General features: G+C 36.9%; 50 protein-coding genes (2 of these 50 cut by a window edge). 2 read left to right on the top strand and 48 right to left on the bottom strand.

Going from position 1 to position 57,671, the window contains the following annotated elements; all coding sequences use genetic code 11:
* From DG046_RS00570 to DG046_RS00405, 36 genes are all read right to left on the bottom strand, one after another.
* Nucleotides 1-45, bottom strand: the 5' portion of a protein-coding gene (locus tag DG046_RS00570) for a single-stranded DNA-binding protein (RefSeq protein WP_108830663.1). 1,098 nt of this gene lie to the left of the window's left edge; only the first 45 of its 1,143 coding nucleotides appear in the window; its start codon is at nt 43-45; its stop codon lies beyond the left edge, outside the window.
* A gap of 33 nt (nt 46-78) precedes the next feature.
* Nucleotides 79-9,003 carry an SNF2-related protein gene (locus DG046_RS00565; RefSeq protein ID WP_417878138.1) on the bottom strand — a complete coding sequence of 2,975 codons (8,925 nt, stop codon included), beginning with the start codon at nt 9,001-9,003 and terminating at the stop codon, nt 79-81.
* A 182-nt stretch (nt 9,004-9,185) separates the two neighbouring features.
* Entirely contained in the window at nt 9,186-9,494 is a 309-nt protein-coding gene (locus DG046_RS09970; RefSeq protein ID WP_417878136.1) for a TnpV protein, read from the bottom strand.
* Between the two features lie 1,179 nt (nt 9,495-10,673).
* Nucleotides 10,674-10,904, bottom strand: a complete 231-nt coding sequence (locus DG046_RS10055) for a type III toxin-antitoxin system ToxN/AbiQ family toxin (RefSeq protein ID WP_008901383.1) — start codon at nt 10,902-10,904, stop codon at nt 10,674-10,676.
* Complete coding sequence (locus tag DG046_RS10050) at nt 10,901-11,233, bottom strand: type III toxin-antitoxin system ToxN/AbiQ family toxin (RefSeq protein WP_008901382.1); 333 nt, start codon at nt 11,231-11,233, stop codon at nt 10,901-10,903. The genes DG046_RS10055 and DG046_RS10050 overlap by 4 nt, the downstream gene beginning before the upstream one ends.
* A 278-nt stretch (nt 11,234-11,511) precedes the next feature.
* Entirely contained in the window at nt 11,512-13,218 is a 1,707-nt protein-coding gene (locus DG046_RS00555; RefSeq protein WP_108830661.1) for a DNA topoisomerase 3, read from the bottom strand.
* A 426-nt stretch (nt 13,219-13,644) separates the two neighbouring features.
* On the bottom strand, nt 13,645-14,523 hold the full coding sequence (locus DG046_RS00550; protein ID WP_019132978.1) for a CD1107 family mobile element protein: 879 nt from the start codon (nt 14,521-14,523) through the stop codon (nt 13,645-13,647).
* Nucleotides 14,524-14,538: 15 nt separating this feature from the next.
* Nucleotides 14,539-16,893 (bottom strand): leucine-rich repeat protein, encoded by a 2,355-nt coding sequence (locus DG046_RS00545; protein WP_108830660.1) that lies wholly within the window; start codon nt 16,891-16,893, stop codon nt 14,539-14,541.
* Nucleotides 16,890-17,147 (bottom strand): hypothetical protein, encoded by a 258-nt coding sequence (locus tag DG046_RS00540; RefSeq protein ID WP_004837916.1) that lies wholly within the window; start codon nt 17,145-17,147, stop codon nt 16,890-16,892. The genes DG046_RS00545 and DG046_RS00540 overlap by 4 nt, the downstream gene beginning before the upstream one ends.
* A gap of 20 nt (nt 17,148-17,167) precedes the next feature.
* Nucleotides 17,168-20,134, bottom strand: coding sequence for a C40 family peptidase (locus tag DG046_RS00535; RefSeq protein WP_019117237.1), 2,967 nt, complete (start codon nt 20,132-20,134; stop codon nt 17,168-17,170).
* Between the two features lie 9 nt (nt 20,135-20,143).
* Nucleotides 20,144-21,109 carry a DNA-methyltransferase gene (locus DG046_RS00530; RefSeq protein WP_019107261.1) on the bottom strand — a complete coding sequence of 322 codons (966 nt, stop codon included), beginning with the start codon at nt 21,107-21,109 and terminating at the stop codon, nt 20,144-20,146.
* Nucleotides 21,081-23,576 (bottom strand): VirB4-like conjugal transfer ATPase, CD1110 family, encoded by a 2,496-nt coding sequence (locus DG046_RS00525; RefSeq protein WP_108830659.1) that lies wholly within the window; start codon nt 23,574-23,576, stop codon nt 21,081-21,083. The genes DG046_RS00530 and DG046_RS00525 overlap by 29 nt, the downstream gene beginning before the upstream one ends.
* On the bottom strand, nt 23,573-23,911 hold the full coding sequence (locus DG046_RS00520) for a PrgI family protein (RefSeq protein WP_002838958.1): 339 nt from the start codon (nt 23,909-23,911) through the stop codon (nt 23,573-23,575). The genes DG046_RS00525 and DG046_RS00520 overlap by 4 nt, the downstream gene beginning before the upstream one ends.
* Nucleotides 23,911-24,168, bottom strand: a complete 258-nt coding sequence (locus tag DG046_RS00515) for a hypothetical protein (RefSeq protein ID WP_019107263.1) — start codon at nt 24,166-24,168, stop codon at nt 23,911-23,913. The genes DG046_RS00520 and DG046_RS00515 overlap by 1 nt, the downstream gene beginning before the upstream one ends.
* A gap of 17 nt (nt 24,169-24,185) precedes the next feature.
* Complete coding sequence (locus DG046_RS00510; RefSeq protein ID WP_019107264.1) at nt 24,186-25,049, bottom strand: VirB6/TrbL-like conjugal transfer protein, CD1112 family; 864 nt, start codon at nt 25,047-25,049, stop codon at nt 24,186-24,188.
* A 1-nt stretch (nt 25,050) separates the two neighbouring features.
* Nucleotides 25,051-25,266: a Maff2 family mobile element protein gene (locus tag DG046_RS00505; RefSeq protein WP_002838961.1), complete on the bottom strand. Its 216-nt coding sequence runs from the start codon at nt 25,264-25,266 to the stop codon at nt 25,051-25,053.
* On the bottom strand, nt 25,267-25,590 hold the full coding sequence (locus DG046_RS00500; protein ID WP_002842079.1) for a single-stranded DNA-binding protein: 324 nt from the start codon (nt 25,588-25,590) through the stop codon (nt 25,267-25,269). It lies immediately after the preceding gene.
* A 190-nt stretch (nt 25,591-25,780) separates the two neighbouring features.
* Nucleotides 25,781-26,644 (bottom strand): Abi family protein, encoded by an 864-nt coding sequence (locus DG046_RS00495; RefSeq protein ID WP_019107265.1) that lies wholly within the window; start codon nt 26,642-26,644, stop codon nt 25,781-25,783.
* A 151-nt stretch (nt 26,645-26,795) separates the two neighbouring features.
* Nucleotides 26,796-28,598, bottom strand: a complete 1,803-nt coding sequence (locus DG046_RS00490) for a VirD4-like conjugal transfer protein, CD1115 family (RefSeq protein ID WP_070736945.1) — start codon at nt 28,596-28,598, stop codon at nt 26,796-26,798.
* Between the two features lie 44 nt (nt 28,599-28,642).
* Nucleotides 28,643-28,849, bottom strand: a complete 207-nt coding sequence (locus DG046_RS00485; protein ID WP_022620867.1) for a hypothetical protein — start codon at nt 28,847-28,849, stop codon at nt 28,643-28,645.
* A gap of 196 nt (nt 28,850-29,045) precedes the next feature.
* Nucleotides 29,046-29,537, bottom strand: coding sequence for a PcfB family protein (locus tag DG046_RS00480; protein WP_002838927.1), 492 nt, complete (start codon nt 29,535-29,537; stop codon nt 29,046-29,048).
* Between the two features lie 14 nt (nt 29,538-29,551).
* On the bottom strand, nt 29,552-30,409 hold the full coding sequence (locus DG046_RS00475) for an ATP-binding protein (protein ID WP_002838954.1): 858 nt from the start codon (nt 30,407-30,409) through the stop codon (nt 29,552-29,554).
* A gap of 14 nt (nt 30,410-30,423) precedes the next feature.
* Complete coding sequence (locus tag DG046_RS00470) at nt 30,424-31,401, bottom strand: replication initiator protein A (protein ID WP_002838936.1); 978 nt, start codon at nt 31,399-31,401, stop codon at nt 30,424-30,426.
* A gap of 86 nt (nt 31,402-31,487) precedes the next feature.
* The gene (locus DG046_RS00465) at nt 31,488-31,778 is read right to left on the bottom strand and encodes a CD1845 family protein (protein WP_108830658.1); all 291 of its coding nucleotides are present in this window, start codon (nt 31,776-31,778) and stop codon (nt 31,488-31,490) included.
* A gap of 43 nt (nt 31,779-31,821) precedes the next feature.
* Nucleotides 31,822-32,844 carry an ABC transporter ATP-binding protein gene (locus DG046_RS00460; protein WP_234411429.1) on the bottom strand — a complete coding sequence of 341 codons (1,023 nt, stop codon included), beginning with the start codon at nt 32,842-32,844 and terminating at the stop codon, nt 31,822-31,824.
* Nucleotides 32,841-33,569 carry an energy-coupling factor transporter transmembrane component T gene (locus DG046_RS00455; protein WP_019132993.1) on the bottom strand — a complete coding sequence of 243 codons (729 nt, stop codon included), beginning with the start codon at nt 33,567-33,569 and terminating at the stop codon, nt 32,841-32,843. The genes DG046_RS00460 and DG046_RS00455 overlap by 4 nt, the downstream gene beginning before the upstream one ends.
* Entirely contained in the window at nt 33,569-34,159 is a 591-nt protein-coding gene (locus DG046_RS00450; RefSeq protein WP_108830657.1) for an MptD family putative ECF transporter S component, read from the bottom strand. Before DG046_RS00450 ends, DG046_RS00455 begins: the two co-directional genes overlap by 1 nt.
* 25 nt (nt 34,160-34,184) lie before the next feature.
* Complete coding sequence (locus DG046_RS00445; protein ID WP_108830656.1) at nt 34,185-35,909, bottom strand: ABC transporter ATP-binding protein; 1,725 nt, start codon at nt 35,907-35,909, stop codon at nt 34,185-34,187.
* The gene (locus DG046_RS00440) at nt 35,906-37,675 is read right to left on the bottom strand and encodes an ABC transporter ATP-binding protein (protein WP_108830655.1); all 1,770 of its coding nucleotides are present in this window, start codon (nt 37,673-37,675) and stop codon (nt 35,906-35,908) included. Before DG046_RS00440 ends, DG046_RS00445 begins: the two co-directional genes overlap by 4 nt.
* A 106-nt stretch (nt 37,676-37,781) precedes the next feature.
* Nucleotides 37,782-38,396: a TetR/AcrR family transcriptional regulator gene (locus DG046_RS00435; protein ID WP_108830654.1), complete on the bottom strand. Its 615-nt coding sequence runs from the start codon at nt 38,394-38,396 to the stop codon at nt 37,782-37,784.
* Nucleotides 38,397-38,894: 498 nt separating this feature from the next.
* Nucleotides 38,895-39,536: a hypothetical protein gene (locus tag DG046_RS00430; RefSeq protein WP_108830653.1), complete on the bottom strand. Its 642-nt coding sequence runs from the start codon at nt 39,534-39,536 to the stop codon at nt 38,895-38,897.
* On the bottom strand, nt 39,505-40,353 hold the full coding sequence (ispE, locus tag DG046_RS00425) for a 4-(cytidine 5'-diphospho)-2-C-methyl-D-erythritol kinase (RefSeq protein WP_108830652.1): 849 nt from the start codon (nt 40,351-40,353) through the stop codon (nt 39,505-39,507). The genes DG046_RS00430 and ispE overlap by 32 nt, the downstream gene beginning before the upstream one ends.
* 42 nt (nt 40,354-40,395) lie before the next feature.
* The gene (locus tag DG046_RS00420) at nt 40,396-40,662 is read right to left on the bottom strand and encodes a Veg family protein (protein ID WP_108830651.1); all 267 of its coding nucleotides are present in this window, start codon (nt 40,660-40,662) and stop codon (nt 40,396-40,398) included.
* A 223-nt stretch (nt 40,663-40,885) separates the two neighbouring features.
* Nucleotides 40,886-43,321 carry a 5'-nucleotidase C-terminal domain-containing protein gene (locus tag DG046_RS00415; protein WP_108830650.1) on the bottom strand — a complete coding sequence of 812 codons (2,436 nt, stop codon included), beginning with the start codon at nt 43,319-43,321 and terminating at the stop codon, nt 40,886-40,888.
* A gap of 69 nt (nt 43,322-43,390) precedes the next feature.
* Nucleotides 43,391-43,825, bottom strand: coding sequence for a peptide-methionine (R)-S-oxide reductase MsrB (gene msrB / locus DG046_RS00410; protein WP_108830649.1), 435 nt, complete (start codon nt 43,823-43,825; stop codon nt 43,391-43,393).
* Nucleotides 43,826-43,834: 9 nt separating this feature from the next.
* Entirely contained in the window at nt 43,835-44,341 is a 507-nt protein-coding gene (locus DG046_RS00405; protein ID WP_108830648.1) for a zinc ribbon domain-containing protein, read from the bottom strand.
* Nucleotides 44,342-44,487: 146 nt separating this feature from the next.
* Between DG046_RS00405 and DG046_RS00400 the strand changes: the two genes are divergently transcribed.
* Entirely contained in the window at nt 44,488-44,724 is a 237-nt protein-coding gene (locus DG046_RS00400; protein WP_108830647.1) for a glutaredoxin family protein, read from the top strand.
* 60 nt (nt 44,725-44,784) lie between these two features.
* Entirely contained in the window at nt 44,785-44,982 is a 198-nt protein-coding gene (locus tag DG046_RS00395) for a DUF1858 domain-containing protein (RefSeq protein ID WP_108830646.1), read from the top strand.
* Nucleotides 44,983-45,043: 61 nt separating this feature from the next.
* On the opposite strand, the gene DG046_RS00390 is transcribed toward DG046_RS00395, so the two are convergent.
* The 12 genes from DG046_RS00390 to secA all read right to left on the bottom strand — a co-directional run.
* Complete coding sequence (locus DG046_RS00390; RefSeq protein WP_159082004.1) at nt 45,044-45,916, bottom strand: DUF1002 domain-containing protein; 873 nt, start codon at nt 45,914-45,916, stop codon at nt 45,044-45,046.
* 329 nt (nt 45,917-46,245) lie between these two features.
* Complete coding sequence (locus tag DG046_RS00385) at nt 46,246-46,476, bottom strand: glutaredoxin family protein (protein WP_108830644.1); 231 nt, start codon at nt 46,474-46,476, stop codon at nt 46,246-46,248.
* Between the two features lie 63 nt (nt 46,477-46,539).
* The gene (locus DG046_RS00380; protein ID WP_108830643.1) at nt 46,540-46,878 is read right to left on the bottom strand and encodes an ArsR/SmtB family transcription factor; all 339 of its coding nucleotides are present in this window, start codon (nt 46,876-46,878) and stop codon (nt 46,540-46,542) included.
* Entirely contained in the window at nt 46,878-47,750 is an 873-nt protein-coding gene (rsmA, locus tag DG046_RS00375; RefSeq protein ID WP_108830642.1) for a 16S rRNA (adenine(1518)-N(6)/adenine(1519)-N(6))-dimethyltransferase RsmA, read from the bottom strand. The genes DG046_RS00380 and rsmA overlap by 1 nt, the downstream gene beginning before the upstream one ends.
* Complete coding sequence (gene rnmV / locus DG046_RS00370) at nt 47,743-48,291, bottom strand: ribonuclease M5 (RefSeq protein ID WP_234411428.1); 549 nt, start codon at nt 48,289-48,291, stop codon at nt 47,743-47,745. The genes rsmA and rnmV overlap by 8 nt, the downstream gene beginning before the upstream one ends.
* On the bottom strand, nt 48,279-49,052 hold the full coding sequence (locus DG046_RS00365) for a TatD family hydrolase (RefSeq protein WP_108830641.1): 774 nt from the start codon (nt 49,050-49,052) through the stop codon (nt 48,279-48,281). Before DG046_RS00365 ends, rnmV begins: the two co-directional genes overlap by 13 nt.
* An 8-nt stretch (nt 49,053-49,060) precedes the next feature.
* Nucleotides 49,061-51,034, bottom strand: coding sequence for a methionine--tRNA ligase (metG, locus tag DG046_RS00360; protein WP_108830640.1), 1,974 nt, complete (start codon nt 51,032-51,034; stop codon nt 49,061-49,063).
* A 343-nt stretch (nt 51,035-51,377) separates the two neighbouring features.
* Nucleotides 51,378-51,812 (bottom strand): hypothetical protein, encoded by a 435-nt coding sequence (locus DG046_RS00355; protein ID WP_108830639.1) that lies wholly within the window; start codon nt 51,810-51,812, stop codon nt 51,378-51,380.
* 105 nt (nt 51,813-51,917) lie between these two features.
* Entirely contained in the window at nt 51,918-52,574 is a 657-nt protein-coding gene (locus tag DG046_RS00350; protein ID WP_108830638.1) for a DUF6198 family protein, read from the bottom strand.
* A gap of 339 nt (nt 52,575-52,913) precedes the next feature.
* The gene (locus DG046_RS00345; protein WP_108830637.1) at nt 52,914-54,977 is read right to left on the bottom strand and encodes a helix-hairpin-helix domain-containing protein; all 2,064 of its coding nucleotides are present in this window, start codon (nt 54,975-54,977) and stop codon (nt 52,914-52,916) included.
* A gap of 56 nt (nt 54,978-55,033) precedes the next feature.
* Nucleotides 55,034-56,143 (bottom strand): peptide chain release factor 2, encoded by a 1,110-nt coding sequence (gene prfB / locus DG046_RS00340; RefSeq protein WP_108830636.1) that lies wholly within the window; start codon nt 56,141-56,143, stop codon nt 55,034-55,036.
* A gap of 17 nt (nt 56,144-56,160) precedes the next feature.
* On the bottom strand, nt 56,161-57,671 hold the 3' portion of the coding sequence (gene secA / locus DG046_RS00335) for a preprotein translocase subunit SecA (RefSeq protein ID WP_108830635.1). Its footprint extends 1,228 nt past the window's final position; 1,511 of the gene's 2,739 nt are visible here — the last part of the coding sequence; its start codon lies beyond the right edge, outside the window; the stop codon is at nt 56,161-56,163.

The following is a 57,671-nucleotide window of genomic DNA, read 5'->3' as shown; positions in this document are numbered from 1 at the left end:
ATTTTCTCGAATAAATTCATTAAATCTATCTCTATCAAATTCCATATTCTTTGTCCTCTAATAATCTCATTAAAAGTTTTATCTGCCACATGGTTCACTATTATTTATTTCTTTTATATTATTATTTACTGATAAATTCCCCTTATATTCCTTTAATTTATCCATAATAGAATTTTGTTTTTTCCTTTCAAAATCTCCTATTTCCTGCACTTTACTATCTCTAAAGTCAGCATCATTTCTATCTATTATTCCATCTAAATCCATATCTTTAGATAATGGATCATAGAAGTTGCCATCATCATCTATTTCAAGTCCCATTACTTCTCTCAGTTTTTCTTCATTTACTGATACAAGCTCACTAAAATCCCAAAAGCCAATAGATGTCTTTATCTGTACTAGCTCTTTTAAATCACTTGCATCTAAGGGATCATAGGTGTATTGAAAGCTGTCAATTAGGCTATTATCTACATAGGTGTTCATCTTGTAATTTATTAAATCTAAACTTACTTGTATTTCATGTTTTTCATCTGGTGTAGTTGTATAAGCTATTCCTATATCTGTTAAGTCAGGAAATATAGTATCAAAGTCCTCTAACCTGTTTTCTTCATCATATTCTCTGTTAAGGAAGTCTATCAATTCTTCCTTTACTTCTTCTAGTAATGGATTATCTTGGCTTATATCTTCACTTTTTCCCATATCTAGTAAATTATTTACTTCTGCAAGTCTTAGTGTCTTATCCTTTAAAAGTTCAGCTTGTGGAAATGTCTTTTGTATTTCAATTTTAGCTGTTTGAAATTGCTCTTCTATATCTTTTAGTTTTGAAATTGTATTTTCTAATCTTTCTGGTAATTTATCCAATACATTATCCATTCTTGTTATATTACCTATTTCATCTGTTCCAAACTCTCCTCTATATTCTCCCTTATCTTTTAATATAAAGTTATATTTATTGAAAAAAGAATCATATTTTATGGATAAATCAAAATTTCTATATTCACCTATTTTTTCTCCATCTTTATCCATTTCCCTATATATTTTAACTCCCTTAATTTTGTTCAACAAAAACTCTCCAGCTATTTTCTTATCTATATACTTCTTTCCGTCAATAATTAGAGAGGTAAATTTATTATCTTCTTTTAAATTTTTATCTACTTCTCTATAAGGCTCAACATTTTTAATATCTTCCTTTAAGTTCTCTATCCTTTCTTTTAATCTTTCTATTTCCTTTGGATAAAATTTAACTACTTTATCTTCCAGCTTGTAAAGATTTGATTTAAAATTGGACTCTAGCATTTTAAGTTTAGAAACTTCAACATCAAGGTCCATCTTCTCCTTTATTAATGGATTTCCTGTTGCAAGAGCTTTGATTTCGGCATAGTTTAATGTGGCTTCGTCTACATCTTCTGCAACTCTTACAGGAGTCTTTGACGTCATAATTTGGGAAATATATTTTTGTTTATTCTCTAAGGTTTGGAATAGGTAGGCATCAAAAGTATTTTCTGTTACATATCTAAATATATGGACTTCCTTATTCTCATTTCCCTGCCTCACAATCCTGCCTGCCCTTTGAGAAAGATCAGCAGGTCTCCATGGTATATCAAGATCGTGAATTGCAATTAGTTTGTCTTGGGCATTAGTACCTGCTCCCATTTTCTGTGTTGAACCAAGTAAGACTCTTATTTCTCCCTTTCTTACCTTATCAAAGATAGCGTCTTTTTCCATATTGTTTTTTGCCTTATGAATAAATTCTATTTCATTTTCAGGTACTCCCATATCTATAAGTTTTGTTTTAATATCATCATAGATATTAAAATCACTACTTGGTGTAGACATATCACAAAATATTAATTGAGCAGATTTTTTATCTTTATATTTGTCCCAAATGCTAAATACATTTTTTATACAGGTATTCACCTTACTATCAGGATCATCAGGAAGTAAAGGATTGATTAATCTTTGATCTAATGCCATCTTCTTCCCATCATTTGTTATTAATAGCATATTATCAACACTTGAATCTACCTGCTTATCACGAACCTTATCTGCTCTCTCGGAAAAAGTTTCAAGAATTTCTTTTTGTTCTTCAGTAGGCTTTGTTTTTATAGTTTCATAATGGGCAATTGGTGTAGGAAGATTTAAAACATCAGCTGTTTTAATATCCATAAATCCTTTTACAGTATTCATAAGTTCAGGAAGATTATAAAATTTTGCAAATCTGGTTTTGCTCCTATAACCATTACCCTCAGGATTTAATTCTATTGCCGTTATCGTTTCTCCAAAAGTAGATGCCCAAGAATCGAAATGTTGCAATTTCATCTTTTTTAATTCATCATACTGTAAATATCTCTGCATGGTATAAAGTTCAGCCATACTGTTGCTTACTGGTGTACCTGTGGCAAATACTAATCCTTTATTATTAGTTATTTCATCCATATAGCGGCATTTCATAAGCATATCTGATGATTTTTGTGAATCTGTAGAAGTAATTCCTGCTACATTCCTCATTTTAGAAAATAGATAGAGGTTTTTGTATGCGTGGGCTTCATCTACAAATAACTTATCTACTCCCAGTTCCTCAAAGGTTACAACGTCATCTTTCTTATAATCAGCATTTAGTTTTTCTAACTTTGTCTCTAATTTTTTCTTTGTTTTTTCTAATTGCTTTACAGTAAATCTTTGATCCCTTTCTCTTTTATATTCATCTATATAGTCAATTATTTCATCAATTTGACCTTGCAATTCATATTCTTGTCTTTCTTTTGATATAGGAATTTTTTCAAATTGACTGTGCCCTATAATAACAGCATCAAAACTTCCTGTAGCAATACGACTACAAAATCTTTTTCGTCTATCTGGTGTGAAGTCTTTTTCTGTAGCACATAATACATTAGCTCCTGGATAAAGTTCATTAAATTCTCTTCCAAATTGCTCTACAATGTGGTTAGGAACAACAAACATTGACTTATTACTCATCCCAAGTCTTTTTGACTCCATGGCTATACCTATCATTTCAAAAGTTTTTCCTGCTCCTACTTCATGGGCAAGTAAAGTATTTCCACCAAACAAACCTCTTGCTATGGCATCTTTTTGATGTGCTCTTAATTCTATTTCAGGATTCATTCCTTCAAAAGTAAGATTAGATCCATCATATTCCCTTTGTCTTATGGAATTGAATCTTTCGTTATAATCTTCTACTAATCTATTTCTTCTTTCCACATCATCAAATATCCAGCTTTTAAATTCTTCTTTTATCATCTCTTGCTTACTTCTTGCGAGCATTGTTTCTTTTTGATTAAGCACAGATTTTTTCTTTCCATCACTGTCTTCTACTTGGTCAAATACCTTAGTATCTCTTAAATTTAAAGTATCTTCTATCAACTTGTAGGCATTTACCCTATTTGTACCATAGGTAAAAGAAGCAAGGTCATTGTCCCTATCAGAGCTTTTTCCTTCAACTCTATATTCTCCTGTAAAGTCAGAATACTTAATATCTATATTCCACCTTGATGAAACTGGTGTTTTCAACAAATCAAACATAAATTTTTTGTAATCTTGTTCAGGTATCCATGTTGCACCCATTCTAACTGTAATCTCACTTGCATCTAGTGCTTTAGGCATTACTTCCACTAGCTTTGCTTTTTGAAAATGTAACTCTTCTAATTCTTTTTTTAAGAGTTTACTATCCTCTAGATTTTCTTCCTTTCCTAACTCTTTTTCGATGTTTTTAATATAAGAGTCTACAACTTCAATTTTATCTCTTATATTTCCTGACAAGTATTCATCAGCACTTACGTAAGGTCTTGAAAAATCTCCTAGCTCATTAGCAGACTTAAATGGATTTATATCATTAGGTTCAAAGGAATCTAAATTTAAAAATATTTCTCCCTTTAATTCTTCTATTAATTTATCTCTTGTTTTTCCTGTCAATTCTTCCATATAATCAAAATTTATTTTACCTTTTTGACTAATGGAGAGTACCAGAGCATCTATTGCCCTATCTGTATGATCTATTATTACAGCTTTTTTTATAGTTCTCTTGTTAAAGATGTCAGATTTTCCTATAAAGTTGCCTTCTTTATCTAATTTTTCCAAAGTTGAAATTAAAGAAAAATTGGCATCTTCTCTAAATAACTTTTTATTGGTTTTTGAATTTAGTCTTCCATGTTTGCTACTGAAATCATCGTAGAATTTATTTAGATTTTCTTGTTCTTTTTTTATCTCTTCATCTGAATAGTCTTCTTTTTGATAGGTTATAACTTTCCTTAGACTTTCATTTAATCTTAAATATTCTTTTACCTTATCTTTATCCTTTTCATTTAAGGATATTTTTTGCATAATTGAATTTTCTCTAAAATATATTTCATCATCCACTAAAGCAAAAGAATAGTTTTTAACTCTATCATCAGCCGGTATTGTTTCTTCTCCTAAATCATCATTTATTTGAGCTTCTTCATACCTACCTTGAATATTTTTAATGGCTTTTTTTAGTCCTTCTTCTAAAGAAATATCTTTATTTTCAATACATGCAAGGCTTGTCCCAAATCTTGACGGTATTTCTTCCATAGTCCCTATTACCATCTGAGGATTATCTACAAAGTATTTATTATATATTAGTCCTTTTTCGTTTTCATCTAGCTTTACCCAGTCTTCATCTATCTTTAATAGCCTATCTCTCTTTTTTAAAAAGATTATATCTGAAGTTACTTCTGTACCTGCTACTCCTTTAAATGTTCTATTAGGTAGTCGTATTGCTCCTAAGAACTCCGCCCTTTCTGATATATATCTTCTAACATCTTCACTTTTTTTATCCATTGTTCCTGAAGATGTTATAAATGCAATGATGCCGCCATCTCTAACCTTATCTAAAGTTTTAGCAAAAAAATAATCGTGAATTAGAAAGTTATTTCTTTCATACTCACGATCTGCTACTTTAAATTCTCCAAAAGGAATATTTCCTATGGCCACATCAAATAGGTTGTTAGAAAAATTGGTTTCTTCAAATCCTTTTATTTGTATATTGGCATTAGGGTAAAGTTCTTTGGCAATTTGTCCACTAATGCTATCTAATTCAACTCCATAAAAGTTTGACTCTTTCATTTCTTCAGGTAGATTTCCTATAAATCTCCCTGTCCCAGCACTTGGTTCTAATATATTTCCTTTTTCAAAGCCAAGATTAGAAAGACTTTCATAGATAGAGTCTATAACTACTTTCGGCGTATAAAAAGCCGTTAAGGTTGATTCTCTTGCCCTATTATATTCTTCCCCAGTTAAATTTTCTTTTAAAAAGTTTCTTGCATCAAGCCATTGACCTTCCTTTTCTTCATCAAATACATCAGAAAGTCCTCCCCAGCCGATATACTTTGCCAAAATTTCCTGTTCATCTTTTCTTGCACTTCTATTTTCTTTTTCTAAAGCCTTTAAGACATTTATAGCTTCAATGTTGTTTTTTAATCTCTGTGAAGGTGGTAGGTTTTCTTCTTCATTAATAATTTTATAGTTTTCTAAGGAAAATTCAGAAACCCCTTCTATATTTTCTCTATCAGTCTTTTTGTCTTTTTTAACTTCTTCTTCGTTATTATTGTCAATATCTTCAAAGCTGATTTGTTCTGCTAGTTCCCCTTTATCAATAGATTGTTTTTCTTTTTCACTAGATTTATATACTTCTAAATCAAGATTTTTGTAGTCATTAAAAAGAATTGTTTCACTTCCGGTAATAAAACCATTCATTAGTCCTGTGCTATCTTCTAGTTCTATAGTTTTAGGACTTGTAGTATCGTTAATAGCGGTTATAGTGTATTCTTTTCCTTTGTATCTAACACTCATACCTTCTTTAAATGGATTTTCTTCTTGCCTTGTTCTATCATTTTCTATTTGCTGATTTAAATATCCATTTAAAATCACTTCTCTATGTTTGTCATCAAGTAAATAAGGTAAGTTACTTAATATGTCCTTATAACTTTTATATTTTATAGCTTGATTAGAATTTAAAATATACCCATTGTATCGTAAATTTTGTTTAAGAGATTTCCCCTTAGCATCTAAGATTAGCTCTACCTTATACCCTTCTTTTCCATCTATAATATTTTCTGGTTTTTTTAATAATCCATCTTCTATTTTCTTTGATAGTAGTAAGTATTCTTCATTTTGAGGATCAAAATTGTATTCTCTTTTTTCTTTGATATCCTTATCTATTAACTTTGAAAGCACTTCTTTTTTATCTCTTATTTCTTCAATTTTTGATTTTTCTTCTTGCGATAAATTTATATTAAAAGTAATTTTATTTTCTTCATTTATATCTGCTAAATTTTGATATGCTCCATTGATTTCAAGATTTTTATTAAAAACATATATATCATTATAATAATCTGGAAATTGCTGATTAAAGCTTTGAACGTCTATATCATAGCCATCCTCAAATTTTGTAACTTTATCATCATTAATTTCAAATAAACCTTCCCTTTCCAATTCTAATACATCATTTAAGTTTGTAAGATTTACTTCTTTCATTTTGACAGTAATTTCATCAAACAAACTGTCTATTTTTCTGCTATTTTCAAAAGATTTCCCTTTATATAAAGTATAGATCTTTCCTTGTGAGTTTTCCTTTCTTGGATAAACTCTAATTCCTGTTTCTTCTAGTTCTATATCCTTTGTTTTCTCTTTATCTACTAAGGCATAATAAAATCCTACTTTTACCGCTATTTTATCTTCTACAATCTCTTTTGTTAATTTTTCTTCTACTTCATTTCTTAATACTTCTAAAGCTTTTAAATTGCTTCCTTTAAAGGAATGTGAGAATAGTTTTAAGTCCTTATCAAAATAGGCATCATAAGAATAATATGTTATTTGATTATGGTTATTATCATATCCACTGGAAATATTTTTTATTTTTAAATATTTATTGTCCTCTGTTTTAACTATATCTCCCACTTTTATAGAGAGGATTTCCTTATCATCTTCTATATTGTTTTCAAGTGAATTATTTAAATGTTCTCTATATCTATTTTCTATTCTAATAGCTAATTCTTTAACCTTATCTATTGACTTCATATCATCCGGAAGATTTCCCTGCTTATTGGCAACTTCTCTCATGATTTTTGCATATTCTCTTTGAAATACAGAGTTAAAACTTGCTAAGGTATTATTTCCTAAGTTTTCTCTTGCCTTTATAATTTCATTTTCTAAAACTTTATCCTTAACTAATACATCAAAAATTCTATCTTCAATTTGATTTATTGAAATTATTTTTTCATCTATCTTATTTTCTTCTATAGTTTGATTAAGTTCTATCTGACTTTTTCCTATTTGTTCATAAAGAAATTCAAAGTCTCTTTGGTTGATCTCATTTCCATCACCTATGTCTATCTTATAGTGATCAACTATTTTTCCATCTACTATATGGTTAAAATAGAATTTGGAATACCCTTCCCACTCATCAGTCATCTGACCATACTCATCTTCTCCTAAGGTCTTATTATGAAGTCTTATCTTTTCATCTATTTCCCTTATTTTATCTAATAGTTCTTTAGTCAGCCTTTGTCCCGCATAATCTTTTTCTATTAGACTTGAACCCTCATTAAACTCAATTATCCAATAATCATCTTTTCTAAGGCTATCTAAATCAAAATCTATATTCTCTTTATTTTTATTAGTATAAAATTCCTTAAATTCTTCAAAACCATTTACTATATCATCATCTATAACTTCTTTGTTAGAATTAACTATAATATTTGGAATATCATCATATTGGCTTTGACTTTCTAAAAGGTAATATTCTCTTCCTTCTATTTTTTCCTTTTCTTTAATATAAAAAGTGTCATGTATTCCCTCAAGAATAATTCCATCGTCTAACTGGTCTAATGGTATATCTAATTGTTTTTCAAAGGCTATGGAATATATTTCTTCTTTTAAAAAGTTTGGTATAAATTCATCATAAATGATAAGTTTTCCATCATCACCTATACTTGCTACAGACTGTCCTTGATAATAATATATAGAACTATTATTTGTTCTTTCTATATATACATCATTATCAGTTGGAGGTAAATCATCTTGATAATTTATATACTCCTGGCTTTCTTTTTCTGTTTTATTTATTTCCTGATCTGTTTTTTTCTCCCTATTTTCTTCAAAACTCTCTTCATCTATATATCTATTCTTTTTAATAAGGTCATTAATTTTTCTTGCAACATTGGACCATGATAGTTGTATTTCTTTTGCATTACCTTTATTATATTTTATTCCCTTCGCATCGTGCCACTCACCACTTTCTCTTGCAGCAGATAGTGCATGAGAACTTCCACCTACGCCATATTCATTTTTCAAGAAATCTGCTTGTTCTTTTAAATCATGCTTTTCAGTAAAAAATTCATATATTCTTTTCTTTCCATCAGAAAACCCGCTTCCTCTTTTTAGGCTTTCATCTATTTCATCTTGTGTTATAAAACTCTGAATAGGTGCAATATCCTTTAAATTTGACCTATATAATTTTCTTTCTATTTCTAGATCATTGATATCATTGTAGATTCTAGATAATTTATAATGATGAAATCTTAAAATATCAGGATTAATCTTATATTCTTCTAAAAATACCTCGTATTCTTTTCTAAGTTTATTTATAAAATTTTTATCTTCAAGTTTTTTCCCGAGGTTTTCTTTTTCATCTTGGAAGCCTCTTACTTTTATATCATTAAGACTCGCTAGATATCTGTCCTTAGTTTCATCACTAAGATCTCTCTTTAAATACAATAATGTTTCTGCTATTTTTTCTCTTTCATATGTCGCACTTTCTACAATCTCAACATTGCTAGCAAATTCTCCTCTATCTAATAAATTATTAATATTATTAGCTAAATCTTTCCAAGAAACTATTTGCCCTTCTCTATATCTTGCCTCATCTCCATCTTTAAAAATTGCTCCTTCCTTTCCAAACCATGCAGATATCTTTCTTCCTTCAATTTCAAGACCATTAGCTCCCTTATATATTTCTTTCAAAAAGTTCACCTGTTCTTCTAAAGATTTACCCTTAGAAAATTCTGCTATTACCCCTAGTCTTCCATCTTCATGATTTCCTCCATGTATTAAAAATGTATCTATTTCTCTTTGACTTATTGGATTTGAGAAGGATATTTGCTCTCCCTGATTTTTAGCAGAAAAAAAGGAAGTAGACTCTAATTCCTCATTTTTTAGATTAAAATTATCTCCTTTTCCCCTATTTCTTGTAAGGTCATATCCATGTTCTTCTTCAATCTCAGATATTTCAGATAATCCTCTTCTTTCAGTTCTTCTGTCAGCCCCCAAGTTTCCATCATTTTGACTTCTTCCCTCGTGATAAAGTCCTCTATCTCTTTTTCCTTGAACAGAAGATGATCCATCAACGTTCCTTGCAAATACATTATCTGATAATCCTCTTCTTTGTTCTCCTTGAGAAAGTTCAATCTCATCCTTCCCCATCTGTTGAGTTTCTTTAAATCTATTTTCTCGGGAATTGCCATATTGGGTATTAGGACTTCCATGCCTTCCTCCAATTCTTCCATCTTGTATGTCCCTCCCTGTCTCTCGAAGGAATTCTCTTTGACGATTGGTGTGTAAATCCCCTCCTCCATGAGGTATTCCTTGCCTGCCAATGTTACTTTCTCTTCCATATTCCAAGCCTCCTTTAAAATTTATTTCATCGTTTATATCAGAACTTAATTTATTATAACGCTCCTTAAGCTCTTTTGTCTGCTCCAAATCTTTTCTTTCTTGAATTTTCTCTAAAATTTCTAATCTTTTTATTTCACTTCCCAAATCAAGTAAGATATTTTTACTTATATTAGCACTTATACTTAATACTTTGTCTATGTCCGAACTTGATATTTTAGACAGTAAAGATAAGTTTTCTTCTTTTAGCTGATATGAGACCTCCATTCTCTCGCTTATGGAAATTTTTACGGATTCTTTTAACAAATTAAAAAGGTCTACCTTTTGAATGCTTTTTAAACTTTCGTCAGATAAACTTTCTAAAATTTTATTGAATTTTCCTCTAACATTACTTTCTATTAAGGCATCAATTTTATCTTCTTGGCTTAATAGAAGCTTACTATCTTTTTCTTTAAACTTATCTATCAGTTCATCTAGTAAGTTTAAATGCTTTTTGCTATCATATTTCCATAGCTTTACCTCAGAAATATTATGATTAATACTTACTGTTTGCCTTATGTCGAAGATATATTTTATCCTTCCACTATCTATATCTAAAAGTGGTATTCCTTTTTCGCCTCTTTTAACGCTTCTACCTATACTTTTCCAATAATCAAATTCTGCACAGGCTGTTGCTTTTGGATCCATATTGTATATAGATATTTGATGTATATATGGATACTTATAGTTATTGCCTGATACCTTTAAATATTCCTCATATTTTTTTATATCTTTCTTAAATTCTTCTTTTGCAAGATAGATTGTTCTGCTTAAATCTACTATATCATATCTTGGCATTTTATCCCTCCTCATTATAGTGATAAAAATGAACTAAATTTTTATATATTTATTTATTAAACTTTATTTCTTTCCATTTTTTAAATTTCTGTAAGCAAAAGATAACTTTAACATGTCATTTACGCTATCTTTTTATTGCAATAAAAAAACGATTGAAATTTTTTACTTTTCTAATCGCTTTAACTGCCTTTATTCTATTGCTTCCAATCCAACATTGCTTTTTCTAACTTTGAAAAATTGCAATTTGCTCTTCTTATAATTCCTGTTTTCTTTTGATTTTTGTATATTTTTTCTACCTTTATCAAGACCTTTGTTTTTATTTTTAAACAAAAAGCGTATTCTTTTTGAAATAAGTCTTTATATCTAATATCCTCAAGTTCGTTAAAATCAATTCTTTCATAACAATCAGTCGGTACAGGAATCATTTTCTTAATATCCAATATAGATAATATGTGCATTTTTTTCTATCAGAATAATATTTGTAGATATCTCCATCTATAGTAATACTATTATCGATCACTTCATAAATCAAAAAATGCTCATCAGAAACATTCTTCCATTTTTTATGTTTTTCCTTTGCAGAAGAAATTGGAATAAAATAATTATAATTTTCTATACCAACAATAATTCCAACAAATGGTTTTATACTGTTTCTATACGATGGGTTGTAATAAACTTCTGAATCTACTTTATTTAGATATTCAAGGTAATCAGAGTTTACAGTATAAAATCCATATTTTATAACTTCTACCATTATTTTCTCCTAAAAAAACAGAGAGGTTTAATCCTCTCTGCTTGCTTTAATGCTTCACCTTTGGGATATAGGTAGTGAGACACCTTCTTTAATGCTCCACCTTTAACGGTAGTGGGACACCATCTTTATCTGATAAGAGTATAACATATATTCATAGTAATATCAAATAAGTAAATTTCCTAATGCCTACTCTTTTATCACTTATATTATACCCTATTTCTTTCATAAATCACTCCTTTCTTCATTCCTATAACCGTATTCAATTTTTTATAATCAATTTACTTATAATATTTACCTATAGTATTTTTTATTTCTTCTTCAATTTCTTTTAAAAAATTCTCTTTATTTTCCTTACCCTTTGCTATATCACTTAATCTCATTTCCCATTTTGCTGTTGTCTTTGGAGATTTAAACTCATCTATAACTATAGTAACTAGGTTTAATCCCTTCCTAGTTGATATTAGGTTTTTCTTTTCTCTTTTTATATAACCTTTGTATATCAAATTTTCTATTATTCCCGCTCTTGTAGCAGGAGTACCAAGTCCTTTTCTTTCAATTTCAACATCCTTAACTAATTCATCATTTCCAGCTATTTCCATTGCTTTTAAGAGTGTGTCTTCAGTGAAGTGTTTAGGTGGATTTGTATACTTCTCTTTTATATCTTTATTTTCAATATATAAAAAATCTCCTATTTTTACATCAGGAAGTTGTATATCTTCTTTCTTCTTTGATGTATATTCTTCTAAATATTTTGTAAACCCTTCTTCTGCAATTATTTTATAAGTGTTTATAAATTCAAACCCGTCAAATTCAGCCACTATCTTTGTTGTATTTTCTACAAGTGGATATCCAAAACTTGCATAGAGTTTATTTGTTATAAGTCTATATACTTTGGCTTCGCTTTCCGGGAGATTTGAAATATCCTTATTTAATGAACTTATCGTTGGAATTATTGCATGATGATCTGTAACTTTTTCAGAATTAAAAACTACCTTAATTCTTTCTGTGTCAAAATCATTTTTTCCTATAATATTATTTACAGTGCTTTCTATCATGTCTACTGTCAAATATCTTGAATCTGTTCGTGGATAGGTAATATACTTCTTTTCATACAGGCTTTGGGCATAATCTAGGGTTTGTTTTGCACTGTATCCAAAATACTTATTACATTCTCTTTGAAGTGTTGTTAGGTCAAAGGGCAGATTAGGCTTTGTAATCTTTTCTTTTTTAATTACATCGGTTATTTCAATTTTTTCTCCGATTAAATTTTTAAGCTGCTCTGCCACTATCTTGTCATCAATTCTATCTGTCGAAAGTGTAAATCCATTCATGGAAATCTCCACTGTATAATATTTTTCTTTTTTAAAACTATTTATCTCATCATCTCTATTCACAATCATTGATAAAGTTGGTGTTTGTACTCTGCCTACACTATAATTTTCATTATATAGACAGGAGTAAAGTCTACTTATGTTCATTCCAACAAGCCAATCAGCTATGGCACGAGCCTTAGCTGATTCAAAAAGATTATCATAATTACTTCCATCTTTTAAGTTGCTAAATCCTTCTTTTATGGAAGAGTCTTCCATTGAGGAAATCCAAAGACGTTTCATTTTCTTCTTACAATTTGCCATCATATATACAAGTCTAAAGATAGCTTCTCCTTCTCTACCAGCATCACAAGCATTAATAATGGTGTCAACTTCATTACTATTCATTAGTCTTTTAAGAATATTAAACTGTTTTTTAGTTGTCTTCGTTACCTCATACTTGTATTCTTTTGGGATAATAGGTAAATCTTCAATTCTCCACTTCTTATATCTTTCATCATACACATCAGGATTTGCCATTTGTACTAAATGCCCAACACACCATGAAACAATGTATCCATTCCCCTCATAATATCCATTATTTCTATTTTTTGCTCCTATAACTTTTGCTATTGATGCTGCAACACTTGGTTTTTCTGCGATTACTAATTTCATTTTTCCTCCTTTAATTTTTTAATAAAAAAATGAGAGATTAAATTTTCAATCCCTCATCTTTTTATAGCTCTACCGATTTTTTATTTTTTCTATAATATTTATTCCATTATCTATTACATCTTCAAACTTTATGTCTCTAGCATAAAGATTTTTCTTCGAATAAGAATTCCATCCGTATAAAAAAGCTTGATCCGTTTTTAGCATTCTCATTAAACTTATGATTTTATCTATATCAAATTCTTAATTATACAATCAATCATTTCAACTTAGCTTTACTTATATATTAAGTTTGTGCTGTCGTTTTGTTCATCGTTTTTTATTAAAGTTCCAGAATTCTAATTGTACTTTTCTATCGTATGTTTATAAATTTACACGATAATTAATTTTATTGTTGTCCTTAATCTACTGCTTAAATCATTGAGAAGATTAAAATTCATCTTCATCTGGAATAATTTCTGTATCTTCCTTATCTTCAAGATCATAATCCTCCCCTTCAGATTCATAATCATCTTCTAATTCATTATAATCTTGCTCATCTTCAAAACTTGCTTCTTCATTTTTTTTATAGATTTTGAAGTAATATCCTGCACCCATTACACCAACAATAATTAAACCCATAAATAAATAAAGTCCTATCCCTGATTTCTTTTCTTCTTTCTCCTCTTTCTTCGGTTTTTCCTCCACCGGTTCTTCTTTTTTCACTACTTCTTCTTTTGGCTTTACTTCACTTTCTCCTTCAATCATATTTAGTAGATCTTGTTCTCCAACTTCTGTTAGTAATTGTACATTTTCTTGATTTTCCGAATGATCTACAATGAGGTGCATAGTTTTTCCACTCTTTGTTTGAAAGGTTAAAAATTGTCTAACATCTATTGGATTTTCCTTTTTTTCATCTCTTGATGTTTGATCTTCTACTTTCGGTGTAATATCCTGTCCATTTTTATCTACATTTTCTATAACTGTTCCTCTTGCCTTATTTTCTTTTGTAGCTAATGGATTAATTGCTTTAGTATTGCCACCTTTAACAAGTTTAGATGGCTTTTCTTTTTTATCTACTTGCTCATTTTTTATGTTATTTTCTTGTATTTTCGGCACTTCCTGATAAGGAATTTTTTGACTCTCATTAGATGGTTCATATACATCTTCATCAAATAAGCTTTCTAATTCTTTACTTTTTTCTGGCAAATAAATATCATTTGACTGATTTTTTATTTCATTTTCATTGCTCTTAGCTATGGATATGCTTGGCATACTGAATAGTAAAAGGAGTAGCACTAAGGCTACCCCTAATCTTTTTTTCTTCATAATTCTCTCCTTTTCTTACTTTATATTCTTGAAGACATAAACTGCCTTTCTGCTATTATCCCATTCTATACTTTGATCTTTTTCATCTCTTATATCCCCACAGCTTGCATTAAAAGCTTTAGCTATATTGGAAATAGATGCGTGAATTCTTCCATTTATAATTACAGGTTTAGTGTCAGAATGATAAATGTTTCCTTGACTATCTTTCATAACACCAGTATCTATATTTAATCTTAGAGTTTTTTTAGGTAAGGCTGTATTTTCTTTATTTGAAAAGATAGCCTCTCTCTTACTATCATCATATTCTACATTAAACCCAAGAGTATAAGCTGCATATCTAACAGGTAGCATAATGCGATTATCCTTAATATATGCTTTTACATCCATATACACAGTAGTTTTCTTTCCATCTTTTATAATGTTATAAAAGTTTTTGTCTACTTGGAAAACTGCGAATTCTTTTTCATCTTTAACTTGTTTTTTACCTTGTTGGTCTTCTTGCTTTTTCATCTTGTTAAGATCAAATTGATTTAGAATATTCTTCTCATCAGCTTTCAAAAGTTCGTCCAACTTTTTATCTTGAGATTTCTTGTCTTCTTTCTTCTCTTTATTTTCTTTTTGGAGTTTTAGAATTTCATCTAATTTCTTGGATAAGTCTTGGTTTAAATTTTTGTCTTTTTCATCTTTAGCTTGTTTCTCAAGTTCTTCTTTTGCTTTTTTATTTGCTTCCTCGATTAACTTCTTTGCTTCTTCAATTTTCTTATCTAACTCTTCTTTTAGCTTTTTAATTTCTTCTTCAGAAGCTTTTTGTTTTTCTTCTAACCCTTTAATCTTCTCTTCTAATTCTTTTTTTGTATTTTCAGAAGATTCTTTTAAACTATCAATAGCCTTTTGAAGCTCTTCAATTTTCTTACAACATTCTGACTTAGAATTTTCTGTTTCTTTCTTTTTAGACTCGAGGTCTTTTATCTTAGTATCTTTTTCATCAAGAGCTTTTTCTAAGTCCTTAATTTTATTATCTTTATCCTCAATTTCTTTAGTCTTCTTTGCTAGTTCTCCTTCTAAAGACTCGAGCTTTTCTTGCATTTCTTTGATTTTATTTTCGTTTTTATCGGTCTTTTCTTTCTCAGCTTCTAACTCCCATTTTGTAGATGAATAATCTTCTTTTAGTTTTGCATTTTCATCTTGTAATCTTTTTAGTTCATCTTTAAGCTGAGTAATTTCTGCTATTAGTTCATCATTGTTAGAATTTTTAAGATCCTCAATTTCTTTATTCAATTGAGCAATCTTATTGTCTTTATCTCTAATTTCTTCTTCTAGCCTAGCTTTTTCTTGTTTTAGTTTCTCTCCATTATCTTTGCAAGATTCTAACTTTTCCTTTAACTCATCTATCTTTGATTGATCTTCTTGTTTCTTATCATTTAAGTCTTTGATCTGATTTTCTAAGTCCTTAATGTTTTTAGTTAAATCATCAATCTTATTGTCCTTTTCATCAATATCTTGTCCTGTCAAATCAGTTTGAGTATCAATGGAATATTTATTTGGATTGTATATAGTCATCTTTCCTTGATACATATCATTGTTATAATCAAATTCAAGTTCTACACTATCTACGTTCTTATCAAAGACAAACTCTCCATTTTCAAACCTTAATCCATTAGGAATAGATTTGAATCCTTGATTTCCGTTGAAACCAAAATGATTTTCGTAAAATGGATTTTGTTTTGGTCTATATTCAACATCTTGATTATGGAATACTCCTTTACTGTTAATGTTTGGATTGCCTAAAACTTTTATAGTGTGCAATTTATTTCTTGAAAAAGCGTATTGTTCAATTGTCTTTACAGACTTCGGTATAGTTATTTCTTGAAGGTTATTTCTTTCAAAAGCATTATGTTCAATATTTACCAAAGTATCAGGTAAAGTCACTTCTCTAAGTCCACAATTAAAAAATGCTAAACCACCAAGATAAGTTAGCCTATTTGATAGTTTTACCTCGTCTATACTTGCATCGTAAAAGGCAGCATAGCCTAAATGCTTAACAGAATCAGGAATAATTACTTTATCCCAATGTTTGCCACGTCCAAATTCTCTTTTATATCTAAGTTCATCGTTTAAATGACTTAAAGAATAATTTCCATTTATAGATTTTGTTCCTTCAGGAAATACTAGAACATTTGTCTTTTCTTTCTTTTCTAAGCCCTTATCACTAAAGGCAATTATATTTCCCTCAGAGGAATACATAAAATCATCTTCCGTCCACTCTACCTTATAATCTGTACTTGCATATACAGGACTTACAGCCACTATATTCACTAGACTTACAAGTAGCATTATCACAGCTAAAATTCCACTTGTTATTTTTTTCATAAATTTTCCTCACTTTCATTTGTATCTTTTCTTTTAAGTTCTTGTCTTTCTCTATTTTCTTCTTCCTTATTTTTTCTAACAATAAATAAAAATTCATCAAGAGATATTTTTTGACTTCGAAATTCCTTGATGACCTCTAAATTTTCTATTTCTTCTTGTTCCTCTACTAATAACTGAAGTTCTATTTCAATTTCTTCTTTTTTCTTTCTTAAATTCTTCTGTTTTTCTATGTTTCTGATTAATTTTTTATTCATAGATTTTTACTCCTTCCCCCTTATTTTGGTCTACCAAAGGAATAAAAGTGATTTTTCCAATATCTTGAGTTTATACTGGTATATTGGATAGGATCTCCTGCATGGAGCATCATTCCATTTCCGGCATATATCCCTACGTGAGAAATTGGCGTACCGGAATTATATGTGCCTTTAAAGAAAATAATATCCCCAGGTTTTGCCTCGCTTGGAGATATTGGATTACAATAGTTTTTATAAATAAGCCAAGCTGTAGTTCTTGGCATTCTCTTTACACCAGACTTTGTAAATGACCAACATACAAAACCTGAACAGTCAAAGTTAGATGGTCCACTTGCTCCAAACACATATCTTTTACCTATATGTTTTTCTGCTTCATTAAATAAGGCTTTGGCAGTTTCAGAATCAAAAGCAAGACCGGGATTTCCAAAGTTTGGATTGTCTATAATCTCTCCCAAGTTCCCATAGCTTGATCCAAAATATCCACTCATATTTCCCTGACTATCAAGTAATGCTAAATAATGAGCCATATTTGTTTCATAGTTTGCAAATTCTTCTCTTGCTATTTCATCAATACTTTTCTTTTTTATAGTTAATGTTAGAATTCTATAGGTGTATGGATTTCCTTCACTGTCATATTTTGTAATAGACTTTGAAGTATATTTTTTCTCATACATTTGATTAAATAGCTTTTTTAATTCCTTTTGTATCTCTTCAGCTGACTTAATCTCTCCATATCTTGCTGTTAAATAGCTAAAAAGCTCGTGTAGGTCATGACCAACAGAATCTCCTTTTATATGATATTCATCATAATTTGGATAATTTTCTTTAATACTATCTATTTCATCTTGTAAGGCATATTCATAACTTGTAAATTCATTGTTAATATCCATTAAAACTTCTTCTTTTGATAGATAGCTTGTAGCTATAACATTACTTGTTAATCCTGAAGTAAGACTGCCAACATTGCTAATTCCTTGAAATAGCATAAAAAAAAGTCCTAAAATACAAAGGGCAATTAAAATTTGCTTATATCCTTTGTTTTTTAAAGCTTCCAATGTTTTCTTTCCAATATTAGCGAAAGATTTCTTTACTCTATTTACTAAACCTTCCCCGTGTTTCTTCCTAAAATCTCTCTGAAACTTCTTTTTCATAAAAAATCGATTCAGTTTATTAGAGTTTTGATAAGCTTTAGTCTTCTTCAATTCTTCAAAATTTCTTTGAAATAGAAGTTTACTTTCTTTCTTATAAATTTTTCCTTCTAAAGATTTTATTTTTCTTTGAGTTTTTAAAGGTTTTTTTCTTCTAAAATGGCTAATTTCTCTACCTACAACTTCGGTAGTTCTACTAAGCTTATAAGCAGCGTTAACACCTGCATTATCATCTTTCCCACTATATAGATAGTTTGCCGTCATAGCACTCGCAAAAGTAATAGGTTTTTCTAAACCCGCTTTTTTTGACTTTTTCTTATACTTAATTAACTCTTTTTCTTTTTTATTCTTTTTCTCATATAGTTTTGATATTTTATCTTCCTTTTTATAAAACTTATCTTTTTCACTTTTGTTATCTTTTTTAGAATGGAATTTAGTTTTATTTTTTGTATCTACCTTATTTTCTTCAGATACATTTTTAGAATCCTGTACTTCTTTTTTTGTCCTGGTGTATTCTTTCTTTGGATCAAAGTTGCTTTTCTTTATAGTATTATCAAAAGCGTCTTTTATTTGTCTTTTCTTTCCCTTGTTTTTATTAGAAATTCCACTATGATTTAAATCAAGTTCATCTACTTCAAGATTCTCATTTTTTATTACGTTTTTTTCCTGTTTGAAGATTTCTTTTTTCGTGCCTATTTTTTCTTGATTCTTTTTATTTATATTATATTTATCTTTATTTTTTTCAGATTCACTTTTGAATCCTTCAGATAGGCTATCCTGTCTAAATTTCCCACTAGAAACCTTACCCATTAGCATATCTTTTTCTTCTAAATTTCTAACTTTGCCTTTGAAATATTTGCTATTTTGTTTTTTATTAGTATTCAGGTCTTGAATTATTTTTTTATCTTCTTCATTTGCCTTATATGATAGATATTTTCTTCTAAACTTCCCATTTAAAGATTTTAATTCTACTTTTTCCCCTTTATCCTTAAACTGACTTTGAGATTGATAAAGTTTTTTAAAGGTGTTTTTTTGAAAGCTTTCTTTCCCTTTCTCACCAAGAATAGAATAACCATCCCAATTTTTTCTTTGCACATCAGAAGATGGTAAATACTTATAGTCATCTCTTGTGTCCCTATATGATACATTGCTATCACTAAAGTTCATGTCATAGCGATCTATGACACCATCATTATCTGAGTCCTGCGATAAGGGATCATATGTTGAACTTACCTCTATATTAAAATCCTTATCTTCTTCTTTTCTAAATCTCCTTATTTTTTTCTCTTGCACTCCATTAAAACTTTCACTCTCAACGTTTTTCTTCCATTTTAAATTACTATTCCCCTTGTAATTTTTTTGGGGAGAAGTGCTACTTTTTAAATTAGAGCTAGTTGAATTTGGTCTATCATTAAAATCTTCTTTAAAGTTACTTAGCCTGTATTCTGTTTCTTGCCCGTAATATTCACCATATCTACTTTCCTCATTTTCTTCCATTTTTCTATGCTGCTGTTGCGAATATTCTGGCTGATATTCATTATGATAGGAGGCTTCTGCAAATTTTTCCTCATGGTTTTTTCTTTGTCTTCTTCCTCTATTTGACTTATCTTTTTCGTTGAGTAAATCCTGACTATTTTCTTGCAAATGAGATGAATAATACTTAGAGTTTTCATCATTATTGTCTATGTTATTCCTGCTTTTTACTTTATTAATTTCTTTTTTTGAAAAATCTGATTTTCTCTCTGTACTACTGAATTTTTCATTGCTTTCTTCTTTCTTTTCTGATATAAGTTTGGTCTTTGGTACATCTCTTGGGTTTACTTTCCCTTTCTTTTTCATATATACCTCCTATTTCATATTTTTCTCTATCCTTTCTTTAGCTATTTGACAGTAGTCTTTGTTTATGTCAATTCCAATATATTCTCTGTCCATCCTAATAGCTACCATTCCAACAGTTCCTGAACCCATAAAGGGATCAAGAATTAAGCCTTTTTTAGGACATCCTGCTTTTATACAAAGTTCTACCAGTTTTGGTGGAAATACCGCATAGTGTTTTCCTTTAAACGCACTGGTGTTAATAGTCCAAATATCTCTATTGTTTCTAAACTTAGGGACATTATCTCCTATATATTCTCCATACTCTCTTGCTTCATTTATGCTCTGTCTTTTAGCTCCTGTGCCTTCTTGTAAATACTTATTATCTTTTCCTCTTGCCCTCATATATCTTTTCTTGCTTATTTCTTTTATTGGTTCTTTCATAGCGTCAAAGTTATAGAAATACTTTCTTGCTTTTGATAGTAGGAAGATATGTTCATAAGACCTTGATGGTCTATCCCTACAAGACTCAGGCATGGCATTTTCCTTATGCCAAATAATATCGCTTCTTAAATACCAACCATCCTCTCTTAATTTTAAAGCTAGTTGCCAAGGTATCCCCATTAAGTCTTTTGCCTTGTAGCCACTGAGTTTTTCTGTAATAGACTCTTTTTGACCACTTCTTCCTTCTATGTTTTTAGGATCTTTATATTTTTTTTTGCTTCTTGTACCTGCATAAGAATCTCCAATAACTACCCAAAGTGTTCCTTCTTTTTTTAATACTCTTTTTACTTCTCTAAAGACTTTAATTAATTTATTTAAATATTCCTCCGGACTTTCTTCTCTTCCAATTTGTCCTTCTGCTTTATAATCTCTAAGTCCATAATATGGAGGAGATGTAATACAGCAATCAAATATTTTATCTGGAAATTCCTTTAGAGCAGAAATTGCATCTAAATTAATAATATAATTAGTTTTTAACTTCTCTCTGTCTATCAATTTCTATCCCTTCCTTTAATTCTTCTGGTTTAGTTGTCATTAACTTATACAATTTTGTATCTTTAGGAAAGCTATCTACAAAAGGTACTATTGTGTTTCCATAGAATAGTAATCCCTCTCCCTCATTGGAATTTGTGACGTAGGATAACTGATAAAGAGATATATTTAACTTGTTCGCTAAAATTTCCCTATCACCACTAGCTTGATTAAGCATTAAGATAAAATCAGTGTTATCAAATATATTTTCTATTTCAGGACTGGCTAAAAGGTCCTTTACATTTTGTGTTAATCCTGTTGGAATCCCTCCCCATTTTCTAAATCTCTTCCAAATTTCTATGGAATATGAGGCTGTTTGTTCTTCTCTTAAAAGCAAATGGAATTCGTCACAGTAATATCTGGTTTCCTTCTTATTTCTATTAATAGTTACTCTATTCCACACTTGATCTTGAACAATTAACATACCTATTTTTCTAAGTTGCTTTCCTAATTCCTTAATGTCATAACAAAGAATTCTATTTCCTGTATCTACATTAGTCCTATGATTAAATACATTAAGACTACCTTTGACATAAATTTCCATTTCTACCGCTAATTTTTTCCCTACATTTTCTTCTTGTTTTAAAAGTAAATTATATAAATCTTCTAAAATTGGCATATTTTCAGAAATGGGATTGTCGAAGTAATCCTTATATAATATTGGAAGACATCTATCAATTACTGAAGTTTCTTCTGCACTTAACCCTTCCTTTCCTACTACAAGTTCAAACAGTGAAAGAATAAAATCAGACTTTAAAGATAAGGGATTGTCTTCATCGGCATAGTCTACATTTATATCCAACGGGTTTATATAATCCTTACTTGTTGGCGATATTTTTATAACTTCTCCACCTAGTGCCTTAGTTAAATTTCCATACTCCCCTTCCGGATCACATATAATGATGTCATCTTGTGTGATTAAAAAAGCATTGGTAATTTCTCTTTTAGCCGAAAAAGATTTACCACTACCAGGCGTTCCAAGTATTAAACCGTTTGGATTCTTTAAAAGCTTTCTATCTGTCATAATGATGTTACGACTTAAAGCATTTAATCCGTAGTATAAGCTCTCTCCTTCTAAGCACAACTCTTCTGTTGTAAAAGGAATAAAGACTGCTGTAGAGCTAGTTGTAAGTCCTCTTTTTATTTCGATTTCATTTTTTCCAAGTGGCAGGGAGGAAATTAGTCCTTGTTCCTGTCTATAGTTAAGATTTTTCAATACACAATTATGCCTACCTGCTATTGAATTTAGTTGAAAGATTATATTACTCAATTTCTTTCTACTTTTTTCCATATTTGTAAACAAAATAGTTATGACAAACATTCTCTCATTATGATTTTGAAGTTCTACCAATAGTTTCTTAGCATCATTACCATAGGTAATTAAATCGCTTGGAAGAATATCAATATCATATCCTGATCTTATAGCCTTCTTATTTTCTTCAATTTTCATTTTATCCAAGTCCGTTATTTTTCTTTTAATCATCTTTATGGCTTCTGTTTGATCAATGGAATTTATATGAAATGTTACAATCATATTTTCTTCAACCCCTAAAAATTCTGATAATAATCTATCTGATAATTCAGGTGCTAGAATTTGCAGAAAGTTTACTTCTCCAAAGTATTCTCCAATTTTAAATTGATTGTGAGATGAAAAGTTAAATGATGCTGGTACTATATAATCCTTAGTAGATAGTCCACTATATTTTAGGTCTTCAAAGGAAAAAACAAAATTCTTATTCGGATTTAATATATCGTGAATAACCTTTAACCTTTCATATCCACTTAATACATAAGCTTTTACTCCCATCTGCTTAAAGTTATTTAATATATCCATTTCCATTCTTTCAAGTCTTGTAGTTGCCTCTTTTAAATCTTGTGCTTGTAAGCTAAAGGTGATATACATATATTTAGTAAGTCCATTATTTCCTTTCTGACTCTGATTTTTTAGCATTTCCCTGTACTCTTTTCGTATTTCATTATATGAATCGTTTCTATCCGGAACATTGATGTTTTTTTCTACTTCTTCATTTTTTCCTATACGATTAATATATGAAAGTTCCATATCGACACTTGGATCAAAATAGTTTAAAAAACTTGAAAATTCATTAAATATACTTTCCTTATCTTCTTCTGTGGAAAGCTGGTAGTTAATATCTAAAAAACGTATCATTTTATTAAATTTGTTCTTCTCAACTTGGCAAATCCCATTTCTCAACATTCTTAAATAAGGGATTGTTTCCTGAACACTCTTTTTCTTCTTCCCACCAAAAAAGGAAAGCTTCTTTTTGGGCTTTCCTTTTTCTTTAGAAATATTTGCTTTTTTCATCTTTTTTTGACTTATACTAATGCTTTTTAAATCTTCTTTTTGTTTTTTTAAATTTCTTTTTTCTTGATTTAATTTTTTCTGTTGTTTTTTCTGTATTTGATTCATTTACTCCTTTCCTTTCTTTGTTTCTTTATATCATAAATACATTCTGTCTTGTATATCCTTATACTTGTCTGTCTTTTCTTATCTATAATATACTTTAAATATTTTTCAAAATAGATCCCGTCCTTTTCATAAAGAGTTGCAAATATTATAGGAAAAGACACACCTATCATGATTAACATAGATAGGTCATTAGGCAGCACTTTTTTTACCATTAAATATACTGGAAAGCCTATTAGACCTGCAATTGTAAAGCCAATTAATTGTCTTTTTGTTAGATTTAGAGCTACCTTTGTTTTTACTTTTGTTAAGTCCTTTGGGACATTTACATAAGCCATTATTCTAAACCCTCTAAGTAAAAGCCATATATATCTTCTCTGTTCAGATCTTCTAATGATTTTCCCATATTCACTGCTATTTCTAATACTTTTTCATTCGTTTCTTCTCTATTATCTAAAACTTCCGATGTTTTTCTTATAATCATTCTATTTTGTATTTCTCTTGTAATATATCCCCCTATTAAAAGTATTGGGAGTCCTATTGTTCCAAGTGTTTTTAAATTAATTTTTTTGTCCTTTTTTCTTCTAATTTTCATCATCTTCTCCTTTTTTATTAATGAGCATTTAAAATTGATTTTGCAATACTTCCTGATTTCATCATAGTTATCCCAAGTATTAATGTGTATCCTAGTAATTCAAAAATACTTTTGTGTATGTCTGATATATTTAAAGTCTTAACAAGTACGGCATAAATTCCTACGCATATAAGTAAGAATAAACCTTGCAAGCCAAGTGCGAAGAGCCCTCTTATATAGTTTGTTCCAATACTTCCCCATTCTTTATTACCCATTGTGGCAAAAGGTATGGCGCAAACTGAAGTATAAATATATATTTCTATCATCCTGCCGTATAGAATAACTGTAATGAGTATTGATATCCCTTGAATTATCATCTTTACAATTGATGTCTCTAGTACTATAGTCATTAATTTTCCTATTGACTCTCCTTTTAGGCTATCTACCATATTAGCTATATCACCCGGAGAAACTTTTGCACTAGCATTTGCCACACCTGCTGCCTTTCCTATTAAATTCTGTGCCACATCAAATACTGCCATAGAAAAGTCAAAAGCATGAGATACAAGCCATACTGCTATCCACATTTTTATCATATATTTAAAAAAACCAAAGGTATCTGTGTCATGCATATTATTTTTGTTCATTACCATTTGAATTAATTCAATACATAGTACAGCCGTTATGATAAGACCTGCTATGGGAAGTATAACATTTTCTGAAATAGACTTTATGAAGTGGAAAACCTCCGAGTTCCATCCACTCGGAGTCTTTCCTACCTCATTTGCTATCGTTGATACTTTGTCATTTATATCAAGGAGCATTCCGCTTAAATTTTCCTTGATCATATCAATAAGTATCTCCGAAAAAAACTCTTTGATCTTATCTACTATATTAAACATTTTATTTTAACACGTTTGCTAATAGCGGTATTAGTTTTAAACCTATGAGTACAATTCCCCCTCCAGCCATAAGCTGCTTAATGCCTTGAGATTTAGCACCAGGGTTGTCATTCCCATAACCTTCCATCAGGTTGATAACACCCCATGCTCCAAGCCCTGCACCAATTGCTGTAACTAATATTTTTAATACATTTACTGCTTGTGTAAAAAATTCCATTTATATTTCCTCCTCTTTTTCTTCTTTTTTAATTTTATTTATGTGCTTTACGATAAAATTTTTAAATGTCTTGTCTTCTTTTTTTGTTTCCTTAAAATATCCAAAAATATGGATGTATTCTCCACTTTTAAATTCCTTCACACTTTTTGCCTTTTCTCCGTAGAGATTACAGTAGATATATTCTTTCTTAACCTTTCCTTCTTCTTTGTTCTTTCTAACTATTGTGAAGTTAGCTACTTCTTTTTCTCCTTCCTTTGTATCTATTGCAGTTGTTTTTATTTCTCCTACTAGATTTCCATTAATATTTAGCATTTCTCTTTCCATTTGTTCTATCTCCTTTATTCCATAAAAAAAGCGATAGTTTTCTCTATCGCTTCTACTTCTAATTAATTAATATTTCATTTTTCTCTGTATCTTATTTTTTCGGCTCATCTCGTATATATTTCATTCTTCCTCCTTTGGGCATAAAAAAACACCGAAATGTTTTTTTCGGTGTAAATTTCTCTATTTAATTTTATGGTTTTAGTAATTCTTTCCAGTTTTCTATAAAGCCAACATGTCTTAATTCAATATTTTCATATCTTGCTATTAGTGCTATTAGATCATGATAAAAATTTTTGTAATTTTCTTCTTCAGAAACTATTTTAAGATTAACTAATGTAGCAAATATTGTATTGTTTGAAATATTATTTTTTAAATATTCTTTATATAGCTTTGGTGATTTTGTAAGCTTTGCTCCATATAGCCTGCCATAATGGGCACATATATTTCTTATATAGGCAAAATTTTCTATCCAAGATTCAAAGTAATGGTAGTCTGTATGAAAGACTTTTGCAATTTTACTTTTATCTTCATTTTTCATATTCTTATACATTTTAGATAAAGTTCCAAAACTTGCTACTTCTATCACTGCATAGAGTGGAATTTCTCCACCTTCATAATTGTCTTTAAAGTTTTTTATAAATGGTGAGCGTCTATTTCTTTTAACTTCCCTTGCTAATTCTTCTAGTACCCTTTCTTGTTCCTTTTGTTTCTCAAAATTATTCATATCTTTATATGAAAAGTTCCCATATCTTAAAGAAAAATAGTTTGTGATAACTGCTCTTAAAGAAACTTCAATATGCTCTATTGTTTCAAATATAAGCTGTCTAAGTTCTCTATCAAATTTATATAAACTTACAATATCTTCAAAACTTATTCCTGATATATATCTTCCATCTTTTTTTAATGTGATACTATAAGCTTTAATCAGCCTGTAATAGGATATTCTTCCAAGAATTTTCTTAGCATAAGTTTTATCTTCTACTAAAAGTCCTAAGTCTATTAAGTTTTTTACTTGATTTTCTATACTAATCGGTTCTTGATGAATTTTTTTCATTTTTTCTCCTAAAATCAAATGACCCGACTTGGTCCGCATTGTTAAGAGGCGTGTCGGGTACTGTTGACATTATTATATGCTATAAAATATTTTTTGTCAAGTAATTTCTTTTAATCTTTCCTAAATATCTATCTTACTTCTAATTTTAAATTTATTCATCTAATATTTCAACTACCATACTCTCTTTTAACTTAACCTCATCTTTTCTCTGCAGGTATTTCTCTATGTCAAATATATTTCTCTTATCATAATCTTCAAGGAACTTATAATTCTTATGTTTGGTTATGTCAAATTTATCTGAAAGAAATGGTCTAACTCCTCTTAATTGGTAGATACATTTCCCACCATCCATTACAGTTATTTCATCTTGACTCATTAATTCTTTTCCAGTTTTTTGATAGTTTAAACCAAAACTCTTTTGATTTGATCTTGTTTCTGATGTGTTATATAGGTCTATGGTTTCTTTGCCTAGGCTTTCAGATAATTCTTTTAATGTTGTTCTTTCTTTGCCTCCTAAAAATAACGTCGAATCACAATTGCCAACTATGGTATCTGCATTATCTTTATAGATACTTTTTAGTTGTGATTGTGCTTGTAATATTATACAAGCTGATATTTCTCTACTTCTAATAGTTGCTATCAGCTTTTCAAATTTAGGAATTAAGCCGATATTTGCGAATTCATCAAGTAGGCATCTCACATGAACAGGAAGTCTTCCGCCATATTCATCATCTGCTTTATCACATAATAGATTAAATAATTGTGAGTACATTATTGATACTACAAAGTTAAATGTATCATCTGTATCCGATATTATTACGAATAAAGCTGTTTTCTTTTCTCCAAGTGTATCAAGCTCCAGTTCATCTTCTTTCATTAAGTCCCTAAGTTCCTGAATATCAAATGGAGCAAGCCTTGCTCCACAGGATATAAGGATTGATTTGGCAGTTTTTCCTGCTGCTAGTTTGTATTTCTTATATTGTTTTACTGCAAAATGATTTGGCTTTTCTTTTTCTAATGCTTCAAACATATAGTCTACTGCATTTTTAAAATTTTCATCTTCTTCTCTTACCTCACTTGCATCTATCATAGCAAGTAAAGTTGTAAAGTTCTGTTCTTCTTTAGGAGCTTCATACCAGATATATCCTATAAGTGCTGTGTAATAGAGTTTTTCAGCTTTCACCCAAAAATCCTCAGTTGATTTTTCTCCTTCTCCCTTAGTATTTGCAATTATTGTTTGTACTAATTTCAAAATATCTTTTTCACTTTTCAAGTATGCAAAGGGATTATATCTCATGGATTTTTTAAAGTTTATTGTGTTTAGTATTTTTATCTCATATCCATTTCTTTCCAACATTTTCCCACATTCCAAGACTAATGTTCCTTTTGGATCGGTTACTACATATGAAGAGTGCATTTGCATGAGATTTGGCTTTACAAAAAACCTTGTTTTACCACTACCAGAACCTCCAATTACCAATACATTTTTATTTCTCGCATATTTTGGATTTTTAGGTCTATTGTTCATGGTAAGTCTTTCAGTTTGAGTTAATAGCACATTGTTTTCAAACTTCTTGTCAATGTATGGCTCAATATCTTTTTCATTTCCCCATCTTGCCGATCCATATTCTCTGCCCTCTCTAAACTTTTTTGCTTTTTTCTTTTTCTGTATAAGGATTAACTTAATAACTACTGATAGAATTAGACCGGGTATCAGATTTTTTATTTTTAATGATGGAATATATTTTAAAGTATCTATTTGACTAAAAGCTACTAGAATTCTATCTATTATATCTCCTCCTACATAAGAGTTGACATGGCTTGCAAAGATATTTCCTATATAAAAAAATAAGAGGTAAGGAAGATTTTCTAATACAAATTTCTTCTTATCTCTTATCTTAAAAACATTTTTTATATCTTTTATTATTTCATTTAGTATTTTCGAATTAATCACTTCCTCTCCATAAAAAAGAGTAGATTTCTCTACCCATTAGTATCTTATTTATCTTTTTTATATATTATTACTGGAACTTGTTTTATTTTTTTACCTATCTTTTTTCTTTCCAAGACAAAAATCATATTCTCATTTCTTTTAAAATATCCTAAATCTCTATGATAGCTTATACCACACTTGCAATGTAATAGACCTATAAACTGTTGCTTCATCTTTGAGTTACATATGGGACATATTCTTTTATTTGTCATTTTAAACCACCATTATACTTATATTTTACTTTCAAAGGTATTTTTTAGTTTTTTCCCTAATGCTTCTGTTCTCATTTTTTATCTATAGATAAGAGAAATTCTTCTACTGGATGATTCCATCTTCTTTTTCATAGTATTCAACAATAAAGCTATTCATGCCTTCTCATCATATATATTATATATCTAAGTGCTTTTATTATAAACTTTGTTCCTGATGCTTATGTTTAACCTTATCTCTGTCAATAGTATCTTTGACTTTATCCTTGAAGTTATTAAGCCTTTCTATTACAGATTTTCTTTTTCTTGACTTATCTTTAGTAAATTTCTGGACTGTCTTTTTAAAAGCTTGTTCCATCACTTTTATATCTTTTGCTTGAAAAAAGATAATGTTGTTTCCATTTTCTAAATCTTTCTTTATGGAAAATTTCACCCCATATCTTTTTAATTCTTTTTTCAATGCTTTTAAGTCTATGTCATTTAATTCTAAGGTTTCTACTTTACCTTTTTTTACAAGATCTTTTACTTTTACTTTTTTAAATTTTTCTAAGGGTCTTGACTGTTCTGTCTGCGCTTTATGTTTATTTATTTCTAATATTTTCTTCATCAAATTTATAACTTGCTTGGCTGTAACTATCCCCGCTTTTTTTACTATGGCTATTGTTCTGCTATTTATATCATCATTTTGCATTCACTCACCTACTTTCATTCTTTTTTTAATATTTCATAGGCTAATTTTGATTTCTCCTTCATTTTTTCTATTCTTCTATTTTCTCCTGTAAATATAATGGGACTGCATATTTCAAGTATCCTTGAGTAAATTCTTTTATCTTTTATAGTTTCAGGATTAGTTAAAGCTGATATATTTAAGTTTGTTGTTATAATTAGAGGTTTCCCACTTCTATATCTACTATCTATTATGTTAAAGATATGCTCAGCTGCAAAATCTGTATCTCTTTCCATTCCAAAATCATCAATAATTAATAGTTTCTTATGATTTAGGTTATCTATATACTTACTCTTATCAATCTCAAAGTTAGTCATATCATTTAAAATTACTGAAAAATTTGTCATTTTGACTGATATTTCTTTTTCTAGTAAAGCATTTGCTATAGCACTTGCAAGATATGTTTTTCCACATCCCACATTCCCTATGAGAATTAATCCTATATTATTTTCATATATTTCATCAAATTTTTCCACATAATTTTTTGCTACTTTTTCATGCTCACTATCTTTGTCCATATTTTTAAAATTCCAATTTAATAAGATAGGATCAGAAAAACACTCTTTTTTTAAGTGTTCAATTTTTAAAAGCCTTTTATTTTCTTTTCTTTTTTCTTCCTCTAATTTTTGTCTTTCTTTTTTACATTGACATAAAATACCAACTTTTTTTATTTCTCCAAAGAAGTCTATTTCTTTTTCAATTGGTGTTTTACATTTTGCACAATATTTTAATCCTGTTTCTTGATCTATATAACTCCTATTTTCTTCATCTTTTGATGGACTATTTGTTTCTGCATTTTTTATTTTCTGTTCTAGGATTTCTTTTATTAATTCCATATGCTCCTCTCCTATCAAGTATTTAAAATTTCTCTCCATATATCCTCATCGTTACTATAGTCATAGTTTTCTCTTTTCTGATCTTCTCTCTTTATGACTTCTATGTTTCTAATATTTTCATCTGCATTGTATAAGAGAGTCAGTAGATAAGCATTAATGTTTCTAATATCCTTTGGAGCATTTTCTCTTAGGTATTTCAAAACATAGTCTATGTGTTTATAGTTAAGACTTAGAAATTTTTCTTTAAAATTTTCATTGGATATATGCCTCCCTCCTATTTTAATGTTTGTAAAGCTAGTTAAGGCTTTTACAAGTACATTTATCATTACATCTACTTGCTTCTTTTCTTCTATTCTTACTTTTTCAAAGATTTCATAAGATATATTCTTTTTTATAGTTTCTTTTAATTCTTCCTCCTCCAAAGTTTTTTTTGATTTTTCTCCTAGCTTTTCTAAGGGGGATATGGGGGTGGTATTATTAAAATCAGTATTATTAGTTTCAGTATTATTAATATTAGTATTATTAGAGTCCTCTTTTGAAACTTCTTGAGGTTTGTTTTCTAAACTTCCTGAAGTTTGTTTTTTAAACTTCTTGAGGTTTGCTTTTGAAACTTCTGTAGTTTTATTATTTTCTGTGTAAATAAAGTTCTTTACATAGAGTAAATTTGGCTTTCCAAGTCCTAACCTCTTTTTTTCTAATAATCCTATCTCTTCAATTTCTTTCATTACTTTGACCGATTTATTTCTCCCCCAATTTAATACTTCCATAATTTCTTCTATGGTATAGATAATGTATACCTTGTTTTCTTCATCTAACCATTTATTCTTAATTGACAAGCTCATTCTATCGAGTAGAATTCCATAAAGAATTTTTGCTTCTACGGATAGTTTTTTAAAATTTAAGTCGGTGAATAAAGTTTTGGGAATCCTAAAAAATGAATATTGTTCTGATTCATTGCCATAATAGTATTCAAATTTAACTATTTCTTTCATCATAACCCCCTTTCTTTTCATATAAAAAGAGATAGCTTTGATTTTGCTATCTCTTTTTCATCGTTTTAATCTATTTATTTTTATATTTAAATTGCTTTTATTCTTTCATTCACCTCTTCTATCACTTCTATAATAAAATATCCTAGCACTGGTAAACCATAAGGACTAAAAAGATATGCTAGTATAATTGCCTCTATAGCAAGTGCTTTTTCTCCATGATAAACAGATCCCAAAAATCCCATAATAGCGATAAATGAAATCAGTTTAAAAAATATTGTACTGAGTCCTAATACAAACGTTAAAAATAGAGTGATGATACTCAACGCTATACTAATAGGAAATAATATGATTTTGAAAAAAACTCTAAATATCATCATATTCTCTTCAATCCTTATTACTTATGTTTTCTTTTCTTTTTTGTTAATTTAATAAAAAAGATGACAGACTTAATCCTAAATCGTCTTGTTTAAAAGTTTTGTGGAAGCCTTTAAACTTTGATTTTAATGGATTTATTGTATCTGTCATCATTATATCACTGTCCCCAATTCCATTTTCTCCAACAATCCCAATAATATTCCCATAGCTAAATTTAAGATCCTTAATGGACAAAATTGTTCTGGTACTTCTTTTGAACATCAGATTTTTTAACTCTAATAAAGTCCCTTTATTTGAAGTTTCAAAATCATCAAATCTTTCAATGGCTTTATAATCAGAATGCCTAAGTCCCGTTCTCATTCGTTCATCTTCACTTAGATTTTCAATTTCGTCCATACTATATTCTCTGATGATTTTTCCATCCTCTAAGTATATTGCTCTATCAACAATGTCTTTTAAATACCACAACCTGTGTTCTGCAATAATAATAGTTTTTCCTAAAGATTTAAGCTTTTTTATTGTAAGCGATAGTTCTTTCATTGACTTTATGTCTAAGCTTGAAGATGGTTCATCAAGAATAAATATCTCAGGGTTTAATGCGCAAATGCTTGCTATAGCAATCTTCTGCTTTTCTCCTCCAGAAAGATTGAATATATTTTTATTCATCAAATTTTCAAGATGAAGCTCTTTTTCAACTTCTTCAATCCTTTTGTTAATTACTTCTCTTTCTATGCCGTAATTTTCTAAACCAAATGCAATTTCGTCAGTTGTATTGGTTGTATAGAATTGTGTTTTGGGATTTTGAAAAACCGAGCCTACATTCTTAGATAATTTATAAATTGGTGTAGTAAATGTATTCATACCATTGACCATAACACTGCCGGAAATGTCCCCATCATAAAACTCAGGTATTATGCCGTTCATAAGCTTTAATAGAGTCGACTTTCCGCAACCGCTCCTGCCACATAGAAGAATGCATTCCCCTTTTTTGATTTTCAAGTTTATATCTTTTAATGAGTAATCAGATCCTCCCTTGTACTTAAAACTTAATTCTCTAATTTCAATCATAAATCCCACCCTGACACTTTCATAAATATTACTATTGATAAAATTAAAATCATAAGAATTAAAACGCCAATGTCATTTTTTCTAATCTTAATTAGGTATCTACTTGTTTTTTGAACAGGAGCATCAAGCCCCCTTATAATGGCTGATTGGGATAGCTCATCCCCAATTTCTATTACACTTACGAATAAGGGTACAAAAAAGTATTCCATTGTCGCAGCAGGTCTATGAAATAAATTATAAATACTAATGCTAATCCCTCTTGTTTTCATCGCCATATTTATATGACTCCATTCGTCTTTAATAGTAGGCAAACATCTAAATATTACAGAAATCATTATGAGCGAGTCTTTTGAAAGTTTTAATTTTTGTAAAGTTGCCACTGCACCGGAAACAGATGTTGAATTTAAAATCCATTTACCCATGATAATACATGGCAGAAATTTTCTTCCAATTGCTAAGATAAATAAAATTAAATTCAAAAGAAAATTCATACTAAAATAGGCTAAAGATTTTTCCAATACTACACTTATTACAAAAAATAAAACATACCTTATAGCGGATTTTTTATAACCATCGCTAATAATAATGACAAGGAAAAATAATGTAATAAGGCTTTGATAGATCCAATCAAACCCTAAAAAAATTAAAATATTCGCACCTATAAGCAAGATAAGTTTTGTTCTGAGGTCATATTTTGACCCCAGAACAAACTTTGAATTTTCCATTATAAAACTCCTGCGGATTCCAACTTTTTATTTAGTATTTTTTTTGTAAAATAAGAACCAATCAAAGAGAATATAAATGTTCCTATAATCATAACCGGTAACATCCATATTGGTGTCCATGCTCTTACTGTGTTACAAAAGCTTTGATCTAAACCACCTTTTATTACACTTTCAAAAAATGCTTCTCTCATAACCCAGATTGGTAAGAATCCTCCAAATAAGTTTAGAGAAAAAAACATATGACTAATTGTATTTTTCTTAAAGTCTGTATAATTTCCACCTTTTGCTATGAACATAGCAATTATTCCGGCAGGCACTGCCACTAATGGCGCAATTGGAATATGTCCAGTTGCAACTAATAAAATACTTGGTAAGATAGCTGCGATAACAATAGCAGTAGCTGACTTTGTCTTTGCAAGAAGCATATGATAGGTTGGTGCAGCAAGTAGTGCTACAAGCATAGGCATTAGTAAAAATAAAACAGGGACAGGCATAGATATTGCCCCAATTGCTAAATATGTTACAAAGTAAAGTGCAATTAAAACACCGGCTGTGACTGCGTTTTTTGATGATTTCTTTTGTGTTTTCATAAGTTTCCTCCTTTAAAATTAATTGTTACTGTACAATCTTCCATTCTTTAGACTTTTCTTGATAATTCCATAAGTCTTTATATAGTCCTTCATTTTTTATAAGTTCTTCATGCTTCCCAACTTCCTCTACCTTTCCTTTGTTTAAAACAACAATTTTATCAGCTCCCATTACGCTCCTTAATTTATGAGCTACAACCACAACTGTTTTATTTTTAATTAAATTTGATATTGCTTCCTGTATAATAAGTTCATTTTCAGGATCAAGTGAAGATGTTGCTTCATCAAGTAGTATTATTGGTGCATTTTTTAATATTGCTCTCGCTATTGATATTCTTTGTTTCTCACCTCCAGACAGAGTCGCTCCTCCTTGTCCAATCATAGTGTCAAATCCATCATCTTTTTTGACTATAAAGTCATAAGCTCCTGCCATTTTTGCAGCATTCATGATTTCATCTTTACTTGCATCTTCATTTCCAAATTTTATATTGTTATAAATTGTGTCTTTAAAAAGATACACATCTTGAAAAACAACAGAATATTTATCCATTATTTTATCAGGGTCGGCTGTTAGCAAATCTACTCCACCAATTTTAATTGTCCCTTCATTAGGATCATAAAATCTGGAAATTAATTTAATTAGTGTAGATTTTCCAGAGCCAGAGTAACCAACAAAAGCAGTTAATTCATTTTCATTAATGTCTAATGAAACATTATCGATAACCTTAGATTCCTTGTAAGAAAATGAAACATCGTGGATTTCAATTTTGTTGCTTTCGATTACATCGCAATTTCCTGACATGGGTTCAGCGTTAAGTAGGTTAATGATTCTCTCTCCTGAAACTGATGCCATTTGTAGACCTGTATAATTTACAAGTGCAAGCTCCAAGGGATCAAAAATCCTTGTGCCTACAAATAAGAACATTAAAAATGTATCAATTTCCAAAGATCCATTTATAAATAAATAGGAACCAACTAAACTCATCAAAGCAAGTCCTATTCTTAAAATCATACTTGCTATAGTAGTTAATGAACCAACCCCTTTCTCACTCTTAATATTTGCGTCTTTTGAGTTATCTATATCTTCTTCAAGTTTTATTAATGTATCATCTATGCTGTTATAAGCTTTTAGAGTCTTAATGGCATCCAAATATTCGTTTGTATCTTCTTCCTCTTTTATCCTCATTTTCTTTGTTTTCAAATAAATTTTTTTCTGAAAGTTTTGCATGAGTGTAAGAAGTAGAACAGAAATAGGTAGTCCTATAAGTGTTGCTATTCCCATTTTTACATTAATTATCAAAAATAATATTGAGCAAAGAACCGCTACACATATGCCACTGAAAAATTGAGGTAATTGATGCGTTACTGCCGTTTCAACTTTGAAAAAATCATTCATTAATGTATCTAAGATCTCTGCTGAACTTTTTCCTGAAATATAACCTAATGGCAGTTTTCTTATGTGGTCTGCAAGCTCTATTCTTCCATCTGCACTTGTCATGTATCCAAGTTCATAGGTATATTTTGTGGCTAAATTTTCCAATAAGAATGTTATTAAGAAAAATACTGCCATTATCCCAAAATACTTCCATAAAAGGCTCGTATCTATACTATCTGCACCTCTATTTAAAAATAGTGTTTCTACAATTTTCGCCAAAGCAATAAATGGTATAAGGTTGGAAATAGATGCCAAAACATTTAAGATAATTGATTTTCTTATATTATTCATCTTTCCTAATGTAATATTTCTTATCATTCATTTTCACTCCCTTCTATATCCATTTGCCAAATATTTGTCTTCTTATAAATATCAAAGAGTCGCTTATATATTCCATCTGCGAGGATTAAATCTTCATGCTTACCTCTTTCTGCAATTTTTCCATCAGAGATTACTAAAATTTGATTTGCATTCTCTATGGTATTTAACCTATGAGCAATCATGATAACTGTCTTATCTTTAACCAATTCAGATAAAGCTTCCTGCATAAGATATTCATTTTCAGAATCAGCAAAACTTGTTGCCTCGTCTAATACTAATATTGGTGCGTCCTTTAAAATCGCTCTTGCTACAGCAATACGTTGTTTCTCGCCTCCAGATAAATAAGTTCCTTTACCCAAAACAGTGTCATACCCATCAGGAAGTTTTACAATAAAATCATGACATCTTGCTTTTTTACATGCTTTTATGACATCCTCTTTTGTAGAACCTGTCTTTGCCATAGCAACATTATTGAAGACTGTATCTGTGATAAGATCACTGTCTTGAAAAACGAATGCTATCCTCTCCATTAAGGCGTTCATCGGAATATTTTTTATATTAACTCCACCAATTTTAATAGAGCCTTCTGAAGGATCGTAAAATCTGGGTATTAGCGTTCCAATGGTAGATTTGCCTGCTCCCGAATAGCCAACTAATGCTTTAACTTCTCCTTGTTTAGCACAGAAGCTTATATTCTTTAAAACCTCTTCATCTCCATAAGAAAAGCTTACATTCTCGAATTCAAGATCATGACCTTTTATCTCTTCCTCGATATTTTCAATTGCCAATTCTTTTTGATCTATAATTTCGTAGATTCTCAAAACAACTTCATTTAGTAAATTCATTCCTTCTGCAAAATCTCTAAGTTTTAATGCAGGTACGCTAATGGCAGGTGCAAGAATCAAATAGAAAATAAAAACTGTAGCAAAATCCAAGTTATTATTTCGTGACATTAAAAGTATTCCTACTGGAACTATGAATGTAGCAACAGATAAAATAAACATTCTAAATGAAACAAATCCCGGTCTTATCATTGATGTCATCGAACTTGTAAAGTCTCTATATTCTCCTACTGACTTTGAAAAAGTTTTAAATGATTTTGCTCCTGTTCCAAATATTTTCACTTCCGGCATACCTTTAACGTATTCAGTAGTTGCTGAATTAATTTGATCCAAAATCGCAAAGTTCTTCTCAAGTCCACCCGACTTTATAATCTTTGCCATGATTGCAATCTGAATTCCTAAACCGACAAATATAATTAACAAAGTCGTAAGACCTAATATTAAATTTATCTTCAACATAACAATTATCATTGCTAAAATTAGTGCTAAAGTTGAAATTAAATTTGGTAATTGATGAGAAAAATAACCCTCAATTTGATTCATGTCCGATCCTAATACTTGCCTTATTTTTGACTTGTTGTCTCCGGTAAAAAATCCTAAAGGAAGATTCCCAATATGAAATAATATCTTCTTTTTTAAGTTCGCTATTAAAACATATGAAAACTTATGGCATAAAATACCGCCAATGTAAGTTAAGCAATATGACAATACCACTGCTGCAAGTCCATAGATGCAGAACTGTATTGTACTTTGTTCTAATTTTCCATATAAAAATAGAGATTTTATGACTTTGTATATCACCAAAATTGGACAAATACTTAATAGCATACCAAGACTAACAAATAATATCCCTCCTACAAGTTGTCCTTTTTTTATTTCACTGTAGGAAATGATATCTTTGATTGATTCCTTCTTTTTCATCTAAAACATACCTCCTTACCGAACAAATTCGTTCATTTGCCTTAAAACTAATACAAGGAAAACACCATTGATGTTTCCCTTGTAAAATACTTATATTTTATTTTCTCTAATGAGGTCTTTGAAATAGTTCGCTTATTATTCCAAAGGCTTCACTTGAATTTGTTTTGTTTTCTCCCTTAATAATATAGTCGTTATATATTGTTCCAACAGCTCCGTATAAAATAAAAGCTGCAAAATTTCTCACATTTTCTCTATTTATTCCCATATTATTTTCTATTTTTTTATTTTCAATTCCTTCAATTATAAACTCTGAATAGACATCTATAAATTTCCCAATGTAATGAATCAATTCCCATAGCCTGTAAGAGTTATCTGTAATTGAATTCTCTTTTGAAAAATTATATCTTGTCGTAAACTGACCGATATCTTTTACTATAAGTTCTCTTAGAATTTTTATTCTTTCTTCGTAATCTAATTCCTTGTTTTGAAGGATACCTAACTTATTTTTTAGTTTTTCATCAAAATATGTTTCCATACACGCCAAGAAAATATCTTCTTTTGATTTGAAATAATAATAAAACATCCCCGGCGCTCCATTAACTTCTGCGAGAATATCTCTAACAGAAACTTTCTCATATCCATATTTTTCAAAAAGTCTGGATGCTATATTTATAAGCTCCTGTTTTCTTTCTTCCGGATCTTTTACATTTCTCTTTGCCAAAATCTCACCGCCTATTGACCGACACTCGTTCTTTTAATATAGGCTATCATTCTCATTTGATTTTGTCAAGGGCGAAGCCTAGACAAACTACATATAGAGTACTCCTGTTAATTTGGTCATAATTTTCAACGCTTCGCTTACAGCATTTTGTTTATATTGCATTTGATCTAGGTTGTATTCATTCGTTCACGATTTACTTCGGAATCTCGCCTTTTTACTTTTCTTTGAATCGATCGTTAGAGTTGACGTATTTAAGTGTTTGATTGTCCCGCGCATCCTTGCCGGCTTCGATAGACGTAACTTCTCTTTTCAGTGAACTGAAGAATTTTTAATGGGCGTGTTGTCGCGGCAATTATCTTTTCTCTATCTGCTTTAAATGATTTTAATCTTCTCTTTCTTCTATTCGTCATTGTTTTTTCCATGAAAAGACCCCCAAGAGTGGATGTCTCGGTCCAACTTTTGGGGGTCAGTGCATCATGCAGAGAGGGCCATTTCGTATTATCTTTTTTTCGACGCCTCGCCCCTAAGCCAGGGGTGGGCGTAGTATTTTCTGAAGCGAACCTCCTCGCCTAAGAGCTCGCCCATGAGCCGCTCCGCGGGAAAATCCCGCACCATCCAATAGAAGCGGCACTCGCCCTTCTCTCCTGTTTCGGGAATGGCATCGAGCCAAAAATCCAGCGGATCCGCCACGGCGATTCCCTTGGATCGAAAGGCGCGGATGAAATCGTCTCGCCGATAGCTGTAGCCCAAAAGAGCGAGCACCGCCTCTCGCCCGTCGTCTTCAAAGCGCGCCCCATAGGCTTTTAGAATTTCCAGAACGTAGCTGTGGTGAAAGAGGCCGTCTTCTACTGTGTGGGCGATAATTTCCGTGTTTAAATCGTGATGGCGATAGCCCAGGGTGCGGCCCTTCGCCGAAGTTTTCTCCACAAGGGCGGAAAAATCGCCTCGAGAATCTTGAGCGAGGCACAGGGAGGGGCCCAGCTTCATGGCTCGGAAGCGGGATTTGTTTTTTTCACAAAAATCCCCCTCTTCCGCGGGATCGTAGAGGACCGTAAAGGAGAGATCCGGGCGGCGCCGAATCAGTGCGGCCGCCGCATAGATGCCCGCTTTATCCTTGATGGCTATTCCCAGTCGTTCCATGTTCCTCTCCCGCCGTTTCCGTTTTAATCGCGATTTTATACTTCTTTCTTAGTATAGCATAGGCGGCGTCCCGTTCCTCGATTTTTTTAAATAATCCGTACACCGTAGGCCCGGAGCCGGACATGTGGGCGAATGCGGCCCCCGCCTCGTAGAGATCGGCGATCATTTCGTCGATTTCAGAATGCATCAAGCGCACGCCGGAATAGAGATCATTGGCCACTGTCTCCTTCAGTCCTTCGAGCCGACCTTTTTGCAGAAGATCCACCGTCTCCTTCAAAGAGCCCTTCGTATCGCCGGGCCGCGCCATGGCGTAGGCCTCTTTCGTGGACACGGCGAAGCCGGGATTCAGCAAGAGCGCCGGATAGGACGGAGTGCACACGGGATGAAGCACATCGCCGATCCCCTCGCCTACGGCGGCCTTCCCGTAGAGGCAGTAGGGAAAATCCGCCCCGAGGACAGCAGAACCATGGATCAGTTCCTCGTCGGTGACGGGCAGCCTGTAAATGTCTCTCACAGCCTTTAAGACAAGGGCGCCGTCGGCCGTGCCCCCGGCGAGGCCCGCCCCCGCGGGAATGTTTTTCTCGATCCGAATCTTTACAGGCAGGGGGCCGAAGCGGCCTTCCAAATAGCGGTGGGCCGCGGCCATCAGATCCTTCTCTCCGTAATTGGGCCCTTCCATGGAAAATGCAGGAGCTTTTATTACTTCAATTTCGTCGTAAAGCCCGATGGGCAGAAAAAGTGTTTTTATTTCGTGGTAGCCGTCGGCCCGCTTTCCCTTTATCCAAAGGCCGACATTGATTTTTCCGTAGGCGCGCAAAGTATCCTCCCATAAAAAAAGCTCCGCCGAGGGAGCCTTTTACTACGATATTTTTAATTTAGCCGTATCTACATCTTCTTCAAGAATCATAATCTTTACCGTGGACGTGAGTACGTCGGCGTAGGTAAAGGAGATGTTTCGATCCGTGCGATCGTCGGAAGAGATGCTGATGACAAACAGGGAGGGATAGACCGCCGTGAGCACGCCTCTGCGCGTGACGATGCGTTTCCGTCCTCGATTTGCCTTCACAATTACCTCTTTGCCGATATGCTCGGACAATTCGTTTTTAATCATATCCATTTGTGTCATTGGGACCGCCCTTCTATCCACACAATTATATGTGTAATCAGTATACAAGATTACTGCCCCTTTGTCAAGTCAAATAACGCTATATAATATCGCAAAAAGAAGGTCGGGTCAAGGGCAATATTTAAGAATTAACAACAAATTTTTATCCGCACTTTTCCCGGATTTTACATTATCCTGATCTTCCCATGAAAAAAGAGCCGTCGCCGGCTCTCTTTTCTTGTAGTTAAGCTGCCTTCTTTTCAGTTTCGACGGCTTTTTTGTCTTCAGCCGGCTTCTTGTCAGCTTTTTTGTCTTCAGCTGCTTTTTTATCTTCAGCTGCTTTCTTGTCTTCAGCCGCTTTCTTGTCTTCAGCTGCTTTCTTGTCTTCAGCCGCTTTCTTGTCTTCAGCTGCTTTCTTGTCTTCAGCCGCTTTCTTGTCTTCAGCTGCTTTCTTATCTTCAGCTGCTTTCTTGTCTTCAGCTGCTTTCTTGTCTTCGGCTGCTTTCTTGTCAGCTTCGGACTTTTTATCGACCTTCTTCGCGCTCTTCACGATTTCATTCAATGCGTCCATGACTTTTGCCAGTTCAGCACGGGTAGCCGATGCCTTCGGTGCGAAAAGATTGTTTTCGCGGCCTTGCATCAAGTTGGTGTGGCGAACGATATCGATGGGTTCGAGGGCCCATTTGGAGATCATCTTTTGATCGGCGAAGGGTTCCTTCAAGTCGAGGGTGTAGGGAACTTTCTTGCCTTCGATGTAGCGACCTAAGATCGTCGCCATTTCTTCGCGGGTGACCACTTGATTGGGCTTAAAGGTATTGTCTTCGTAACCTTTGACGATTTTGTTGTTCGCTGCCCAGATCACGGCATTTTCATACCATTCTCCGGCTTTTACGTCAGTGAAGGGATTTGCTGCGGTTTGCTTCACATCTTGTCCTTCGATGCGGGCCAAGACGGAAACGAGCATGCCTCTGGTAATGGGGCTGTTCGGAGCAAATCGGGTGTCGCTTACGCCTTTAAAGAGGCCTTTTTCCGTTGCGGAAAGAATGAATTTTTCTGCCCAGTGGCCCTTAAGGTCCGTAAAGGCATTGGGTGCCGGTGTGGGTTCGACGGGTTTTTCTTCGCCCTTGGCTTCGACCACGATGCGGCCTTCAACCTTCGGGTTCACGTTCTTGTGTTCAGCCAGGTATTTTTCCAATACTTCCGTGTACATGCCGTAGTCGCCGAGCTTTTTGCCCTTGGCGAACATGGTGTAACCGTCGCCGCCGCCTGCCATAAAGTCGTTGGTGGCTAAGGTGTAGGTTTTTTCGAGATCGAGAGCTTTGTCACCGACTTTCACGTCGAATACGCGCTTACCGGCTTCTTGTTTCGGATCGTACTTAAAGCTGACGCCGGAAACTTGGGGGAATTTCCCTTGCGGTGCCGGTGCGTCGGCCACGCCGTATTCCAAAGCGGCCAGTAAGTCGGCGCCGATGATTTCGATCTTCATAATGGTGTTGCCGAAGGGGAAGGCTGTCCAGATTTGGGTCATGTCGATCTTCCCTGCGGGAATGGATTCGCGGATGCCGCCGCCGTTGGTCAGAGCCACGTCGGATTTTGCCGCTTCGCGCATGGCGTCTGCCACCATGTTACCGAAATTGGTTTCTTGTGCGCGAACGTGTTCTCTTACGCCGTCTAATTCAACGGCCGTGGTGCCGACGACGCGTTCGAGCTTGCTCTTGTTTGCTTCGTACATGTCGTTGAGTTTCTTTGCGATGTCTTTGTTTTCTTCAATCTTTTCGAAGAAAGCGGCGTCGCGAAGAACGGCGGTCTTGGAAATAACATCTTTGCCTCGTAAGGTGATGTTGATTTCGCCTAAGTTTTTCAGGTAATTGCCCGTTTGAGCGATTAAGGTATTGTTAACCACTTTGCCGTTGTCAAGCTTCGTGTGGGAGTGGCCGTCGATAATGACGTCAATGCCGTCCACTTTTTCGGCGATATCCGTGGTCTTTACGACGGTGGCGTCGTCAACGCCGACGTGTGCCAACATGACGATGACATCGACCTTTTGATCCTTCAGGGATTTTACTTGGGCGCGAGCCACTTCCACGGGATCAAGGAAGGTAATGCCTTCGGTGTTTTTCGGATTGGATTTGACTTTCGTTTCTTCCGTGGCAATGCCGAAGATACCGACTTTGACGCCGTCGACATCGAGGATGGTTTGGCCTTTAAAGTCGTTGGTGCCGGTGTTTTTAATGATGTTGGCAGCCAAAATATCGAAGCCTTCGGAAGAACCTTTGGCCGGAGCCGCTTGATTCTTGAAGTCAACCAGGGCTTGGTAGCCGTAGTTGAAATCGTGGTTGCCGGGTACCATGGCCTTGTAGCCCATGGCCTTCATCAGGTCGATGACGCCCTTGCCGTTTTCAATGCCGGCCAATGCCGTGCCGTGGGTGACGTCCCCGGCATCTAAAAGCACCGAGTTTTTAATGCTGTCTGCATAGGTTTTTACTCGGGCGTAGCCGATATTGGTGAGCTTGTTGTCCTTGCCGCGCTCCGCCACCATATGTCCGTGGACATCGTTGGTGTGGAGCAAAGTGATTGTCTTGGTTTCTTCCGCCGGCGCGGCGAAGACGCTTACAGGACCGGCGATGACGCCGAGTACCATGGCCATAGCCAGTGCCAGGGATAAAAATTTCCGTTTCATAATACCTCCTTTAGTTCACTAACGTATACCTCTATTATACCCTTCATTGGCCACCTTAGTCTTATCAATTTAGAGACAATTCAACCAAGAACCGTACCCTCTTTTTTCCATGTCTTCTTTCGGAATAAATTCGATGCTGGCACCGTTGATGCAGTAGCGCAGGCCCCCGGCTTCCTTCGGCCCGTCGTTAAAGACGTGGCCCAAGTGGGTGGTCTCCGTCTCCACTTCCGTGCGAATCATGCCGTAGCGGGTGTCTGATGTCTCTATAATCGGCGCATCGGGCGCCGTTTTGGAAAAGGCAGGCCAGCCGCAGCCTGAATCGAATTTATCCTTCGATAAAAACAAGACCTCTTTCGTAATGACATCCACGTAAATTCCCTCGTCGAATAAGTGGTCGTAGGGATGGGAGAAGGGCAGCTCCGTGCCCTTTTCCCTCGTCACGTGATAGGCCACATCCCCTAAGGATTCCCGCAATTTCTCTTCGTCCAAATGTTTCTTGTCCATAAAAACCTCCTATGCCAAGGGCGTGCCGCAGCGCGGACAGTACGTGGCCCCCGCTTCCGCCTGAAAATGACAATTCTTGCACTCCACGAAATCCGGATCCTCGGCAATCAATTCCACGATCTCGATTTTTCTGCCGCAGTGGGGACAGAAATTCGTGTCCTTGGCGATTTCCGTGTGGCAATCCGGGCACTCGTAGCGAAAGACCTCGCCCTCAAGCTCCTTGGAACTGATGCGATTTTCCAAGCTCGCCTTTTCCTTTTGCAATTCGTCGATGGCAAAGAGAAGCTCCGAGCTCGTCGTGTCCGCCAAATGAGATTGCTCCCGCATTTCCATATAGTAAACTTCCCCTAAATGGGTGTATTCTTCCAGAATCTTCGCTTCCAATTCTCGTATCTGCAGGCGAAGCTTCGCCACATTGGAAGCTTCCTTCGCGCTGTAAAGGCCCTTGATGCTTAAATCCTTTACCTGATTGGACAGATCTTCAAAACCTTTTCCGATGCTGTTAAAAATATCCATGGCTTCACCTCGAATTAAGCATACCACATGGCCGCCTTCATTTTTCCGACTTAGATAAGGATTAGACTTTTTTTGAATTCTTCGTCGCCTGTGTGAATAGGCACAACTTGGGTATAAAACAAACAGAATGAAAAAGGAGGATGACTATGGATTATAAATTGTACGCCGCCACCTACTGCCCCTATTGCAAAAAAGTCATCGACTTTATGGAAAAAGAAGGCATCGACAAGGTGGACATTCTTTACGTCGACAAAGACGACGACGCCAAAAAGGCCTTGTTGGAAGGCAGCGGCGGAAAACAAGTGCCCTGTCTCAATTTCGGCGATGAATGGATGCTCGAATCCGACGACATTATCGCCTATATGAAGGAAAACCTGAACTAACTTGCCAATGGTTTTATCTTAGGATAAAATGATTGGGAAATAATCTCAAAGGAGGCTAGGATGATTACTAAAGATACTTTAATCGGCGATTTGGTTCGCCAATACCCGGAAGCCATTCGCATTCTCATGCAATTCGGCATGGGCTGTGTCGGCTGCCCGTCCAGTCAAATGGAATCGTTAGAAGAAGCTGCTTACGTTCACGGATTTGACGCCGACGAACTCATGAAGGCTTTAAACAAAGTCGTCGAAGCAAAATAACAAAAAGCCTCCCGCGCAGGGAGGCCTTTTTATTTGCAGGACCCGGATTACCGGGTTCTTTTTATTTGTTGAAAATGGAATCAAACAGATCGGCGAAAAAGGCTTTGATTTTTTGAATCAAGCTTTGGCCCTCTTCGCTGTTAATGTAATCCCTCGCCTGATCGGCGGCGCCCTTCGCCTTGTCGGCCAGGCCGTTCCAGTCGATGTCCGTCTTTCGCAGGCGATCGAAGAAATTGGTCAGCTTGTCCGTCTGCTCGGCGGTCAAATTGAGATTGTACTCATTGGAAATATTGATGATGATGTTTTGCACTTCTTCTCGGCTCTTCGGCGCTTCCGTGGCGATTTTGTCCTTTATGTCCTTCACCAGGCCCGTGGCCTTGTCGGCGCCCACATCTTGGGCCAACTCCGAGGTGACGACCATTTCTTCGTTGGCCGCTTTTTTCACCTTGTCGCTGATTTTTTTGCCGGTGGACGTTTCGTAAGCCTTCATAATCCCCGTGAGTGCCGCCGTGCCGCTTACATTCATGGGCGCATCCACAGTGATCTTCGCGTCTTTCACGCCCGCCGTTTCCAATGCTTGGCGGTACATATCGTGGGTAATGTAGCGGATCCTTTTCGACGTTTCCACCTGGATGCCGCTTCCCTCGGCGGTGTATTCCACTTTCGCACTGGAAATGGCCTTGCGTCCGATCTTCGATTCCGGCACGAAATCGCCTAAGTACTTGTGCTCTTCCTGATTGGTGACCTCGATGATTTGATCCTCGTCGGATCCGTTAAAACGCTTCATAAGATCTTCCCGCTGCTCGGGGGTAAGGTCCTGACCGAAACACAGAATCACGTCCCCTTCCACGGCATCGGCAAACACCGGTACGGCGGCAAATACCATCATGGCCAAGGCAAGGGCAATGCTCGCCCAACGTTTCATTTTATTCATACTATCCTCCCGATTCATTTCCTTTTTTACGAAGCTTATTATACCATAGCCTCCCTGCATCCTTCCCCCGCGTGATCAGACTTATAAGAGGCTTAGACATGCTTTGGCAATTGAATTTTCTAAAACCCTGTACTTCCGTGAAATTTTCATCCGCTGCTACAACAGCGACTGAATCAAAGAAAAGTCAGGAGGCTTGAGCCCGAAGCAATGCCGTGAACGGATGCAATTTGCATAGAAAATAGATTATGTAACGGAACCCCCGGTCTAACCGGGGGTTTTCTAATGCAAACAAACAAAAAAAGAGGCCGAAGCCCCTTTTTTCCGTCAGCTTATTTTGCCAAGGCGGCGTCGATGCGCGCGCGGTCGAAGCCGACGATTTCTTCTTCGCCGATAACCAAGACGGGTACGCCGGTGTAGCCCATGGAGATCAATTCATCTCTTGCGGCTGCGTCGGTTTGCACGTTTTTTTCGTTAAATTCGATGCCTTTTTCCTTTAAATAGTCCTTTGCCATGGTGCAGTAAGGACAGGTGTTGCTTGTATAAACTTTTACTTCTGACATTGTCATTCCTCCCAAAATAATTCATCTATTCGATTTTTCAATTTATACCCGCGAGGTATTGGCTTAATCATCTTCTCCGATTTTATGCATGGCGTGGGTGTAGCCCATGGAAAAGAGGGTCTCCACGTGATCGTCGTCCAGGGAGTAGTAGACTTTGCGTCCTTCCTTTCTCGAGCGAATCAGTCCTTCTTCTTTTAAAAGAATCAGCTGATGGGAGATGGAGGATTGGCTCATGCCTAAAAGCTCCACAAGTTTCGACACATTGCAGGTGCCGAGCATGAGGGCATACAAAATCTTCAGTCGCGTGGGATCGGCCATGACTTTAAAGATGCCGCTCAGGCTTTCGATTAAGGGCTCGTTTTCTACAAAGGCGTAAAAAGTCTCGTCTCTGTATTCCGCCATCAGTCGCCCTCCTTTTCTACTTTCGGAAAATTTTTCGCCAAGATCCGATACTCTTCCACGGTAATGGCCTCGGCGCGGCGATTGGGCTCGATGCCCGTCTCGGCCAAGGCCTGAAGTATCTGATCTTTTTCGATGTCGAAGCCGTAGGTGGACAGGGCGTTTACCACGGTTTTTCTCCGCTTGGAAAATGCCGCCCGCACCACGGCCTCGGCGCGCTTTAGGTTTTCCCCGTGATCGGTTTTAAAATTCGTGAGGGCCAAGACGGCGCTGTCCACATTTGGCTGGGGCATAAAGCAGGTGCGGGGCACGGCGAGGGCCACGGACACCTCCGCCCGCATTTGCAGGAAGACGGAGATGGAGCCGTAGGCTTTCGTCCCGGCCTTGGCCGCCATGCGGCTCGCCATTTCTTTTTGCACCATAACGTGCACCGATTTCAAGGGCAGATCCGAATCGAAAAGATGCACCAAAATCGGCGTGGTCACGTAATAGGGCAGATTGGCCACCACTTTAATTTTGTGATCGCCGAATCGGGCCGCCAGTTCTTTTTTCAGATCGGTTTTGAGTACGTCTTTGTAGAAAATTTCCACGCCTTCGTATTCGCCCAGGGTCTCATCGAGAATGGGTTTTAAGTGCTCGTCGATTTCAACGCAAAAGACCTTGGCGCCGCGAAGGGCCAATTCTTCCGTCAAGGTGCCGATGCCGGCGCCGATTTCCAAAATCACGTCCCCTTCGCCCACCTCGGCGCTGTCTGCGATGGCGCGGACGATGTTTCCGTCGATGAGGAAGTTTTGGCCAAGGGATTTTTGAAAGCGAAAGCCCCACTTTTCCTGAATTTCGCGAATGCGTGCCGGGCTGTAAAGTCGTTTATTCACCGAACACCTCCCCGTAAATTCGCTCAAATTCTTCTACCGTAATGCCGAAGCTGTTGAGCCTGCGCAGAAATTGCTTGCCGTTGCCGTGGCCGATGCCCAATGCCTCAGCCATTTTTTCGCGGCGATCGGCCGCATCCGATGCCCCCGTCATGCCGTAGCGAATCATGTCCGCCTTGGTAAATATTTCCTCGTAGGATTTTTTCATGGGTTTGGCGCGAAAAATCGCCTCCCGAATGTCCTCGGGCCGGGCGTTTTCGATGCCGATGTCGTCTTTGTAAAGGGCCTTGTCCTGAGGCAAATAGGCTTGCTTCGGCGAAGCCAAAGCTTCCGTGAGCCGGTTTCGGATTTGCTTGCCCATGTAGTCGGGGTCCGTGAGAATAATGACTCCCCGCCGCGCTTCCACTTTTTTCAGCTCGCGCAAGAATTTCTCGCCGAAGGCGTAGCCTCCGGTGGCCATGACGTCGCAATTCAGGGCGCTCTTCACCCGGGCGATGTCGTCTTTTCCCTCGACCACGATCACTTCTTGTATTATTTCTTCCATTTGTAAAACCGTTTCGTGTTTTCATCCGTGTGCGCCACAAGATCCGCCACGTCCATGCCCCGAAGAGCGGCGAAGTTTTTCGCCACATAGGCCACGTACTTTGGCTCGTTGCGCTTGCCGCGATTGGGCTCCGGGGTCATGTAGGGGCAGTCCGTTTCAAGAAGCAGGCGATCCAAGGGCACGGCCGCCGCCACTTTTTTCGGCACTTTGGCGTTTTTAAAGGTGGTCACGCCGCCCAGGGAAATGTAGCAGCCCAAGGCCATAAAGCGCGCCATCATTTCCACGGAATAGCTGTAACAGTGAATGAGCACGTGGTGGCCGGGATGGGCCTCGAGAAAATCGCGGACGATGTCGTAGGTTTCCTCTGCCGCATCCCTGGAGTGGATCACCAGGGGCAGATCCACTTCCGCCGCCAAATCGCACATGGCGCGAAAGACGTCTCGCTGCACGTCGCGGGGCGAATTTTCGTAGTAGTAATCCAGGCCGCATTCGCCGATGGCCAGGACCTTTTCGTCCTTTGCCAGGGCAATTAATTCCTCGCGCACGGCGGCATCATAATACTGTGCCTCTTGAGGGTGAATCCCCACCACGGCGTAGAGGCGGTCGTGTTTTTTCGCCAAGTCCGCCACGGCGCGGGATGTCTCCATATCGCTTCCCACATTCACTACGGCGTCCAGGCCGTCAGCTTCCATGCGAGCGATAATTTCTTCTCGATCCTTGTCAAATGCCTCATTTTCCAAATGGGAATGGGCGTCTATCATAGATCCTCCTAACTGATTTGTGCGCCGGATTTTAATTGTTCCATGGTGGTGGCCAGGGACAATTTTCCGTCTTCATCTTCCGCCGCAAGGAGCATGCCTTGGGACAGGACGCCGCGCAGTTTCGTGGGCTTTAAGTTGGCCAGGAGCAAAATTTGTTTGCCCGTGAGCTCTTCTTTCGTGTAATATTCTTTGATGCTTGAGCAGATGACCCGCTTTTCGCCGCCGACGCTGAGATTTAACACGTAGAGGCGATCGGCATTGGGGTGATCTTCTACGGAATCCACGGTGGCGACGCGAATATCCAATTTATCGAAGTCGTCGATGGTAATCTCCGGTTTCAGATCCAAGGCTTCCTCTTCTTCTTCCACCGCTTCGCCCTTGGCGAGTTTTTCCGCTTTCCGCTTTTCGATGAGGGCGTGGTTGGCATCCCAGAGGCGTTTCGTTTCTTCTTCGATGTCCAGACGCGGGAAGATGATCTTCTTTTCGCCGACGTGTTTGCCCGGTTCCAGCAGGCCCCAGCGCGTGGCGTCTTCCGCTTCAAATTCTTTCGTCGCCGTAATTTGTTCGGCGATGGAAATGGCCGTGTTGTTCATAAAGAAGGACAGAAGGATGGAGACGATGCGCAAAGATTCCGCCAAATTGTAGAGAACCGTATCCAGGCGTTTCTTTTCGTCTTCGCCGCCTTTGGCCAAGACCCACGGTTCGTTTTCGTCCACATACTTGTTGCTGCGGCGGACCAATGTCCAAATGGCTTCAAGAGCCGTGGAGAATTGGTAGGTTTCCATTTCCTTTTCCAACTCGCCCCAAATGCTCACGGCCAGGTCCTTTAATTCTTTGTCGACGGCCGTTTCGTCGTGAGGCGCGGGAACGATGCCGTCGTTGTATTTTTCGATCATGGAGACGGTGCGGGACACCAGATTCCCCAAGTCGTTGGCCAAATCGGAATTGAGGCGCTTCATAAAGCTTTGTACATTGAAGCTGCCGTCGTGGCCGAAGGAGAATTCGCGCAAGAGGAAGTATTTCAGGGCGTCGACGCCGTAAAGGTCGATAATGGGTTCGGGATAAATAATATTGCCCTTGGACTTGCTCATTTTGTCGTCGTCGAAGAGAATCCAGCCGTGGCCGAAGATTTGTTTCGGCAGGGGCAGATCCAGTGCCATGAGCATGGCGGGCCAGATAATGGTGTGGAAACGCATGATTTCCTTGCCTACCAAGTGCACATCCGCCGGCCAGAAGTTTTTAAATTGCTCGTCGTCGGTGCCGAAGCCCGCGCCGGTTAAGTAGCAGGACAGGGCGTCGATCCAAACGTAGATGACGTGTTTGTCGTCGAAGGGAACGGGAACGCCCCAGTCGAAGGTAGAACGGGTGACGGACAAATCGTCTAATCCGTCTTTTAAGAAAGAGTTGATCATTTCGCTCTTTCGATAGGCCGGTTGGATAAATTCCGGATGATCTTCGTAGTATTGAAGGAGCTTGTCGCGGTATTCGGAGAGGCGGAAGAAGTAGCTTTCTTCGTGTTGCAGGTGGGTTTCGCGGCCGCAGTCGGGGCACAAATGCCCTTCCAGCAATTGGGATTCGGCCCAGAAGGATTCGCAGGGCGTGCAGTAGTAGCCTTCGTATTCGCCTTTATAGATTTCGCCCTTGTCGTAGAGCTTTTGGAACAACGCCTGCACGTTTTTTTCGTGTTGGGGATCCGTGGAGCGCACAAAGGAATCGTAGTGAATGTCCATGGTCTTCCACAAAGCCTTGGTGTCGTCGACAATGGCGTCGATGTACTCCAAGGGTTCCTTGCCGGCTTCCTTGGCCTTTTCCTGAATCTTTTGGCCGTGTTCGTCGGTGCCGGTAGTGAACAGGACATTGTAGCCTTGCAGGGTTTTAAAACGCTTCACCGCATCGGCAGCCACGGTGCAGTAGGTGTGGCCAATGTGTAGATTGTCGCTGGGGTAATAAATGGGCGTTGTGACGTAAAAGTTCTTTGACATGTATGCCTCCTTGCATATAGATGATATGCTCGACCATAGAGGATGGCCGAAAAAAATTTCTTGTAACAATTATACTATCAAGGCAAGTTCTGCGCAATAAACCCGCGTCGTGCTATACTTTTTAAAGAAGCTGCAAAAATAACAAAGAAAAATAGAAAATCCACAAAAACCATGACTTGTCGGCGGCGATTTCAGCAGCGATATCCGCTTTTAATTGAAAAAAGAAAAGGCCTTCACCGTTAAGTGGCTCGTGCCTCTTCTTTGTCATTTCATGATTATACTTTTCCTGAATTTAATCTTATTTTTGTATCTTTCAACGCCGCACCTCAACCTATACGCATCCCTATTGCAATGGCTTCACATGAAAATCAACAAAGTACAGATCGACGATGAGCGTGGCAAGCCATAGGGCAATGAGCGGGAACTTCGAACCCGCGAATGTTGTAAGCTCCGCAAAAGGAAAATCCCACGAAATGCTCCGTCCGGCATCGATGATCTCCAGTGGCAAAAAAACCAAGATTTCATTGACGAGCAATGCGATAACAAGGGATACAATCTGCGACCTTATAAAATCCCGCCCTGAAATCTGCGATCTTTTTCTGAGTCCGCATAAGAGCAAAAGCCACAGAAAGAAAGTAAGAAGCTGACTCACACGACAGACCACAAGATCGTCCCCAAACATAAAGCTGAAAAGAAATCCGACAGCATTTGGAAACAATGCCCAAGGAATCATTCGAAATAGAAAGGGATTACCCGATTTTTTCTTTGCCATCATCATTTTAATCTCCCATCAACATGGCTTTATATTATCGCGTTGTCCGTTCTCTTCATATGGAAATAGAGACATGGATGCAATCGTCCCTGTCTCTATTTTCATACTCAATTATGCGTTTTTCTCCATGCCGCCTTGGCTTACTTGCCAAGCCGGTGCCTTCATCTTTAATTCAAACTGGCCGACTAAGTAAGACGAAACGATGGTCGTCATAAAGGAAAAGACCAGTCGACTCGGCGCGATGTAGCTTAAAGACAAAGCCAACACCACGGCGTCGGTAAAGAAGTAGGCGCGGGAAATGGGCCACTTCATTTTTTTCGAAATCACCATGGCCAGGGCGTCGTCGCCGCCGGCACAGCCCCCGGCCGTTACGGCAATGCCGCAGCCGCAGCCGATAAAGATCCCGCCGGCAATGGCGGCGAGTAAGGGCAAATGGTAGAGATTGGGAAGGACGGGGCCCATAAAGTTAAAGATCCAGTAAAAGCCGGAAAAGCCCATGGTGGCGACGGCCGACTTCTTTAAGAAGCGAGCGCCCAACATGGAAAAGCCCAATGCGTAGCACAGGCCGTCCAGCACCGGCGATACATAGGCCAGGTTCAGGCCCACGACTTTCTTTAAAAACAGGCCCAAGCCCAAGACGCCGCCCTCGGTTATTTGAGAGGGCTCGTGGACATTGACCACGCCGAAAGCCATAATCGCGCAACCCAACATGATTTTGAAAAAATCTTTCTTCGTTAATTCAAGGTTTCTCAGCAAAGAACTGAGCATAAATGTCACTCCTAATTCGACGATTAGGGAACCAAAAAAAGACTGCCGCCTTAGGTTCTCCTAAATTCGCAATCTTCGGATGGTGTCGATGCTTTTTGTTTTGCTGATTTTTTCTTATAAAAACTCTGAGCCAACAGATGTGCTTAACGGCTCGAAAAATCCCACATCAGGCACTTCTCGAACACTCATCGCATACCCTGCATCAGATAAAAACTACCGATTAAATCGGTAACCACCGTAATCAAACAGTACTATCGCACACAGTATATCACATCAACGATCTTTATTCAATCGCCTGTGCCCCCGAAAAGAGAAAAAGCGGGGACTTCCCCGCTTCGATTACTCCTTTATATCCAAGGAAATCCTGTCTCGCTCTACATCCACTTTTTCGATGACCACCTTCATGCGGTCGCCGACTTTTAAAAGATTATAGATGGCGGTGTTTCTCTTGCCCTTCATTTTTGAAATGTGCAGCAGCCCTTCTTTCTTTACGCCGATGTCGATAAAGGCGCCGAAGTCTACCACATTTTTCACCACGCCTTCAAGCTCCAGGCCGGGCACCAATTCTTCCATGGTGAGGGCCGAGCGGCGCAGGCCCACATCTTCCGTATCGCCTCGGGGATCGCGTCCGGGTTTTTCCAATTCCTTGCGAATGTCTTCCACGGTAAAAGCGCCGGCATGGGCGAGGATTTCTCTTTCCTCGTCGGTGAGGCTTTCTTCCCTGAGGATCAATTCCGCCAAATCGTAGGATTCCGGGTGGACGCCGGTGCGGTCCAGGATGTTTTCGCCGTTTTGGATCCGCAAAAAGCCCGCCGATTGCTCAAAGGCCTTTTCACCCAAACCCTTCATCTTTTTTATCTCTTTACGATTTTTAAAAGCCCCTTCGCTTTCCCGATAGGCCACGATGTTTTTCGCGAGGTTCGGGCCGATTCCCGCGACAAAGCGCAAAAGGGAGGGCGAGGCGGAATTAATGTCCACGCCCACTTCATTGACGGCGCCTTCCACCACGCCCTGCAGGCGATCGTCAAGGGCTTTCTTATCCAGATCGTGTTGGTACTGGCCCACGCCGATGTGGCGCGGCTCGATTTTCACCAGCTCCGCCAGGGGATCCTGGAGGCGTCTCGCAATGGAGATGGCGCCGCGGACGGTGACGTCCAAATCGGGAAATTCTTCGATGCCCAGCTCCGATGCGGAGTAGATGCTGGCGCCGTCTTCGCTTACCACGGCGTAGGCCACGTCCCAGTTCTTCTCTTCGATGAGGTTCGAGACGAATTGCTCCGTTTCGTAGCTGGCCGTGCCGCTGCCAATGGAAATAAATTTCACGCCGTATTTCAGGACCAGCCGCTCGATGATTTTTTTCGCCTCTTCCACTCTCGCCTTCGGCGGCGCGGGATAGATGACGGCGTTGTCTAAAAACTTTCCGTTTTCATCCACCACGGCCACTTTGCAACCCGTGCGGTAGCCCGGGTCCAGGCCCAAGACCACGTAGTGGCCCAGTGGCGGCATGAGGAGGAGTGGCTTTAGATTTTGCGCGAAGACCTCGATGGCATCGGCCTCCGCCCGCTCCTTTAAATCCCGGCGAATTTCCCGCTCCAGCGAGGGAAAGAGGAGCCGCTTAAAGGCATCTTCCGCCATGGGAAGAAAGGCCGCCCGCTTTTCCTCGGAGGGACCGGCGACCTGCACGATCATGGAGATCAGCGCCTCTTCGCCGCAGAGAATCTTTACCTTTACGGCGCCTTCCGCTTCTCCGCGATTCATGGCGAGAATGTTGTGGTTTTTCACCTCTTTCAGAGGCGCGGTGAAGTCCCCGTACATGGCGTAGGCGGGATCCGCTTCCTTGCCTTCTTCCGTCGCGAGCACGCCGCGCCGCCACAGGTAGCTTTTCAATAAGCGGCGCACCTTGGCGTCGTTTGATACGGCCTCCGCCACGATGTCGCTGACGCCTGCGAGAATTTCTTCTCGCTCAAGGCCTTCAAAGGCGTCCACTCCGTCTTCAAAATCCTTTAAGGATTCGTCGGACAAAAAGTTTTCCGCCAGGGGCCCCAGACCCTTTTCCATGGCATCCGTGGCGCGGGTTCTCCGCTTGGGTTTGTAGGGGCGATACAAATCTTCCAAGGTCTGCATGTCCCAGGTGGCGTCGATGGCCGCCTTTAGTTCCTCGGTGAGTTTGCCCTGGCTCTCGATGGTATTTAACACCGTCTCTCTGCGGTCTTCCACCTTTTCCAGTTCTTTTTTTCGACCTTCGATCTTACGAAGGGCCTCGTCTTCGATGCCGCCGGTCACTTCTTTTCGATAGCGGGCGATAAAGGGCACGGTGTTGCCCTCATCTAAAAGTTTCAGGGTGGCGTCCATTTGCTCCGGGGCGATGTTAAATTCCCCGGCTAATATCCTTCCGATGGTCATGGTTCCTCCATTTAAAAAGAGAGGGCGAGCCTCTCTTCTTATTCTCTATTCGCGATTTAAGCTTCCGCTTTGTCTTCCAGGTAGGCATTGATGAAGGGATCCAAATCCCCGTCCATGACGCGACTCACATCGCCCATTTCAAAGCCGGTGCGGTGGTCTTTCACCATGGTGTAGGGTTGGAAGACGTAGGAGCGGATCTGAGAGCCCCAGGCGATTTGGGAATAGTTCCCCGCCAGGTCCTCGATCTTTTCCTTTTGTTCCTCTTCTTTTAATGCCACGAGTTTGGCCTGAAGCATTTTCATGGCCTGCTCGCGGTTTTGAATTTGACTGCGCTCGTTTTGACATTGCACCACAATGCCCGTGGGAATGTGGGTAATGCGCACGGCGGAGTCGGTGGTGTTGACGTGTTGGCCGCCGGCTCCGGAGGAGCGGTAGGTGTCGATTTTTAAATCTTCCTGATTGATTTCCACATCCGTGTTGTCGTCCAGTTCCGGATAGACGTCCACGGAAGTAAAGGAAGTGTGGCGCTTTTTCGCCGCGTCAAAGGGCGAAATGCGCACCAGGCGATGCACGCCTTTTTCCGACTTCAAGTAGCCGTAAGCGTGGGGCCCGGAGATCAGAAGTGTGGCCGATTTAATCCCCGCTTCGTCCTCTTCCAGCATGTCCAGCACTTCCACGGAATAGCCCTTGCCTTCGGCGTAGCGCGTATACATTCTCAAGAGCATATTCGCCCAGTCTTGGGCCTCCGTGCCGCCGGCGCCGGCGTGAATGGCGAGAATGGCATTGTTCGTGTCGTACTCGCCGTTTAAAAGGGTTTGGATTTTAAAATCGTGGGCCTTTTTTTCAATGGCATCGAGGCTTTTCTTAAACTGATCGTAGAAACCGAAGTCGTCCTCTTCTTCCATAAGCTCCAGCATCACCGCCGACTCTTCCATGGCTTCCATGAGCTCGTCGTAGACGTCGGTGCGGGATTTCAGGGCGTTTTGCTCGCGGATCACTTTTTGTGCCGCTTCGGAATCGTCCCAAAAGCCGGGCTCCATGGTTTTTTCAGTTAAGGCTCGATTCTTTTCCTTCAGACCGTCGATGTCGATGCTCTTCGCCAGTCGATCCACCAGCTCTTCAACCGCTTCCAGTCGACCCCGATCCAAAAATAAATTTTGCTCCATAGGGTTCCTTTCGGGACTTAGGCGTTTTTGCCGTGGCAGTGTTTGTACTTCTTGCCGCTGCCGCAGGGGCAGGGATCGTTGCGACCGATTTTCTTTTCCGTGCGGCGAATGGGTTCTTGCACGCCGCTGTCGGGATTCACGGTCTTCACTTCCTTGGCCACTTGTTTCCGTTCCATCTTTTCGGGATTTTGAACGTGGAACATAATGCGCACGGTTTCTTCGCGAATGCTTTCGTTCATGGCTTCAAACATATCGAAGCCTTCTTCCGCATAGGCGCGGACCGGGTCGATTTGGCCGACGGCCCTTAAGCCGATCCCTTGACGCAATTGATCCATGGCGTCGATGTGATCCATCCAGCGTTGGTCGACGACCCGAAGAAGAACCACCCGTTCCACTTCGCGGAAGGCTTCTTCGCCGAATTCTTCCACCTTTTTGGCGTAAGCTTCCTTGGCTTCTTCCTTCATAAAGCGCTTGATCTCGTCGGCGCTTGCCGTTTCATGGCCGTCCATAAAGTTTTCGTCGAAATCGAAGGCGGCGCGGCCGAAGCGGTAGATGCCTTCGTAGTCGATGTATTTTTCGTGTTTGTCGTTGACTTTCACGTTAAAGTCCACGGTGTCGTCGATTAAATCTTCCGTCATGGAGGCGATGTCGCCGGAAAGGTCGTCGCCCTTCAATACTTTTTCACGTTCGGAATAGATGACTTCCCGTTGCTTGTTCATGACGTCGTCGTATTGCAAGACGTTTTTACGAATACTGAAGTTGTTGCCTTCGACCTTGCGTTGGGCCGATTCGATGAGGCGGGTGAGCATTTTCGCTTCGATGGGTTCGTCTTCCGGGGCGTCGATGCCGTCCATGACCTTTTTAAAGCGGTCGCCGGCAAAGAGGCGGATGACGTCGTCTTCGGCGGAAATGTAGAACTTCGTGCTCCCCTTGTCCCCTTGACGACCGGAACGGCCCCGCAATTGATTGTCGATACGACGGGATTCGTGGCGTTCGGTACCGATAATGTGGAGGCCGCCGGCGGCGATGACCTTTTCTTTTTCGGCGTCGGTTTCCACCTTGATTTCGTCGCGCAGATCGCTGAAGCGCTTTCTTGCTGCCAAGATTTCTTCGTCGTCGGTTTCGAAGTAGCTGTCTGCCGCTTCGATCATTTCATCTTCAAAGCCTTCTCTGGCCATTTTTTCCTTGGCCATGTACTCGGGATTGCCCCCGAGGACGATGTCGGTCCCACGACCGGCCATGTTGGTGGCGATGGTGACGGCGCCGTAGCGACCGGCTTGGGCGACGATTTCGGACTCTTGTCTGTGGCGCTTCGCATTCAATACCTTGTGGGGAATGCCGCGTTTTTTAAGATAAGACGAAAGTTTTTCCGATTTCTCGATGGATACGGTACCCACGAGGATCGGTTGGCCCGTGGCGTGGCGGCGGGCGATTTCGTCGGCCACGGCACGGAATTTCGCATCTTCCGAGCGATAAATGGCGTCGTCTTGGTCCTCACGGATGACTTCTTTGTTGGTGGGAATTTCCA

Source organism: Aedoeadaptatus coli (assembly GCF_900343085.1).
In the GTDB taxonomy this organism is placed as follows: Bacteria; Bacillota; Clostridia; order Tissierellales; family Peptoniphilaceae; genus Aedoeadaptatus; species Aedoeadaptatus coli.
Note: the sequence above shows the minus strand (reverse complement) of the source record. Positions and strands in the feature narration are given on the sequence as shown.

What these genes read in the sequence shown, in the direction of transcription:
- DG046_RS09970 (WP_417878136.1), bottom strand. Translation starts at nt 9,494, where the DNA reads ATGGCAATTCCCGAGAAAATAGATTTAAAGAAACTCAACAGATGGGGA.
- DG046_RS10055 (WP_008901383.1), bottom strand. Translation starts at nt 10,904, where the DNA reads ATGATTCCTGTACCGACTGATTGTTATGAAAGAATTGATTTTAACGAA.
- DG046_RS10050 (WP_008901382.1), bottom strand. Translation starts at nt 11,233, where the DNA reads ATGGTAGAAGTTATAAAATATGGATTTTATACTGTAAACTCTGATTAC.
- DG046_RS00555 (WP_108830661.1), bottom strand. Translation starts at nt 13,218, where the DNA reads ATGAAATTAGTAATCGCAGAAAAACCAAGTGTTGCAGCATCAATAGCA.
- DG046_RS00550 (WP_019132978.1), bottom strand. Translation starts at nt 14,523, where the DNA reads ATGAAGAAAAAAAGATTAGGGGTAGCCTTAGTGCTACTCCTTTTACTA.
- DG046_RS00545 (WP_108830660.1), bottom strand. Translation starts at nt 16,893, where the DNA reads ATGAAAAAAATAACAAGTGGAATTTTAGCTGTGATAATGCTACTTGTA.
- DG046_RS00540 (WP_004837916.1), bottom strand. Translation starts at nt 17,147, where the DNA reads ATGAATAAAAAATTAATCAGAAACATAGAAAAACAGAAGAATTTAAGA.
- DG046_RS00535 (WP_019117237.1), bottom strand. Translation starts at nt 20,134, where the DNA reads ATGAAAAAGAAAGGGAAAGTAAACCCAAGAGATGTACCAAAGACCAAA.
- DG046_RS00525 (WP_108830659.1), bottom strand. Translation starts at nt 23,576, where the DNA reads ATGAATCAAATACAGAAAAAACAACAGAAAAAATTAAATCAAGAAAAA.
- DG046_RS00520 (WP_002838958.1), bottom strand. Translation starts at nt 23,911, where the DNA reads ATGGCTTATGTAAATGTCCCAAAGGACTTAACAAAAGTAAAAACAAAG.
- DG046_RS00515 (WP_019107263.1), bottom strand. Translation starts at nt 24,168, where the DNA reads ATGAAAATTAGAAGAAAAAAGGACAAAAAAATTAATTTAAAAACACTT.
- DG046_RS00510 (WP_019107264.1), bottom strand. Translation starts at nt 25,049, where the DNA reads ATGTTTAATATAGTAGATAAGATCAAAGAGTTTTTTTCGGAGATACTT.
- DG046_RS00505 (WP_002838961.1), bottom strand. Translation starts at nt 25,266, where the DNA reads ATGGAATTTTTTACACAAGCAGTAAATGTATTAAAAATATTAGTTACA.
- DG046_RS00500 (WP_002842079.1), bottom strand. Translation starts at nt 25,590, where the DNA reads ATGGAAAGAGAAATGCTAAATATTAATGGAAATCTAGTAGGAGAAATA.
- DG046_RS00495 (WP_019107265.1), bottom strand. Translation starts at nt 26,644, where the DNA reads ATGAAAAAAATTCATCAAGAACCGATTAGTATAGAAAATCAAGTAAAA.
- DG046_RS00485 (WP_022620867.1), bottom strand. Translation starts at nt 28,849, where the DNA reads ATGACAAATAAAAGAATATGTCCCATATGTAACTCAAAGATGAAGCAA.
- DG046_RS00480 (WP_002838927.1), bottom strand. Translation starts at nt 29,537, where the DNA reads ATGCAAAATGATGATATAAATAGCAGAACAATAGCCATAGTAAAAAAA.
- DG046_RS00475 (WP_002838954.1), bottom strand. Translation starts at nt 30,409, where the DNA reads ATGGAATTAATAAAAGAAATCCTAGAACAGAAAATAAAAAATGCAGAA.
- DG046_RS00470 (WP_002838936.1), bottom strand. Translation starts at nt 31,401, where the DNA reads ATGAAAGAAATAGTTAAATTTGAATACTATTATGGCAATGAATCAGAA.
- DG046_RS00465 (WP_108830658.1), bottom strand. Translation starts at nt 31,778, where the DNA reads ATGATGATATTTAGAGTTTTTTTCAAAATCATATTATTTCCTATTAGT.
- DG046_RS00460 (WP_234411429.1), bottom strand. Translation starts at nt 32,844, where the DNA reads ATGATTGAAATTAGAGAATTAAGTTTTAAGTACAAGGGAGGATCTGAT.
- DG046_RS00455 (WP_019132993.1), bottom strand. Translation starts at nt 33,569, where the DNA reads ATGGAAAATTCAAAGTTTGTTCTGGGGTCAAAATATGACCTCAGAACA.
- DG046_RS00450 (WP_108830657.1), bottom strand. Translation starts at nt 34,159, where the DNA reads ATGAAAACACAAAAGAAATCATCAAAAAACGCAGTCACAGCCGGTGTT.
- DG046_RS00445 (WP_108830656.1), bottom strand. Translation starts at nt 35,909, where the DNA reads ATGATAAGAAATATTACATTAGGAAAGATGAATAATATAAGAAAATCA.
- DG046_RS00440 (WP_108830655.1), bottom strand. Translation starts at nt 37,675, where the DNA reads ATGAAAAAGAAGGAATCAATCAAAGATATCATTTCCTACAGTGAAATA.
- DG046_RS00430 (WP_108830653.1), bottom strand. Translation starts at nt 39,536, where the DNA reads ATGGAACGACTGGGAATAGCCATCAAGGATAAAGCGGGCATCTATGCG.
- DG046_RS00420 (WP_108830651.1), bottom strand. Translation starts at nt 40,662, where the DNA reads ATGACACAAATGGATATGATTAAAAACGAATTGTCCGAGCATATCGGC.
- DG046_RS00415 (WP_108830650.1), bottom strand. Translation starts at nt 43,321, where the DNA reads ATGAAACGGAAATTTTTATCCCTGGCACTGGCTATGGCCATGGTACTC.
- msrB (WP_108830649.1), bottom strand. Translation starts at nt 43,825, where the DNA reads ATGGACAAGAAACATTTGGACGAAGAGAAATTGCGGGAATCCTTAGGG.
- DG046_RS00405 (WP_108830648.1), bottom strand. Translation starts at nt 44,341, where the DNA reads ATGGATATTTTTAACAGCATCGGAAAAGGTTTTGAAGATCTGTCCAAT.
- DG046_RS00400 (WP_108830647.1), top strand. Translation starts at nt 44,488, where the DNA reads ATGGATTATAAATTGTACGCCGCCACCTACTGCCCCTATTGCAAAAAA.
- DG046_RS00395 (WP_108830646.1), top strand. Translation starts at nt 44,785, where the DNA reads ATGATTACTAAAGATACTTTAATCGGCGATTTGGTTCGCCAATACCCG.
- DG046_RS00390 (WP_159082004.1), bottom strand. Translation starts at nt 45,916, where the DNA reads ATGAATAAAATGAAACGTTGGGCGAGCATTGCCCTTGCCTTGGCCATG.
- DG046_RS00385 (WP_108830644.1), bottom strand. Translation starts at nt 46,476, where the DNA reads ATGTCAGAAGTAAAAGTTTATACAAGCAACACCTGTCCTTACTGCACC.
- DG046_RS00380 (WP_108830643.1), bottom strand. Translation starts at nt 46,878, where the DNA reads ATGGCGGAATACAGAGACGAGACTTTTTACGCCTTTGTAGAAAACGAG.
- rnmV (WP_234411428.1), bottom strand. Translation starts at nt 48,291, where the DNA reads ATGGAAGAAATAATACAAGAAGTGATCGTGGTCGAGGGAAAAGACGAC.
- DG046_RS00365 (WP_108830641.1), bottom strand. Translation starts at nt 49,052, where the DNA reads ATGATAGACGCCCATTCCCATTTGGAAAATGAGGCATTTGACAAGGAT.
- metG (WP_108830640.1), bottom strand. Translation starts at nt 51,034, where the DNA reads ATGTCAAAGAACTTTTACGTCACAACGCCCATTTATTACCCCAGCGAC.
- DG046_RS00355 (WP_108830639.1), bottom strand. Translation starts at nt 51,812, where the DNA reads ATGATGATGGCAAAGAAAAAATCGGGTAATCCCTTTCTATTTCGAATG.
- DG046_RS00350 (WP_108830638.1), bottom strand. Translation starts at nt 52,574, where the DNA reads ATGCTCAGTTCTTTGCTGAGAAACCTTGAATTAACGAAGAAAGATTTT.
- DG046_RS00345 (WP_108830637.1), bottom strand. Translation starts at nt 54,977, where the DNA reads ATGACCATCGGAAGGATATTAGCCGGGGAATTTAACATCGCCCCGGAG.
- prfB (WP_108830636.1), bottom strand. Translation starts at nt 56,143, where the DNA reads ATGGAGCAAAATTTATTTTTGGATCGGGGTCGACTGGAAGCGGTTGAA.